This is a genomic window from Cerasicoccus maritimus, from assembly GCA_031296935.1.
GTDB lineage: Bacteria > Verrucomicrobiota > Verrucomicrobiia > Opitutales > Cerasicoccaceae > Cerasicoccus > Cerasicoccus maritimus.
This window is the reverse complement of the sequence record JAVDPD010000007.1, coordinates 115,343-171,565: the sequence shown is the minus strand read 5'-3', so window position 1 is coordinate 171,565 and position 56,223 is coordinate 115,343. Positions and strand designations below refer to the sequence as shown.

At 51.1% G+C, this 56,223-nt stretch carries 24 protein-coding genes and 7 tRNA genes (1 of these 31 running past the window's edge); 12 read left to right on the top strand and 19 right to left on the bottom strand.

Features of this window, described 5'->3' with window-relative positions:
- Positions 1-72 precede the first annotated feature (72 nt).
- The 5 genes from RBB62_RS06965 to RBB62_RS06945 all read right to left on the bottom strand — a co-directional run bounded on the left by RBB62_RS06965 (position 73) and on the right by RBB62_RS06945 (position 27,420).
- Positions 73-399: a Hint domain-containing protein gene (locus tag RBB62_RS06965; RefSeq protein ID WP_309398013.1), complete on the bottom strand. Its 327-nt coding sequence runs from the start codon at positions 397-399 to the stop codon at positions 73-75.
- Between the two features lie 35 nt (positions 400-434).
- On the bottom strand, positions 435-842 hold the full coding sequence (locus RBB62_RS06960; protein ID WP_309398010.1) for a hypothetical protein: 408 nt from the start codon (positions 840-842) through the stop codon (positions 435-437).
- Complete coding sequence (locus tag RBB62_RS06955) at positions 839-1,258, bottom strand: hypothetical protein (protein ID WP_309398009.1); 420 nt, start codon at positions 1,256-1,258, stop codon at positions 839-841. The genes RBB62_RS06960 and RBB62_RS06955 overlap by 4 nt, the downstream gene beginning before the upstream one ends.
- Positions 1,259-1,260: 2 nt before the next feature.
- Positions 1,261-25,506, bottom strand: coding sequence for a tandem-95 repeat protein (locus tag RBB62_RS06950; RefSeq protein WP_309398008.1), 24,246 nt, complete (start codon positions 25,504-25,506; stop codon positions 1,261-1,263).
- A gap of 846 nt (positions 25,507-26,352) precedes the next feature.
- Positions 26,353-27,420, bottom strand: coding sequence for a DEAD/DEAH box helicase (locus tag RBB62_RS06945; RefSeq protein WP_343219077.1), 1,068 nt, complete (start codon positions 27,418-27,420; stop codon positions 26,353-26,355).
- 25 nt (positions 27,421-27,445) lie between these two features.
- Here RBB62_RS06945 and RBB62_RS06940 point away from each other — a divergent pair, with 25 nt between their 5' ends.
- From RBB62_RS06940 to RBB62_RS06905, 8 genes are all read left to right on the top strand, one after another.
- Positions 27,446-27,796, top strand: coding sequence for an AAA family ATPase (locus RBB62_RS06940; RefSeq protein ID WP_309398006.1), 351 nt, complete (start codon positions 27,446-27,448; stop codon positions 27,794-27,796).
- Positions 27,797-28,323: 527 nt separating this feature from the next.
- A complete protein-coding gene (locus RBB62_RS06935) occupies positions 28,324-29,553 on the top strand; it encodes a recombinase zinc beta ribbon domain-containing protein (RefSeq protein WP_309398012.1) in 1,230 nt (409 codons plus the stop codon).
- 305 nt (positions 29,554-29,858) lie between these two features.
- A complete protein-coding gene (locus tag RBB62_RS06930) occupies positions 29,859-31,037 on the top strand; it encodes an SIR2 family protein (protein ID WP_309398005.1) in 1,179 nt (392 codons plus the stop codon).
- The gene (locus RBB62_RS06925) at positions 31,034-32,884 is read left to right on the top strand and encodes an ATP-binding protein (RefSeq protein WP_309398004.1); all 1,851 of its coding nucleotides are present in this window, start codon (positions 31,034-31,036) and stop codon (positions 32,882-32,884) included. The genes RBB62_RS06930 and RBB62_RS06925 overlap by 4 nt, the downstream gene beginning before the upstream one ends.
- Before the next feature lie 77 nt (positions 32,885-32,961).
- A complete protein-coding gene (locus RBB62_RS06920; RefSeq protein ID WP_309398003.1) occupies positions 32,962-34,509 on the top strand; it encodes a DUF3375 family protein in 1,548 nt (515 codons plus the stop codon).
- Positions 34,506-35,117, top strand: a complete 612-nt coding sequence (locus tag RBB62_RS06915; RefSeq protein WP_309398002.1) for a DUF4194 domain-containing protein — start codon at positions 34,506-34,508, stop codon at positions 35,115-35,117. Before RBB62_RS06920 ends, RBB62_RS06915 begins: the two co-directional genes overlap by 4 nt.
- Positions 35,118-35,120: 3 nt before the next feature.
- On the top strand, positions 35,121-38,507 hold the full coding sequence (locus tag RBB62_RS06910; protein ID WP_309398001.1) for an ATP-binding protein: 3,387 nt from the start codon (positions 35,121-35,123) through the stop codon (positions 38,505-38,507).
- Between the two features lie 16 nt (positions 38,508-38,523).
- Positions 38,524-39,675: a Wadjet anti-phage system protein JetD domain-containing protein gene (locus tag RBB62_RS06905; RefSeq protein ID WP_309398000.1), complete on the top strand. Its 1,152-nt coding sequence runs from the start codon at positions 38,524-38,526 to the stop codon at positions 39,673-39,675.
- A gap of 92 nt (positions 39,676-39,767) precedes the next feature.
- On the opposite strand, the gene mobF is transcribed toward RBB62_RS06905, so the two are convergent.
- Positions 39,768-42,593 (bottom strand): MobF family relaxase, encoded by a 2,826-nt coding sequence (gene mobF / locus RBB62_RS06900; RefSeq protein ID WP_309397999.1) that lies wholly within the window; start codon positions 42,591-42,593, stop codon positions 39,768-39,770.
- Positions 42,594-42,920: 327 nt separating this feature from the next.
- On the opposite strand from mobF, the gene RBB62_RS06895 reads away from it, so the two are divergent.
- Positions 42,921-43,457 carry a JAB domain-containing protein gene (locus RBB62_RS06895; protein WP_309397998.1) on the top strand — a complete coding sequence of 179 codons (537 nt, stop codon included), beginning with the start codon at positions 42,921-42,923 and terminating at the stop codon, positions 43,455-43,457.
- Between the two features lie 118 nt (positions 43,458-43,575).
- Here the strand turns inward: RBB62_RS06895 and RBB62_RS06890 are convergent, their stop codons facing one another.
- The gene (locus RBB62_RS06890) at positions 43,576-43,848 is read right to left on the bottom strand and encodes an archaeosortase/exosortase family protein (protein ID WP_309397997.1); all 273 of its coding nucleotides are present in this window, start codon (positions 43,846-43,848) and stop codon (positions 43,576-43,578) included.
- Between the two features lie 453 nt (positions 43,849-44,301).
- Between RBB62_RS06890 and RBB62_RS06885 the strand changes: the two genes are divergently transcribed.
- From RBB62_RS06885 to RBB62_RS06875, 3 genes are all read left to right on the top strand, one after another.
- Positions 44,302-44,631: an integrase core domain-containing protein gene (locus RBB62_RS06885; protein ID WP_309397996.1), complete on the top strand. Its 330-nt coding sequence runs from the start codon at positions 44,302-44,304 to the stop codon at positions 44,629-44,631.
- A 154-nt stretch (positions 44,632-44,785) separates the two neighbouring features.
- Complete coding sequence (locus RBB62_RS06880) at positions 44,786-45,826, top strand: lactonase family protein (RefSeq protein WP_309397995.1); 1,041 nt, start codon at positions 44,786-44,788, stop codon at positions 45,824-45,826.
- Positions 45,822-47,222, top strand: coding sequence for a recombinase family protein (locus RBB62_RS06875; protein ID WP_309398011.1), 1,401 nt, complete (start codon positions 45,822-45,824; stop codon positions 47,220-47,222). Before RBB62_RS06880 ends, RBB62_RS06875 begins: the two co-directional genes overlap by 5 nt.
- Here the strand turns inward: RBB62_RS06875 and RBB62_RS06870 are convergent.
- The 12 genes from RBB62_RS06870 to RBB62_RS06815 all read right to left on the bottom strand — a co-directional run.
- Positions 47,187-49,349 carry an alkyl/aryl-sulfatase gene (locus RBB62_RS06870; RefSeq protein WP_309397994.1) on the bottom strand — a complete coding sequence of 721 codons (2,163 nt, stop codon included), beginning with the start codon at positions 49,347-49,349 and terminating at the stop codon, positions 47,187-47,189. The genes RBB62_RS06875 and RBB62_RS06870 overlap by 36 nt on opposite strands.
- Before the next feature lie 719 nt (positions 49,350-50,068).
- Positions 50,069-51,214: an aldo/keto reductase gene (locus tag RBB62_RS06865; protein WP_309397993.1), complete on the bottom strand. Its 1,146-nt coding sequence runs from the start codon at positions 51,212-51,214 to the stop codon at positions 50,069-50,071.
- 265 nt (positions 51,215-51,479) lie between these two features.
- Complete coding sequence (locus tag RBB62_RS06860; RefSeq protein ID WP_309397992.1) at positions 51,480-52,478, bottom strand: hypothetical protein; 999 nt, start codon at positions 52,476-52,478, stop codon at positions 51,480-51,482.
- Between the two features lie 101 nt (positions 52,479-52,579).
- Positions 52,580-52,885: an HNH endonuclease gene (locus RBB62_RS06855; protein WP_309397991.1), complete on the bottom strand. Its 306-nt coding sequence runs from the start codon at positions 52,883-52,885 to the stop codon at positions 52,580-52,582.
- A 109-nt stretch (positions 52,886-52,994) separates the two neighbouring features.
- Complete coding sequence (locus RBB62_RS06850; RefSeq protein WP_309397990.1) at positions 52,995-54,512, bottom strand: slipin family protein; 1,518 nt, start codon at positions 54,510-54,512, stop codon at positions 52,995-52,997.
- 777 nt (positions 54,513-55,289) lie between these two features.
- A tRNA-Thr gene (locus RBB62_RS06845) sits at positions 55,290-55,368 on the bottom strand.
- 8 nt (positions 55,369-55,376) lie between these two features.
- Positions 55,377-55,434: transfer RNA gene (locus RBB62_RS06840), tRNA-Phe, on the bottom strand.
- 439 nt (positions 55,435-55,873) lie between these two features.
- A tRNA-Cys gene (locus RBB62_RS06835) sits at positions 55,874-55,949 on the bottom strand.
- A 1-nt stretch (position 55,950) separates the two neighbouring features.
- A tRNA-Gln gene (locus RBB62_RS06830) sits at positions 55,951-56,025 on the bottom strand.
- Between the two features lie 7 nt (positions 56,026-56,032).
- Positions 56,033-56,106, bottom strand: a tRNA-Gly gene (locus tag RBB62_RS06825).
- Between the two features lie 5 nt (positions 56,107-56,111).
- A tRNA-Asp gene (locus RBB62_RS06820) sits at positions 56,112-56,186 on the bottom strand.
- Between the two features lie 4 nt (positions 56,187-56,190).
- A tRNA-Met gene (locus tag RBB62_RS06815) sits at positions 56,191-56,223 on the bottom strand (it continues 42 nt past the right edge of the window).

Below are 56,223 nucleotides of genomic sequence, written 5' to 3'. Positions count from 1 at the left end.
AACTACAAACCCTTACCAATGAGAAACGACAATGCTTACCATTGGTAGTCAAGTGGGATGGAGCTCGGACGCTTACAGATCAACGACTTGGCCCGTCAATTCGAAGTCTTCCAGGTAGCGCCAGCCGTCGGCTTCGGCGAGGCCAGTCATGGCTTCCAGCCATTGCCCGCTGACAATCGATTGCATGTCGAAGCGGTCACCATCGGCTTCAGCCAGCGAGAGCTTCACTTCGATTGATCGATCCGGCTGTTCATTGATGACTTCGTGCTGCGCGGCCTCAGCATCAGTCAGGACAGCATCGCCCAACGCCAGGTCTTCAATCGGGACGGCCCCAGCCGTGGTCCAAACCAGTGTTCCGGCGACGAAGCAGCCGGTGTTGCGCTTGAGGAAGCGGGTTATCGAGCTGTCCGGGATCCGAGAAATTCTGCTAAAGGTCAGATATCAGACTTGTCAAGGTGACGAAATACATCGGTATCTCTAAAAATGTTTTCTACAGCTACCGCAACATCTCTCAACTCTATACCACCATGGGGGAACTCAACTATGACTTCTGAATCCCCTATTGACATGGCTTCCTCAGCTGAAAACTGAATTCGAAACTCATGATCACTCAAAGAGCAAAGCTTAATTCCTCCTTGGGACAAATTCACTTGGTTATTGAGTTCACATTCGATATCTGCCAACCCTCCATCAAACTCAGACGTAGCTTCAAAATACTTTCTTCCAGGCCTGGATATCGTAAGGTATTTTTCAAAACCGCTATTAGCAAAAGTTACTGACGTCATAAAGTCCGACTCAGGATCTTCGTATTTTGTGCGAACAATGCCTACTTCGAATTTCATTCAGGACTTAATTTATCATTAGGCGAATCAGCTCCATCCATACCGGCGTAAATCCAATCAATCCAATCAGGAAATTTACCGTCTACTGCAAAGTCTAGACATGCCCGAATTGCTTCCTTTTTCGTATAGCAAGATTTGCTTGGAAATTCATCAACCTGTCCATTTTCAAGCTCAAACTCTACCAATTCATCACATTCGCTACGACTAGGGTTGTTAGAAAAAAAACCTGGATCTCCCTGAAATCGAAATGCTTGAAGGAAGGCATCATCTGAGTTTATTAAAACGCCTAGCATCGGAAACCTGGGGTATTTAAGCCAAATTTCTACAAACCTTAAGTCGGATATTAATTGTAAACGATCTACTAGTATCTTTTCCCTCGAATCGCTTTTCATACTATCTAAAAACGCAATTTCCATAATTAATCTGTTATTCTAAGTGTAACTGAACCTGCAGGTGAAATTACTTCAAGCTGTTTGAGACCTAAATCTCTCATTAGTGACAAGACTCCTCCGTTGTCCCCACAGGCCGCACACAACGGTCTGTCAACGATCAAACGAGCATTATTAATGTTAAACTTATCACCCAACATAGCCTGAATAAACACATCTGCCTCTGCGTGGCTGGCTGTTTGGACATTCACATTAAAACCAGTGTGAGTATAATGTCCATTCACTAGACCTTGTCCGTGGCCGTTCCAACCCCAATATTCCGCTCCATCAATCTCAAGTTTTGCAATAGTATTTCCTTTAGGCAAAGTTTTCTTACCCGCTGCTTGTGCTGCTGCTCTAGCAGCATTTTCTGCTTCAACCGAGGGAAGGCCAAGTTCTTTCCTAAAAGATGCAACCTCATCCAAAGCTGATCTCGCAGCACTTGCTACTACTTTCCCACTTACTTCGATATCAATCGCACAGTCGTCCGAGTTATGCACGAGCACTGCGGCGTCACCCACAAAGTAATTATGGTGCTCGGTGACCTCGATGTTATAGACCGGGCGATCATCGTAGATTCGGGACAGAGCTTCGATTCTGACCGTGCCGTGGACATAGGAGTGTAGCTGCTCACCTTCGGCGAGTGATCCGGCGCGGACCCAGCCGTTGCGATCGACAGACCAGAATGGATGCTCGGGGGTGGTAACGACGGGTGCGTCAAAGCCCTCCAGCGCGATGGTTACCTTCTGCGTAATGCCCTCGCGATGAGTAAGCATCGCGACTCTGGGAGCACCATCCATGTGGTCGCTCTGGCCGATCACCTCGACATCGACGACTTGACCCGTTAATTCGAAGTCTTGCAGGTAGCGCCAGCCGTCGGCTTCAGCGAGGCCGGTCATGGCTTTCAACCATTGCCCGCTGACAATCGATTGCATGTCGAAGCGGTCACCATCGGCTTCAGCCAGCGAGAGCTTCACTTCGATTGATCGATCCGGCTGTTCATTGATGACTTCGTGCTGCGCGGCCTCAGCATCAGTCAGGACAGCATCGCCCAACGCCAGGTCTTCAATCGGGACGGCCCCAGCCGTGGTCCAAACCAGTGTTCCGGCGACGAAGCAGCCGGTGTTGCGCTTGAGGAAGCGGGTTATCGAGCTGTCCGGAGCAACGTTATCGAGCTTGGTTACCGCACCTACGACAAGCTTCGAGCATTTGACGGCTTTCAGGGCGTGGCCAGCGCCAGCCGTAGCGACGGTCATAACCACTTCGAAGCCGACACCGCCAATGAGACGCCCGATGGCCAGACAGTAATCATCCCGCAGGATGTCCATCTTCAGTTCGTCGTCGTGCCAGGCGAGCACCGTGTATAGGTCCGGGCTGAAGCCTTCGACAATACCCATCCAGTCGTTGTTATAGACCTTTTCGGTCAAGTGGTAGACCATCTGGTTGATACCTTCCCAAAGAGCATTGAGCTGGGTGATGATCTGGGGCCCGTCCTTGATCGTGTTGTAAACGCCCCACGGTGTGGTCGGGCTGTATTTGAAGAAGGTCTTGCCCGCCCACCAGAGCGCCTGCCCGAAGGTCTTAAGCGTGTCCCAACCGGTCTCCACAAAGCCTTCGCCCGTGCCGTAGATGATATGCGAGACACACCAGGCGAGCTCCTTCATTTCCTCGCCAAGTTCCGCCGCACGGTCGACGAAGGAATTCCACATCATATCGACATCGACCGGGTTCGCCAGCAGGAAGGTTTCAAACGAACCTGCGGTGGTATCAAACTCATCCAGCGCCGCATTGAGCTGCGAAATATTATGCGCATTGGCGCTCCGCATCATGAGCTTGTAGTAGAACATGATCAGGTTCGTATAGCTGCTAAGCGTGTCCACATAAGCCGTGAAGTAGCTAAGCATGCCGAAGGCGCTCATCGGAAAGTAGCCACTCGGATCGCCCAAATTGACCGGATCGTTGAAGGCGTAGAGGTATTTGTGGAGCGAGAGCGGTTCATCCGCGAATCCGTCGAAGGGATCCGTCGTGTGGAAACGACCCAGATCGGTATCTAAGTAGCGCGCCCGCAAGTAGTAGAGCCCGAGGTCGCCATCGAATTGCTGCCCCTGATAGAGGTAGGTATTCGGGGTCGTGCCAGTCGCACGCAGCAGGTTTCCGAAGGCATCGTAATCGTAGCTGTCCGTGAGGAGGCCGGTTTCGTCCGAGAGTGCGCGAATGCTGCCCTGGCCATCGTAATGGTAGTAACTCGTTTCCCAGTCAAAGGTCTGCGTCAGCGGATTCTCCAGCCACTGGTGCTGTGCGATCAAGCCGAGGCCATAGACGTAACTACGATGCGGCACAAAGGCGGTGCCGTTCCAGGACAGCTCTTCCACCACTTGCGCAAATCCGCTTAGGCTGTTGCCATCGATTAGATAAAGCGTCGTGGAGCCCGCGCTCGGGCCGCCTGAAACGATTTTACCGATACGGTTTCCGGCGGCATCGTAGGAGATGTCAATAATGGTCCCGTCGCTCTTGGTGCGGCGCACTAGCTTGTCCCGGAAATCATACACGTCGGTGTATCCCGGTTCGGACGCAGGGCCAGCGGTGGTGTTGCCGTTGGCGTCGTAGCTGTAACCAACAATGCGGTCGTTAACGGTGTAGTTAAACGACTGGGTATTGATGGATGGAATGGAGGAACTCCGGGTCTCGCGATTGCCAGCGTCATCGTAAGTGTAATCGACGGTTCCGTTTTGGCCGAATGGGTCGTCCGCCACAATTTCCCTGACTAATTGATTGCGGTCGTCGTAATTCCAGGCGACATCGCGCCCGGTGCTTTCGTTCACCGCGAGTTTTTGACCGGTCGGGCTGAGTGTATAGCCGTAGCTCTGCACCAGTGACGATCCATCACGCACTTCTAGGTCGGTCAGGCGATTGAGCTGGTCATAGGTAAACTCATGGCGAATGCCGTTGGCGTAGGTCATCTGATCCATCGAACCAACCTGCGTGTAAGCATAGGTGTGAACGGTGGATGAAGGCATGAAGCCCGCGTTGTCAGTAACCGACTGCAAGCGGTTCAGCTCATCATACCCATAGGCGACATTCACTCCGTTCGGATTATTGGAACTGAGCGAGGTCAGGTTACTGGCCACATCGTAAGTATAGCTCAAATCGCCGTCCGGGGTGGACTTGAGCGTCAGACGATCACGCGAGTCATAGGTGAATGCTTCCTCATGCAAAACGGTTTCTCCGAAGGCTTCCGCCGAGCGCAGTGAGGAATAAGTCATGCGCCCAACCTCGTCGTAGACGTAATCAATGCTGGCCGCAACATGGCTGAGCGAGAGCGACGGGTGGGTGGAATCTGCTGACTGCTCAACCAAGCGGTTCAACTGGTCGTAGTTGTAGGTTGTTGCGTAACCGTTGGCGTCGGTGCGAGTCACCAAGTTTGAGGCCGCATCGTAAGTGTAGGACTCGATTTCGCCACCCGGCATTTCCTTGGTGAGTAAGCGACCAAGCGCATCGTAGGTGAATTCGGTGCGACGTCCCAGGCCATCCACTTGAGCCGTCCGGCGACCGGCATCGTCGTATTCGTAAGAGGTGACCGCGAGCGGATTGTCATTTTCGTCCAACTCCGTAACGGTGAGTAGGCGTCCCCGAACATCGTAGCTGAAGGCTTTGGCGTTGCCGTTCTGGTCAACCTCCTTGGAGACCAAACCCCGGTCATCGTATTCAAATGACTGGGTGGAGCCATCGGCTAGTTGACGTTCAATGAGCTGATTGGCGGCGTCATAGACAAAGACGGTTTCACGGCCCAAGGCGTCAATGACCTTGGTTTGATTTCCGCTGACGTCGTATTCGTATTGCGTCGTTTGCCCAAGCTCATCGGTGATTTGCAACAGACGTCCCTGATCATCATAGGCGAAACTCGTTTCGTTATCGAGCGGATCAAGCGTCGATACTTGCCGTCCGAAGGCGTCGTAAGCGGTTTCAGTGATACCGCCATCAGGATAGGTGGTGCGGAAGCGGTAGTTATTGATGTCGTATTCAAACGAGGTGATCCTGCCCAGTGCATCTGCTTGCGAAACTAGATTGCCAATCTCGTCATAGTCAAAGGTGCGCTCACGGCCAAGGGCGTCGATGACTTTCGTGCGTCGGCCCAACTCGTCGTATTCAAAGCTGCTGACATTGCCATTGGGATCCGATTGAGTCAGCGGCAGACCAATATTACTGTAAGTAAAGGTCTGCTCGATGATGCGATCCGCGTTCGTGGTGATCGGATTGCCTAACCCGGCATAATCCAAGTAACGGCGCTGCTGCGTTACGCGTCCGAAAGGATCGTAGTCGAAATCGGTTACATGGCCCAGTTCATCCACTTCTCGGGTGCGGCGGCCAAGAACATCATACTGGTAATCGATCTGGGTGCCATCAGGGTTGATCACCGTTTCCAAACGCTGACGAGCGTCATAGGCAAAAAAGGTCGTGTTACCAGCGGCATCGGTTTCAGAAACCTTGTTGCCGAGTTCGTCGTAAGCCTTCGTGATGTTGCGGCCCAGGGCATCGGTGTAAGAAGTCTGACGACCCTTACAACCACAGTCGTTGTCGTAGACGAACTCCGTGATATTGCCCCGTGGATCAATGGTCATTGATACTTGGCCAATCGCATCGTAGACGGTTTCTGACACCGCGTTATCCGATGGGTCAAGGTCGAGACCTTGCGCATCAACTTCACCGATGAATTCGGTGCGAACCAGACGGTTCAGCTCGTCGTATTCAAAGAGCGTCGCCATGCCCTCACGGTTGTAGAGCGCCACGCGGTTGCCGTTTTCGTCGTGGAAGTAACTCTCACTCGTGCCATCGGCGTGCGTGCGTTCCAGCAAATTACCGCGAGGATCGTATTCGTAAGTGACGGTTCGCCCTAACTCATCGACTTCGCTCACCATGCGGCCCAGGAGGTCGTAGGTCTGCGTAGAGCTTGATCCGTCCGGGTAGCTGAAGCTGGTGATGCGCCCCATCGAATCATACGTATAGGTCGCGGCATCGCCATTGGGGTTTGAGGTGCTCAGGATTTGTCCGGCGGCATCATAGGTGGACGCAATGGTTACGCCACCTGGCATCTGCGTTTCCAGCAGGTTCCCACGATTGTCGTAGATATAATCAACAACTTGGCCTGCCTCATCGATCACCTGAACGATCTTGTCATTTTCGTTATAGCTCTGAGTAGTCGACGTGCCGTCAGAATAAACAATCGAAAGCAGCTTTCCTTCACCATCATAGCTGAAGCTGGCGCTTAAATCCGTGGTCGAACCATCGTAATTGGTTCGGGTCATCGACTCGGCAATCTTCACGCCAATGCCATTGCCGTCGGGATCGCCGTTATTATCTGCGTCCACATCGACATCGTAGGTTTTGAATACTTCGCTGTAGACAGTTCCGTCTGGCGCCACCCGGCGCTCGACAATGGGTAAGCCATAAGCACTGTATTCCCACTCCACCTTATTGCCCAAAGCATCCGTTTTGCTGGTTTGATTGCCTTCCGCATCATAGGTGTAGCTGGTCACATTACCAAGTGCGTCCGTCATCGACGTCATGTTGCCCGCAACATCATAGGCATAGTTGGTGGTGCTGCCTCGCGGATCCGTAACGGCAGTTTTTAAATGAGGATTTGCTGGATCATCATAAGCGTAGGTAGTCGTGAAGCCAACGGGATCCTCATCCGTAATGCCCTCAGTGGTGGATAGAACTCTACCGGTGTCAGGATCATAGGTCGCCGTCGAGACCGTACCCAGTGGATCAATGATCTTCGTTTCACGATCCGGGTTATTCGGATCTTCGTAAAACCTCTGGGTGATGCCACCATCTGGCGCTATCTGCGAAGTGACGTTACCGCGCTCGTTGTAGACAATGGTCGTTTCCCGGCCCAAGCGGTCACGCACGGTCTGAGAACGACCCGTCAAATCATAGGTATACGTTGTCACCTGCCCATTAGCGTCCACAACACGCGACAGGCGACCCTCCTCGTCATATTCGTTGCGGGTGGCAAGCACGCCATCGTCGCCAGTGATTTCCAGCAGATGGTGCTCATTTGGTGCGGGGTGGTAGCTGTAGAATTGGTCAAAACCGGCACGATCCGTAAAGGCCACCAGATCGCCATTGGCATCGTAGTAATAGCTCAGTTCGGTGCCAGCCGGATCCGTGATCTTCTCGATACGTCCATCCGCGTTGCGTGTGAAAGCGATACTCTGGCCCGAAGAATGATGGTAGCCATTTTCATCAATGGTGATGCTGTTGCCGTGACGGTCCTCAACGTAGGTCAATCCATCATCTTCGTGGATGTGGTATTGAACGCCATCCACTGCCGTGTAGACGAACTCAATTGGGTCGAAATCGGAGCCGTCATCAATGTCGAACAATTGAACCGGACCATTGGCACTACTCAGGAAACCGAGGTTTTCGCCCTTTACCTCAAGCGTTCCTTTCTCGCCTGCAAGTGGTTCAAAGATCAGTGATGCCGGGGTGCCCAATCCTGCTGAGGAGAAGCATTGGCCTTCAGTGTTGGAGTTAACGGCAATACCATAGAAAGCATGTGATTCACCATTGGCGAAGGTCACGGTAACAATATGCGAAGCCGTGTCGGTTAAGAATAACGGACACGTCAAACCACCTGCAAAGTCCATATACCAATCATAGGCCAAGGAGCGGTTCTTTTGGATCGAAACATCTGCAACTGACAAGGACCAACCGTAGCCGAAGTCTCCATCCTGTGCCGCACGCTTAGTGTCATAGTGACGGGTTACCGTGAGGGGTAGCCCCGGCAGATTCGCTTGCAGGTCTTGATATTGCAGCTCGAGATGGCCGACCTTCATGTTGCCATCAACAATGAAGTTGATCGGCCCGTCGGTGATGGTGCGGCCCAGCAAATCCTCGGCTTGGAGGCGCACCTCATAAATACCGTTGAGGAGCAAAGTAGGATCAAAGGTGCCGAGCTCGGCGCTGGCGGCCTCGGTGGTCCCGGTGAAGGCGGTTTGCCAATCGGACTCGCCTTTGAGGCGGTATTGGAAGCGGTATTCCTTGAGGATGCTTGAGGTGACCGTGCCGATGATTGGCGTTGGCGCGGTTAGAACCGTGTCCTCCAAAGGAGATTCAAGCAGAGCATCGGGAGCCGGAGCGCTTCCATCGACAACTGCGATACTGCTGGTGTTGCTTTGCGTAGAACGTGTTCCGACGGTGACTTCGGCATAGACTTCTGCATAGTCATTCAGCACACCTAATTCACTGGCTGGCACTACCAAACGATGCGTGATTGTGCCTGAGATACGTCCGACCGACCCAAGCAAGGTTCCGTTGGCGTAAAACTCGACGGAGCTGACCGGCTGGCCTAAATAAGTTGCGTTGGCCTGGAAGGTAATGTTTTGGCCCGGATCGTAAACGAAGCCATCGCTTGGCGAAGTCAGATCGACTTCCGGCTGAATGAATGCCTCAACTGATTGACGTATGATCGTCGTGAGCTCGCCGTCACTAAGGCGCAGTTCGAAAGCGTAGTCGCCGGGAGCAGTAAAGCTAGTGGTGAGATCAACAACTTGGCTCAGCGGCGTTTTAGTCAGGGGGCCAAAATCTAACGTCGATTCACTGAAAGTCATAGTTCCTGGTCCAGCAATTTGAACCAATTCACCCGTGAATTGCCCTCCTAGTGGATATCCATCATCGCTGACTTCGACTGAAATCGCCAGTTCCCCAGGCAACTCCAATTCATCGGCAGAAGTGATCAATGCAGTTGGCGCATCATTGTTCTTAGGTTGGACGACAACCCTGACGCTGTCGTTGGAGCTGAGCTCTCCATCGCTGACAGTTAACTCGAACTCATATATGCCTTCACCGGCAAGGGTGACTGACGTATCTTCAGCGTTGGGAGTATCAATGCTGATTCCCAGAGGTCCACTTAGTTGAGTCCACGAATAACTCAATCCAGTTCCTGGCAGTCCATCATCAAAGCCATAACCATTGAGCAGTACTGTATTGGCCGGCTCGGTAATCGTGATGTCCTCTCCCGCTTGCGCCACCGGAGCTACATTGGCCAATTCTGAGACCCAGACTTCCAGTGAACGGGAGGCTTCGAGCACTCCATCACTCACCGTAGCAAGGAACGTATATCTTCCTACTTCGTTCGCATGAACGATGGTGTCAATGACGCCGTTCACGGGGTCGGTGAAGGAATCTTGATCAAAGATTGCGGCTGCCGGACCATCTATTTGCGCCCAATTCGCAGTCATTGACAATCCAAGCGGCTCGCCATCATCGATGATCGTTCCACGTAACTGAATCCCCGTGTTGGGCAACGTCACGCGCTTCGGTGCGGCAATCGTAAGACTTGGTCCATTATGCCTGGTGCTGGGCAGGCACTTGCCACTGCTCCCAGCATCGTTAATAGAGGACACTTCTAGCGCGGAGAGAGGACGGCTATACAAGGTAACTTCGTCCAGCGCTCCATCAAAGTAACCCTCGCTGTGATCACGACCACCGATCAGCAATGCTCCGGTCGTATCCGCTTCCCAGTCCCCCACTGCCCAAGCAAGGTAGCTGGCGCCATTGACGAATAATTCCAGGCTGCCAGCAAGACGGTCATAGACGAATGCGAGGTGATACCACCCATTGCTCTCATTGAAGAAATCGCGGTTGTGGGTCGTGAAGAAGGATGTCGTTCCATCAGTACGATCAAAGCGTAATGAAATATCTCGATGATTTTCATGGCTGATACGCAATCCACGACCATCAACACCTACCCACTCCAGCATACTTTTAGCGGTATCGGTTCCACCGCTACGATTGGTATCAGGATCGGCCCAGAATTCGATAGTGAAGCCAGTAGCGCTCTTGCCAATATCCAGTTCAGGTCGCTCACTTGTAATAATAACGTCTTGAGAGGCGGAAGCATTAAGAGCTCCTCCTACCAGACCTGTGCGGTATCGCGGTCCATCGCGTTCATCCGTCACTTGGCTTACCTTGTCATCAGAAGAGTAATCCATCGACCACCAGGCAACCGCATCGGAAGGCAAATCAACGACGCAGGCCACTCCGACCCTGACAGTTACCTGATCTGCTCCACGAGCAAGGCCATCGCTGGCAGCAAGCTGAAGGACGTAGACTCCATCTGAGGAGAAGCTCACCGATGGAGTTAAGCTACTTGAATCAGAGAAATCAGCGACACCTCCTGCGGGTCCGCCCAACACGCTCCAGTCGTAAGTAAGCGGCAAGGGTGTCGCGTCATCAACAGCAGTTCCTTCGAGGATGGCTACCTGCGTAGTGTCTCCCAAGGAAATGTCATAACCGGCAAATACAGAAGGTGCGCCGTTACGGAGCATTGGACATTTGCCCTGGGCCCCAGCGCCATGAATGCCGGCAATGTCGGTGTAGCTCAACGGGCGATCATAGAAACTGACCTCATCCAATGCTCCATCGAAAAATCCGTATAGAGTATTCGCTCCTTCCCAGAGGGGCTTGCCTCCAAAATAAATATCCCCCGTGGTATCGACTTCAATGTTACCAGGGAACCATTGCCGGAAAAGCCCGCCATTGACATACATCCGAAGCTCACCCGCAACCCGGTCATAAACATAGGCGATGTGATACCAAGAACCCTCGTAAAAGAAATTACTGTCGTGCGTGGTATAACTGGCGCCGGAGCCATCCGTTCCATCAAAGAAAATGGTGAGATCACGATGATCTTCGTGTGCGATGCGCAGCCCTCTGCCATCGACACCAGTCCATTCTATCAAGCTGCGGGAGTCATCAGTGCCTTCACTGCGGTTACGGTCGGGGTAAGTCCAAAATTCAATGGTAAATCCATCTGGATTGCTGCCCAGATTTAAATTGGGGCTTTCTTCAACCACTACGAGACTATTCATAGTCGAAGCATTCAGCGCATCATTGACCTGACCAGTTCGGAAGCTCGGGTTTGCCGCGATGCCGAGCACATTCTCAACCACCTCCATCGTGTCTCCCTCGAAAGGCCACCAGGCAACCAGACCTGCCGGAGGAACCATATTGCACGTCGCGCCAACCTGCACGACCAGTGCATCTTCAGATTCTTCCAAACCGTCACGCCCAATCAACTTGAGGAGGTAGAGACCATTGCTGCTGAAAGTTGCCGTCGTGCTTAGGGCAGTCGCATCCCCAAAGGTAACACTGCCCCCTACTGGAGTCACTACGGCACTCCACTCCGTTTCCAAAGTTGCCGCACCGGGCAGTCCATCATCATAGGCAATGCCCTGGAGTGTGAGCACCTCACTGACATCAGCCAAAGCGGCGTCATCCCCCGCATTGACGGTTGGCGCAGAATTGGGCGTCAGTGGGCACTTGCCATAGCTTCCCGCAGCAAAAATTGCATAGATATCAACATAAGTCAGTGGACGCTCATAGAAGCTTACTTCATCCAGACCACCATCAAAATAGCCTTCCGTGAAGGGGCGTCCTCCCAGCCATACATCCCCCAGCGTGTCAGCCTCCAGATCACCTACCGCCCAACTCTTAAAGAGTGCGCCATTGGCGTAGAAATAAAGCATACCTTCTGGTCGGTCATAGACGTAAGCCAAATGATACCAGCCATTGCTCTCGTAAAAGAAGTTACTGTCATGGGAAGTGTAAGTGTTTGTAGAGCCGTCAATCCGATCAAAGATCAAGCTAATGTCCCGATGGTTATGGTGACTAATCCGCATGCCGCGGCCATCCACACCGGTCCATTCAAGCAGGCTCTTCGGTGAATTAGTCCCCTGACTGTAATTCGAATCCGGGTCCGCCCAAAACTCAATGGTGAAGCCATCCGATGATGAACCGAGATCGTAGTTCGCGTGCTCCGGTGTAATGATAACATCCCGCTGCGCACTGCTATTGAGCGCTGATCCAACTTGGCCCAAACGGTATCGCGGATCATCTGAGGTTCCCAACACATTGGCGACCACTTCGAGGCCATCATTATTCAGAGGCCACCACGCAGTCAGTCCCTCGGGAGCTTCCACTCCACAGTGCACGCCTACGCGGACTGCCACCAGATCTTTCGAAGTCGCCAGTCCATCGGATGCTTCCAATTGCAGAACATAGACACCTTCTTGACCAAAGGTAACTTGGGTATTGAGATCAGTCGGATCAGTAATTTCCACGGTGGCTCCAGTGGGCTGGTGCACAACGTTCCAGTCGATGGTTAATATACCCGACTCAGGCAAGCCATCATCAGATACCTGACCAGCCATCACTAAGATTTGGTCCGTAGAAGGAATGCCAACATCATCTCCCGCAAGAACCAGCGGAGGACGGTTATTCGTTAATGGACAGCGCCCGTGATCACCAGCAGCGTGCAGAGCAAAAATTTCGATTTGGGAAAGTGGGCGAGCATACAGACACAGCTCATCAATGGCCCCATCATACATTCCCAAAGTTTTGTATGCTGCTTGACTCCACAGTGGACGTCCGCCAATCCAGATATCACCGGTCGTGTCGATTGATTCTCCAGATATCGTCCAATTCTTGTAGGCCGCGCCATTCACGTAGAGCGTTACTTGCTCTTCCGCTAAATCAAAGGTATAAACAATGTGGTACCACGATCCCTCATAAAAGAAATTACTGTCATGCGTGGTTAGAGCGGTCGTAGATCCATCGGTACGATCAAAATAGAGCGTAAGGTCTCGATGATTATGGTGTGTCACGCGCAAGCCGTGTCCATCAACGCCAGTCCATTCAATTATGCTTCTGGGATCATTCGTGCCTTCACTCCGATTCACATCTGGATAGGTCCAGAACTCGATGCTGAATCCCTCCGTGCTTTGGCCAATATTGAAACTGTCTCGCTCGGGAGCCTGGATAACATCCTCCGCATTGCTAACGCTCAAGGCGGAGCCAACCATGCCGGTTCGGTAATCTGGATTTTCAGTCAATTCATAACGGCCTTCAACTTCTTCATAAGCAGTATTATTCATCGGCCACCAGGCTACCATACCCTCAGGAGGAGCAACGGTGCAGGTATGCCCAACGCGAACGCTCAGGGTATCCACGCTCATCGCCAATCCGTCGCTGGCGCTAAGCTTCAGGATATATAGTCCGGGTAGATTGAAAGTTACTTGCGTTGCTGGATCACTCGGATCAGCAAAAGAAGCCGCGCCACCACTGGGGCCATACGCCATTTCCCATTGGATACTCAAATTCCCTTCTGGCAGCATGTCATCCACCACATTTCCAGAAAGAAGCAACGCATCTGCCTCAGACACGAGGCCCGTATCTTCGCCCGCATCCACAATCGGCGCCCGATTTCCGGTCAGCGGACATTTACCATCTGCTCCCGCGCCATGAATCGCGTAAATCTGCGAGGCGTTTAGCGGCAGATTATAGAACGTCAATTCATCAATGGCTCCGTCAAAATATCCTTCTTGGAACGGGCGCCCACCAATGTAGAGGTCGCCAACCGTATCAGCCGTCCAATCTCCAGCACTCCAGCTCTGGAAAGCATTACCGTTTACAAAAAGGGTCAGGACCTGCTGATTGCGGTTAAAGACATAGGCAATGTGATACCACGCGTTCTCGTAGAAGAAATTGCGGTCGTGGGTGGTGCAGGTCGTAGACGAACCATCAACCCGGTCAAAGTAAAAGGTAAGATCGCGATGGTTGTGGTGGCTAATGCGCAAGCCACGGCCATCACTTCCCGTCCACTCCACAATACTCTTGGGCGTGTTAGTGCCCTGACTGCGGTTCGAGTCCGCTCTCAGCCAACCTTCGATGGTAAATCCAGCTTCACTTTGCCCGAGATCCAGATTGGGCCTAGCCAAAGCGATCAATGAGTTTGCCTGCGAGTTGGAATTCAACGCAGCCCCAATCTTGCCTGTCCGATAGCTAAGTTCACCTGCTACCTCCTCGGTCTGGGCAATCTCCTCATAGGTCGATCCGTCAAACGTCCACCAAGCAACTACTCCCTCAGGAACTTCCATGCTGCAGTTTTCACCAACTCGTATCGCGACAATGTCATCAGCCTGAGCCAAGCCATCGGTTGCGGATAGTTTGAGGACATAAAGGCCCGTTTCGCTAAAGGTAACGCGCGTCTGCGGATCACCGACATCGGCAAAACTCACCACACTACCCGTCGGGCTCTGCACCACATCCCAAGAAATCGACAGGCTTCCATAATCCGGTAAACCGTCATCCTCCACCACGCCTTGAAGTTGTAGTGACTCGGCAGTTGAACTGATGCCGCTGTCCAAACCAGCATTAACCGTTGGAGCAACATTATCGCCCAGTGGACACTTACCGAATGAACCTGCCGCATGAATGTCAAAAACCTCTGATTGAACCAGCGGTCGACTATAGAGGGCTAACTCATCTATACGACCATCAAAGTATCCTTCTGTGAAAGGACGTCCGCCAATCCAAAGATCGCCGAAAGTATCGATGTCCAAATCGCCGATATTCCATTCACGGAAAACGCCACCATTGACATACAACTTCAAAGATCCAGCGGTGCGGTTGTAAATGTAAGTGATGTGGTACCAAGAACCTTCATAAAAGAAATCACTATTATTTGTGCTGTAGGAAGCAGAGTTCCCATCACGCTGATCAATATACACCGTCAAATCACGATGATTATGGTGAGTGATGCGTAAGCCACGGCCATCAAGACCACTCCACTCGATCAGACTCTTAGGCGAATCAGTGCCTTGACTGCGGTTCACATCTGGATTTGCCCAGAACTCAATCGAAAAACCTTCCTCACTTTGAGCGATATCCAGAGACGGACGGGAATCGACTTTAATCGCCCGCTCAAATGATCCGAAGTCAAAGGATTCGCCTACCAGACCAACGCGATAGTTTGGCGCTGGAGCGGATGCATTTAGATTCTGTTCTTCGTTAAACAAACTACGCTCACCACGCCACCAAGCTACCAATCCGCTGGGCGAATTCACCCGGCAAATCTGTCCTACGCTGACAATTGCGGTGTCTTCCGCCCGCCGTTCTCCATCAAATGCGGACAGGGTGAAGGTATAGAATCCTGGTTCAACAAACGTGACCTGTGGCGTCAATGAAGAGGTGTCATCCATTAACGCACTAGACGGGCCAGAGGTCTGCGCCCACTCCCAAGTAAGTGAATCCACTGAGGGCACGCCATCATCACTCACACTTCCCTCAAGGAGTATCTCTCCAAAAGGTTCGGGTATTGCATAGCGACCACCAGCGCTGACTACGGGCGGAATATTCGTGTGAATTGGGCACTTGCCGACCGCACCAGAATTGTAGATTCCATAAACGTCGGAGGGGGACAACGCTCGGCAATAAAGTGTAATTTCATCCATGATTCCCCGGAAGGGCATGGTCTCGGCATAATCATTGCCCATGAATACATCATAAGACGTTTGAACCATGAACGCCCCAATGTAGCTCGATGTGCGTGGCGATCCATTCAGGTAAATTTCCGCCATGCCGGAGAATTTATTGTAGGTCACGGCAACATGATTCCATGCTCCATTGGTAAGGCCATTACTCGTCGTGAGGACGTGACTGTTGCCATCACGATCCACAACATCCCAGATCAGCCCGCCAGAACTTGTCATCGAAAGCGAAACCCCCTGGCCAGCTTCCGACCCATAATCTAGGAGTCGGGCATTGCGGAGTCCATCTGGCTTAATCCACATCTCCCAACTGACGCCTGCATCCAAAGAAACATCCAGAGATGGCGAAGCAAAGACATTAATGCGGTCATCCACCCCATCAAAAAAGAAGCCAGCAGCGACTCTACCCGTTACGAAAGCCAAAGAAGGATCATCGTAATTTTCCAGAAAGCCGACATTCGCCGACACGTGGTCGATCGAATCGCAATTAGCCTGCCACCAGGAAACCAGACCACGGATATTGTTTACTGAACACTCCGCTGCCACCCGCACTTCTAATCCGTCCGTATTCTCCAACTCACCATCACTTCCGGTAAGAGACAGCAAGTAGATGCCTGGCTCACTGAAGGTCGCAATTGCGTTCGGATCGCTAGGATCAGAGAAATTTACCGATCCCGGACCAAACTTTTTCTCCCAGAGAATCGACACCGTTGATTCGAGGGGCAAACCGTCATCACGAACAACACCATCCAAGACCAATGGATCAGTTTCATGCGTTACATAACGGTCACTACCCGCATTCACAAACGGAGCCTTGTTGTACGGCATCAAATTGACGGCCAGTGTGTCGGTGCGAACTTCAGTATCCGTGGTTGCGGTCAAGCGCAGCACATAGTCGCCATCGATGCTGAATTGAACCGCAGGTCGAAGTTGGGTTGCATCATTATTGGCAAATGAGACCGTGCCCGGCCCCGATACGAGCTCCCAAAGGTAGGTGGGGGCGATGTCAAATTCGTGGGCGCTTCGGCAAATGGCACCACGCAGTTCAATAGTGTCAGGCCATAGTCCTTGGATAGTCTCCCCAGCCTCCACATACCAATCCTTGACCGCAATCGGCTGGTCATAGCCTTCTGTGCCAATCGTTAAGTCCTTGAGAATGGGGCTTTCGCCAGACTCCGCAGGATTAAACACCACCTTACCCTGAATGAAACGCCCTGTAGATGTGGGGGCCTGTTCAAAACCAACTTCTTCCCAAGGTCCATAGCTTACCCCATTTTGACTGGTGCGAACACTCACAACGATACTTGCGTCATTGCATAGCTCAACATTCCAGGTAAGCGGTCCCCATGTCGCCCCATAGATTTCGCTGTCGAAATCAAACTGCCATTCACCGGATTCGCTATCAATCGTTGAAGCGTTTCCGCCAAAATCCCCGTAAGTCCAAAGCGTGCCGCCCAAGTAGGGAGACTGAATATCGACCTCACCCACTGGAGTTACTCCATCCAATCCAATCGGCCCTGCAAGTGGGTTGATGCGCTGAACCACCCCACTGGTGCCGCTTACCCAAATGTACCCCTTGCGGTCGACTGCAACCTCAGTTGGACCATGGTTGGCGACCTTGACCTTTCCGATATAGGTGCCATCCGGCAGAAGACGGCCGACCGTATTACTACAGTGAGAGTGAGCAATCCAGATGTGACCGTCATCCCCAAGCGTCATCCCCTGCGCGTAATTATGCCCGTGCGGATAAGACCCGATAAAGTTACCCTCTATGTCGTATTTAAAGGTCTCTGAGGTGCGGTCACGGCTGACCCAGATATCATTGTTGTAATCCTTCAGAACACTCCAGCCATGGCGACGCGCCCCCATCCACTGGGGGTCCAATTCATCAACAGGCTCAGTCGGATCCCAACGCAAGAAATCAGCCCCGGCAGAATACAATACGCCATCAAAATCAGTAAAGCCGCCATAGGAGCCGCGGGTAGCAGGCAATAGTTCTTCCTCCATGAGCGCTCCGCTCTCACCGTTATAGAGCTGCCATACGCCATTAGACCCACCAACCCAGACATTGCCATCCGGGTTTACCGAAACGTGTCGTAAGCCAGCAACATCGGTTTTAATATAGAGCAAGATCAATTCATCAGTAGCTAAGTCCGCGCTGGGAGATGACCCGTCAGTCGGCAGCGGCCATTCCATCATTTGATCAAGGCCGGCAGATGTATCAAGCACCCCATTACCGTTTCGGTCCACGTAAAGACCACTATCGGGAGTAGCGATCTTAATGATGGAATTATCACGCAAGTTGCCTATCCAGGCATTGCCCCGCTGATCGATAGCGACACGGGTGGGATTAGGATTCGTTGCCCCTTGGGGATTTGCCCAATATTCGCCGAGCACACGCCCCGTGTCGGTGTCGATACGACACACAGTGCCTTTCGTGTAAACGGGCACCCAAAGATAATTGAACCGCGCAAGATCCACACTGGTTTGCAACTGATCGGCGATTTCTTCACTGCTGACTCCAAATAACAAGCCCTCGGCGAAATCGGCTGACGTGGTAAACGTTCTTGAACGCGGATCTGGGTTGACCGTCACGCTGATCAATGCGGGTTCGGAATAATCTATTCCATCGAATGCACGGAACACGAATGTTTGAAGACCAAAGAAACCGTCATTGGGCGTATACGTTAGCGGCAGATCGTCATTCGAAATCAAAGTATCAGCCGAACTCAGTTCAGCGCCATCTTGCAGCGTTATAACTCCAGTGTTTGGCAGAGCATCAAATTTATAACTCAATGGCTCACCTTCTGGGTCTATCCCAGCAAGCGGCATGGTAACCGCAACATTTTCACTGGTCGTGACAGAGCCATTGTTGGCGCTCGGCAAATCATTGATGCTGACAACGTTCAAAGTAACCGTCGCCGGAGCAGATTCCAATTCACCATCACTAACGATGAAGTTCAACGACTCCTGGCCATAGTAGTCCCCGTCGGGGGTAAACGATAAAGGCATGTCGGCGAGAGTAATGATCATCGGGATCGATGAAATGAGAGTTCCACTTGCATTTGCTAACGCCCCATTGCCGGGCAGGCTTTGCAGCGTGTAGCTGAGTAGCTCGCCTTCAGGATCACTGCCCGTCAGGCTAAAGCTCAAAACCGTGTCTTCATCGCCGTCGACTACTTGATCATCGGCGGTTGGCAAATTATTAACCGGAATCACTGAAATCGAAAAGGCCTCTGTATCCGGTTGAGCTCCGTCTTCGCCGCCGTCAGACACGGTTAAAGTAACATTGCCAGACGTGCTAACGCCTTCACCGGGAACCCAGGAAATAACGCCGGTTTCCGTAATTGCCATTCCAAGTGGCGCGCCACTTAGCGAATAGACTAACGATACTCCATCATTCGAATCATCCGGGTCAGAGACGGCAACTGTATACTTGTAGAGCTCACCTTCAGTCGCAGTAGTCTGAGCAGTCGATATAATTTTCGGCGCATCGTTAACTGGAGTGATGGTTATTTCGACCAGCGCAGGATCAGAATTCACCTCACCATCATAAACTACAAATTCAAAACTGTCGTAGCCATGCTCATTCTCATTCGGCGTGTAGGTAAAGCTACCATCACTTTCCACTGTAATCACGCCCAGGCTTGGCTCAGTCGTGACGGTGAAAGTAAGCAGTGCGTCATCAGGGTCTTCATCACTGCCAATGAGTAGATCGGATAATACGGTGTCTTCCGAGGTCGTAAACGCTCCAGCTTGCGCTACCGGCTTATCATTCACATTATTCACTGTTAGCACAAAGCTCTGTACGTCGGTTTCCCCCGCCAAGTCCGTCGCCGTTAGCGTAATGTTATAGGCTGCTACATCAGCGTTCGCGGGTGTTCCGCTCAAGGTGACTCCGTCAAAGCTTAGCCAAGAGGGTAAATCGCCTGCCGTCACCGTCACTGTATCACTAACGTCTTCGTCAATCGCTGTTACTGTATAGTTATATGCAGTGTCTTCGTCTACGCTGGTCACTGGAATGCTCGTAATGGAAGGAGCGTCATTGACGCCTCGCACCAATACAGTCACTTCCGCTGGTAGTGACTCACTGGATGCGTCCGACGCGGTGAACTGAAAGCTGTCCGGCCCATCATAGTTGGGCTCAGGGGTGTATTCGAAGCTCCCCGCAACGCCCAGAGTCACGCTTCCATGGCTGGGCGGCGCTACAATGGCATATATGAGGGCGTCGTTTTCAACATCAGTTCCGGCCAATTGTCCGGAGTAGGTCGAATCCTCATCCACATCAAAGCTATCAGAGGCGGCAACCGGCGCGTCATTGACCGGATTGATGGTGATGTTCACAGTGGCGGAAGTGGATGCTTCCGCTCCATCACTCACCGTAAAAGTAAAGACATCGCTGCCACTATAGTTTTCACCTGGTGTGTAGGTCAGATATGGCGCCGAGCCACTAAGACTTCCGTTGGCCGGGGTAGTGAAAATTGCGTAAGTCAGGGAATCGCCATCAATGTCCGAACCAGTGAGTGTGATGGCAACCGGTGTATCCTCGTCGGTTACAACTGAGAGGGCGTCCGCAATTGGCGCATCGTTCACGGCATTGATGGTGAAATTCTCAACGAGCGCCACATTCCCGCCATTGCCATCGCTGATTACAAGCTCGAACGAAGCGGGACCAAAGTAATTTTCATCGGACGTGAACGTATAGCCCGACAGCAGATCGCCGGTCAGCGTGCCGCCGCTCACGGTATTGATGGTCCCGGCAAGCGTGTCGCCATCCACATCACTGGCGTTGATCGTGATCGGCGTCGCCGTGTCCTCATCAACTGCGAATGGTTCAACAGTGGCAACCGGCAGGTCATTGGTGGAATTGATGGTCAATGTGACTATCGTCGCGCTCGACGTTTCCGTGGCATCTGACACGGTGAAAGCAAAGGAATCCGGCCCGTGATAGTCCGTCACCGGCGTGTAAGTAAACGAACCATCCGGGTTGATCGCCAGAGCGCCATGACTGGGTTGAGCTACAGCAGCAAAAGTCAATGAATCGCCGTCGTCATCCGAGCCGGTGAGATTGCCCTCAAGCGCCACATCTTCATCGGTGGTAAAGCTCGTAGCAATAGCCACAGGCGCGTCATTAACATTAATCACCGTAATGATGAAGCTCTGTGATGCTGAGTCCCCGTCAATGTCCGTAGCGATCAACTCAACGCTGTGTTCGCCAACTTCAGCGTTGGTTGGCGTGCCGCTTAACGTTGTTCCGTCAAAGCTCAACCAAGAAGGTAGCGTAGCAGTCGCAGTGAGCGTTACGATGTCGCCAGCATCCACATCATCAGCAACTGGCGCGTAGCTGTATAATGTATCTTCATCAACGCTGAAAACAGGACTGCTGGTGAAGGTCGGTGCGTCGTTGACCGGATTGACGGTAATGGATATCGATGCGTGGGCAGATACTTCCGTACTATCGCTCACTGTAAAGGTGAATACGTCGCTGCCATTATAGTTTTCGCCTGGCGTGTAGGTCAGATTTGGCGCGGTGCCGCTCAGAATTCCGTTGGCTGGAGCAGTGACGATGGCGTAAGTCAAGGAATCACCGTCAATGTCCGAACCAGTGAGCGTGATGGCGACCTGCATATCCTCGTCGGTTGCAACCGAGAGGGCATCCGCTACTGGCGCATCGTTTACGGCGTTGATGGTGAAATTCTCAACTAGGGTAACCGAACCGCCATTGCCATCGCTGAAAACAAACTCAAACGTAGCAGGACCAAAGTAATTTTCATCGGGCGTGAAGGTATAACCCAAAAGCAGGTTGCCGGTCAGCGTGCCGCCACTCACCGAATTAATGGTCGCGGTAAGCGTATCACCATCCACATCACTGGCGTTGATTGTTATCTGCGTCGCCGTGTCCTCATCGACGGTGAAAGGTTCAACAATAGCGACCGGCAAATCGTTGATGGGATTTACGGTCAAATTGACTATCGCCGCGCTCGACGTCTCCGTGTCATCTGACACGGTAAACGAAAAGGAATCCGGCCCGTGATAGTCTCCCACCGGCGTGTAAGTGAACGAACCATCTGTGTTGATCGCCAGAGCGCCATGGCTGGGTTGATTCGCCTCAATAAAAGTCAAGGAATCGCCGTCCTCATCAGAGCCAGTAAGATTGCCACTCAGCGCCACATCTTCATCGGTGGAAAAGTTCGCCGCAATGCCCACAGGAGCATCATTGACGTTGATTACGGTGATGGTGAAGCTTTGCGTCGCAGGTTCACCGGCAATGTCCGTTGCCGTCAGCACGATGGCGTGCTCGCCAACGTGCTCATTTGCAGGCGTGCCCGACAGCGTGGTTCCATTAAAGCTCAGCCAGCTCGGCAGAACATCCGCCGTTACAGTCACCACATCGTCCGTATCCACATCGTTCGCAGTAACATCGTAGCGGTAGAGCGTATCTTCATCGATTTCCAAGAGTGGTGCGCTGGTTATGGTCGGTGCGTCGTTGACCGGAATAATGGTGATGCTAACAGTGGCGGCTGCTGAGCCATCCGTCCCATCGCTCACCGTAAAGGTGAAGACGTCGCTGCCATTATAGTTCTCGCCTGGTGTGTAGGTCAGATTGGGCGCGGAGCCGCTTAGAACACCGTTGACCGGAGCAGTGGCGATGGCGTAGGTCAAGGAATCCCCGTCGATGTCCGAACCCGTGAGCGTAATTGCAACCGACGTATCTTCATCCGTTTCAGCGGAAAGAGAGTGCGCTACTGGCACATCGTTTACGGCATTGATCATAAAATTCTCAACGAGCGTCACATCCCCGCCATTGCCATCGCTTAAAACAAGCTCGAACGAGGCTGGACCATGATAGTTTTCATCGGGCGTGAAGACATACCCCGCATCCAAGTCACCTGTCAGCACTCCTCCACTGACAGAATTGATGGTCGCGGTCAGAGTATCACCGTCCACATCGCTAGCGTTGATCGTGATCGGCGTCGTCGTGTCTTCATTGACGGTGAATGGCTCAATGGCGGCGACCGGAAGGTCGTTGATGGGATTGACCGTAATCGTGACCAGAGAGGGATCTGAAGTTTCGAGAGCATCGGAAACAGTGAACGTGAAACTATCGCTGCTGTTAAAATCCGTATTGGGGGTGTAAGTGAATGTTCCATCGGCATTGAGCGTGAGCACGCCGTTGGTCGGCAAAGCTGCCACAGCGAAAGTCAAAGGATCACCGTCGTCATCGATCCCACTGAGGATTCCATTCAAGGCAGTATCTTCATCCGTTTCAAAGCTTGCCGCCAATGCCGTTGGCGCGTCGTTGACATTGTTGACCGTCAAAGTGAAGCTTTGGGTATCCGTAGCGCCTGCGATGTCGGTTGCCGTAATGCTAATGCTGTAGTCGGCAACATCGTCGTTATCCGGCGTGCCGCTCAAGGTTACACCGTCAAAGCTTAACCATGCAGGCAAACTACCCGTGGTCAGGGTCACTGCGTCGCCCGCATCAATATCCTCTGCGGTAACCGCGTAGACATAGGGTGTGTCCTCATCGACGCTAGTGACCGGGCTGCTGGTGATGACCGGCGCATCATTCACATTACTGACCGTCAACGCGAAGGCTGCATCGATGTAATCTCCGACTGTGTCAGTTGCTCGTATGACAAGGCTCGATACGCCTTCAGCGTCAGCAGCATAGGCCAGCGACAGAGAAGAACCGGTAATAGAAGGCGTCACCAAACTCGGATTTGAATTGGACTGAACGGAAAAATTTAGGGCGCCAACGCCATCATCGACATCCGAAAACGCCAGCAGCAAATCAATAACGGTGGGATCACTGTCTTCGGTGACCGTAACCGGCGATAGAGAGCCGGTCGGCGCATCGTTGACTGGCTGCACCTGCACCGTAACGGTTCCCAGATTGGAGCTTAGCTGTCCGTCACTGGCTTCGTAAGAGAACGTGACTGCGCCAAAAGCATTCGCGGGTGGCACATACTGGCCGGTGAGGATATTCTGGCCGGGTTCCTGATTGATGTTCAGGAGTTCGCCGCTCGCGGGCGCATCAACGATGGCCAGGGTCAACACATCCCCATTGGCGTCCTGTCCAGTCAGGCTCCAGTTCAGGATGCCGTCCTCTAGCATGGTAAACGTGACATCTTCGACTGTCGGCGCTTCATTGGCGGACTCAACCCGGAAACCAACATCCTGACTCAGGCCCGTCGCGCCATCATCATCCGTCGCCATGGCGGCCAATAGGTAGACATCCTCCTGTGCGCTCAGCGGCGAAGTCAGGGTAAATTCGTAAAAGCCAGTAGTGGCATTGAAGGTCCCGTTACCAATGGAGCCGCCATCGAGGAAGAACTCGACTGAAGACACAGAGCCGTCACTGTCGGTGGCCAAGGCTGCAAAGGTGGGCAACTCAGCGTCCGTGTAGGTCTGGCTACTGACCGGTGATTGAATAGAGATAGCAGGCGGAAGATTGGGCACCGCCACATCGATTAGCACCGTCGAGCTAGCTTTGGCGCCGTCGGTTGCCGTGACCGTCAAGACGGCCTCATAAAGCCCCCCTTGAAGATATTCATGAGAAACGCTCACGCCGGAACCCGTCGCGCCGTCACCAAAGTTCCAGGCGTAGTCGATCAGCGAGCCTCGGCAGCTTGACGAATCCGTCGCGCTGAAAGCCACCGTTAGCGGGGCGTCTCCCGAAACCGGCTCAGCGGCAATGATCGCTTGCACACTGTTGGCTGTGGGCAGGCCCGCCAAATAGTTTTGAGCCACTTCATCCGCTGAGAGCGCCCGTTCGTAAACCGCGCTAAGGAAGTAATCGCCCAACCAAGGCTTCGCGCCATCTTCAGCATCCGATCCTAGACGGACTTGGTAGGGATCATTCCGTGCAAAAATGGTTCCGGTCATCTTCGCAGTCGCCACCAAATCGCCGTTGATATATAGACGTCCCTTGTGGTGCTGGTGCTCACGCATGAAGACAATATGGGTCAATTGCGAATCCGCTGCTTCCGCCGGACTGTAGATGACATCCTGATTACCATGACTCTTTGAGCGATAGCGTACGCGGTAAAGGTCGTCCTGTCGGACAACATCCAGCTTGACGTTGTTCGGCCCAATCGTGGCTATCTGGAATAAAACGCCTTCTTCGCCCGGCTGCGCATTGGCCGGATTCACCCATAGCTCTACGGTGATTTCGTGCGAATGCTTCACGGCGCTGATAATTTTATCCGCTGAGCCAAAACTTTGCGCGAATGTGGGCTCAAGCAGAGCAAAGCCCCCGCATTCAAGCCAGGCTGCGTTGTCCAGCTCATTGATGATCAGATCAATTGGCTCACCGACCTCAGAGCGGTCAAAGATCGTATCGCCTGCTCCAGCAGAAAACTCATAATAGGCCAGTAGGCCCTTGACCACGCGTTCATCCGGCAAAGGCAACACGGTCACTGTTGTTGTTTCCGTATCCGACTGGCCCGCTGAATCCCATACCGTCAGCGTCACGGTGTAATCACCCGGCTGGGCAAATTCATGCCAAAGCGCCTCCTGATTGGAACTGGCCCCATCGCCGAAGTCCCATGAGACGCTGGCGACTCCATAATCATCCTCGGACAATTTGGCCGATAACCAGACTTTCAGCGGCTGATATCCCTCCAGCGGATCGGCGTAAATGACGGCCTCTGGCGCTTCGTCAGTTGGCTCGTCATCGTCGTCGTCACACCACCAGTCCCAACAAGAGTGCCCCTTTTTCTTACCGTAGTAACTTCCGGAGTAATGCTCCACGCAGTTATCCGGGCCATTGCCCTTGCTGAACGCGTTGCTCCAGAACCAGAGATCGCCACCGCCATCACGGGACTGATGCTTGCTCTTTGCCTGCACCATCGAAGATAGCGCAAGAAAGGACACGATTAGAGTAATTAAAAATCTCATGGCTTATAGTAGATAGTGTGATGCGGAGCCATGCAGAAAGAGGAATAGTCACTGGGATGCCAAGCGAAAGTTATTCACAATTAGTGTTTAGCTAACCGTAAAATTCATGCTATTTACTTAGATTATCCATTACTGGAAACACCCCAATCCAGAGGGCATGCAGGAATACTCGCGCAGCAAGCGCCTGATCAACTAATTGACAAATGACCTTTTCAAAATCGCCCGATTGCCGAGCCGTTAAAGCACTCAAATTCGAGTGCTTTTATTTCATTCAAAAGACAGGTGACTGCCGATGAGAAGAGCGAAAAATTGGCCTAGATATCTCAAACAAAGAATTTTAAAGATTGAAAATTTTCAATCCTCAGGCACCAGGAATAGTTGGAATTGCCCAAATCGTTTGCCTTACTTCACCGCAATGGGGAAAGCGAAATAACTGGGATCATACTGCGGATTCTGCTACGGGAAGCACTGTCGAAAATAGGCAACGGTATCCTGATGCGCGTCCTTGGTACTATAGACTTGGTAATTGGCGGCAGAGCGCGACCACACATCCGCGCTGGCAATCAAGGTCGAAGTGTAAACAGCTTACATATCCGAGTGCGCACAAGTTTCAGGTGGCCGAGTCCGGCAAATACTGCGGTTGGCGAAACTTCACGAAAACATTCAAGCGGAAATACTTTCCCTGCCCCCACAGAAAGCCAGAAAGCGTTTCCCAGAGAAACTCCTCCGTCAGTTGACTCCACTTTCACCCCAAAAGCAATTGATTCATGCAGAGCCAAAAACAGGATTAAGCTTCAGGAGTTCTTCGAATTGACTCACATTCTCAAATTTTGGGTGCTCTCCGAATTAAATGGTAAAGTATTTTGCACAGTAATGGTAGGGGTGACGATCCTGAAAGCGGCCCAAATTATCCAATACAGTGACGATCAGGCAACGGGCTGTACCTCCATTCGCTTCCCCGCGTAAGCCACGCCCGACCATCTGCATGTAGCGAACAGGGCTAAATACCTGACGGGAAATAATTACTATATCTGTTTTAGGGGCATCAAATCCGGTCGTCAGAACACTGTGATTACAGAGAACTCGAATCTCCCCTGCCTGAAACTGATCGAGGAAATATCGACGCGATGACCGAGGAGTTCTGCCACTGATTGCAGCCGCTGGCACGCCCTGCAAATTCAGACGGGCTGCGACTTCTTCCGCATGCTCTACTGAATTTGCAAAAAACAAGGTCGAATGTGCTCTTGCTTGCTGAATGTAGTCCACAATCGCCTGATTGCGCTTCGGATTTTTTGCTAGTCGCTGATTGATTTCTTCTACCAATCGCTCAAAATCCAAACCGTCACGTTGATCCCAAAGCTCTAGCAATCGTTCTTCCTCCTCGGGCCGAATCCCTACTCCTGAATCAATACATTGATAATCTACTTCGGACAATACTCCTTGGCGGCGCAGCCGTGCGTGCAGATCCGCTTGTTCAACGGGAAGCCACTGATTATCAAATCGTCGAGCTAACCGTTGGCTCTCGTCGTCATCACTTCTAAAAGGAGTTGCACTCAAGCCGATAATCACTGGCTCGATTGACCCATATTCCTTGTTAAGGGTTGTTTCCGCATCCAGCCACCGAAGTAGCCCCGTGTAGCTAGGTGTAATGGCGTGGTGACACTCATCAATTACTGTCAGACCCGGTTCCTTCAACCATTCCAACTGCTCTGCACCCATTCGACTATTCAGGGTCTGAATCGACGCCACCACCACAACTGGCTTGGACGGTTCGTACACTGCAGGGTTACGATTGCCACCCCACAAGCGAATAATTCGGAGATCCGTCCGTTCCGCGCCTACATTCAACCATACCTGTCGAAAAGCCTGCACTGCTTGCTCGCAAAGTTCATCCGTCTGAGCAATCCAGATCACGCGCCTGCGATCTCCCTCACTGCACATGGTATTTAATGGCAGTCCCGGGACGGGTAAAACGACTGTGGCACGACTGGTGGGGAAAATTCTGCATGCCGCCGGTTACCTCAGTTCGGGCCACACGATTGAAGTGGATAAATCCGGTCTGGTTGGCGGCTACCTTGGGCAAACGCCCGGTATTGTCAAAGAACGCATTCAGGAGGCGCTCGGCGGTGTGTTATTCATTGATGAAGCTTACATGTTGGCCGGACGCGATGACGATCTGTACGCTCAGGAAGCCATCGCCTGCATCCTGACCGAAATGGAAAACCACCGTGATGATCTGGTCGTGATTGCCGCTGCCCCTGTCAGCACAACATGCTCCTCAGGCAAATAAATGGTCACTTGTTGACCGCTCTGACTTAAGCTCACGGAAATTGGGTTTGAGGCCGCAAACTTGATCGCCTCCAGCATTTTTTGCATGTTCGATCGCGGTGGAGCGATCCAAAGAACCGCGCCATACCACACCGCGAAAACAATCAGCAGTTCCGCGATCAGGCCGCCAAACCAAAAGCTAAACGAGCGGTCGGTTACTTTCACTCCCAACTGCAGCGCAACCATGGGTAGCAATATCGCCGTCACCACAGCGATGGCTCCTGTGGCGATCAGGGATCGGCGTTCATTCTGATCGGCCAATGACTTGAGTTCATCAATTAGCTCAGAAGAAGTTTCCAGTTGATGGGGACAGGATCGTGATGGCGACATCTGCATAACCCAGTCTATCGGAAATGGAAATTTGGCGCTAGGTAGCAAAACCCGTAAAAACATCACACTATGCGAGATATTTGACATTGAGCAGTTCGGTTACCATTAGCCGGGTAGTAGCGTACCCGCAATAAACACGAACTCGCCCTCAAAGGACTAATTCAGTGCGGATGCTGTGGCTGCGCCATGTCACCCAAACCCGGTGGCAAGCGAACCAAAACTGGGGAGCAGCGGCCTTATTACACCTGTCAAGACGTCATCCGCTACAAGAAGGCCAGCAAATGCGATATCCGCAATCTCCCTGGTAAAAAGTTCGATACCTTCATTGTGAATGCAATCGGGGAGCTTGGGCGTCATCCCGAAATCATTAAATCGACGATCAAGGGAACCGTCACCCGCCAGCGTAAAGCGCTAAAACCTCTAAAAAGTGAACTCGCTGAGACCAAGAAACACATCAAAGAAATTGATCGCCAACTCGCGAACTGCCTCAGTCTCGCTAAAAAGAAAGGCGCTGGCAGCTTCACCAGCCAACTCCTCAAGGAAGCCGATGAGTTATCGCAAGACCGCCAACAGGCTGAAGTCTCAGTCGAAAAACTCAAAAGCGAAATCGAACTGCGCGAACGGGCAACAACTGATGAAACCCTCATCGCTGAAGCGCTCTGCAACTTTGAAGAGCTATTTCAAGTCCTCCCATTCGAGGAACGTATCGAACTGATGGGCAAACTCATTCGCAAGATCACCATCCGCCGAATTGTTCCAGAAAAAGACGAATTGCCCAAGGACCACGATGCCTTCGAGACCCAAATACGAACCGACTGGTACCGCATCGAATTTGACTTCTTCATAACTTCCTTATTCAGAAGCAGTTCCAAATTCGTCGAAAAATCGAAAGATGGTTCGTATTTCGATGCAGGTGGCGGAGTGCGCGGTGTCGTAAGTCGAACTAACTTTGAGTTGAATTGTGTTGTCGGGTTGCCGGGCGCTCGCTGGCTCGGGGAGGCTTTCGCCGTCGAACCGTTCCAACTGCCCGCCGGATACCTTGATAAAATCATGGGGCCGGATACGGATTGCCAACCAAAAGGCGCTACTTATCAACACCCGATCCACCTTGCCCAAGGATGGACGCAGGAGCTTGCCAATACGCCGGGCTTCACGATTACGCAAATCGCTGAACGCGAGGGATTTTCACGCACTCATATTCGGGGCATTCTACGTTTGGTACGGCTTCCCACTGGCGTGCAGAAAGCTCTAAGCAGCCTCACCAATCCCACTGAAATCGCCTTTTACAGCGAGCGGCGGTTGCGGGGCCTCGTCTATCTTAGCGCCAAGGAGCAACGCGCTGGATTCGCCAAACTACAGCAGCGATGGGAGGCGCAAAGCAGAGGATAAGCACGCCATGAATCAAATAGAGCGGTGATATTGAGGCAATAAGCGGCTGAATGACCCGCAATTTCGGTTGCACAATTTGATTTAAGTATGAATCGAATAACCTAAGACATTGATAATCAGTAATATTTGGCCTAGATAAATACTGTGCTTGAATTAAAAATCTACCATCCGCTCGGCGAATTTGAAAAAAATTCCCGCCATACGGCGGATATTATTGGATTTCTCCAATCAAGAATGTAAGTAAAATAGCCATTGGTTTTTACTAGCAATTTACATTAGCAGGTATTGGTAGCATTACATACTTCATGGACCCAAACGCAAAAGACAGTCTGGCTCAACTCGACAATCTATTAGCCGCGAGTAGTCAGTCATGGTTATTCGGAGCCGGAATCAGTCTGGACGCAGGAATACCACTCATGTGGCCCCTTACCAATCGAGTTTTTGTCAGAGCGAAAGAGGACGGAGAGACAAGCGACATTAAAGTAATTGAATACATCCAAAGTCAGCTTTCCGAAAATTCGCATATTGAGCATATTTTGAGTCAACTCAGCGACCACCGAGCAATCGCTGGTCGTTCCAAAAATAAAAGCATCACATTTGATGGCATCACTCTTTCAGTTGATGAATTGGATGAACTTCATCAGCGACTTCTAACTTGGATTGCTGAAACAATTCGTTGGGGATACAAGCCTCAGAAAAATGATGGGACACCAGAGGAGATAGGAACCCTTCAAAACCGAATCGTAAAAATAGACGATCATTTGGAGTTTGTATCAGCGCTCTTTAATCGGAGCCAGGCAGGAGTGGCAGAACGCCGGAGAGCTGTTCGGCTCTTTACCACCAATTATGATACTCTGCTTGAAGATGCTCTTGCGCTTGGTGGTTTCTCATATTGGGACGGATTCTCCGGCGGAGCAGTCGCCTACCGGAGTCATCGATATGGAGATGAAGAACCGAATCTTCGTGAAAGGGCTCATGTGATTAAACTTCATGGATCGATTGACTGGCATTGGGGGGAGGATGACCAAGTTTGGCGAGTAAGGGATGGTGATTTATATCCGAAGAAGTTATCTCGGGTTCTTATTTACCCGCAATCAACCAAATATTTCGCGACCCAACAAGACCCCTTCGCAGCCCAATTCGATCTATTTAGGCGAGCACTAGGTGCTCCAGGTGAGAACGTTCTCGCAATATGCGGATATAGCTTTGGCGACGAACACATTAACCAAGAAATAGAACTGGCGCTTCAAAGGCCTAAGAACAAAACGACGATTCTTGCCTTCGCAGCAAACCTCAATCCTACCATTGAAAGGTGGAGGAGTCGGTCGTGGGGGAAGCGAGTGTATATTATTTCAAAAGATGGCTTATACGTTGGTCCAAGCGCCCCCCATGCGCCTCCAACTAATGGAGTCGAACGAGATTGGTGGAAGTTTGCCGGAGTCACTAAGATGCTAAACAGTGGGGCGGAAGCCTGTGTATTATGAACACATTTGACCTAATTTCTGACTTAAAGATTGGGCACATAGTCGAGGTGTCAGGAAATACTATCCGAGTTGAGTTATCCGGAGATGTCACGGAGCTCACCCGAACTTATGAAGGTAGGGTTTATCCGATCGGGCAAATTGGTAGCATCGTAAAAGTCCATTTTGGAAGGCGTCTGATATTTGGTTTCGTAACGCTCCTGAGAATGCGATCAGAGGAAATTCCTGAGATTGCTAAACCAATTCCGCCGGATGCAGATCAGCGGTTAATGGAAGTCGAATTGTTTGCCGAAGGCGTATGGAATGCAGCAGATAATAAGTTACGATTTGTTCGAGGCGTAACTACATACCCGCTCCCACGTCAGAGCGTGCATCTACTCACTCGCGAAGAAACGACTCAAATATATTCAGCAGCTGAGGGGCAACAAAATGACGGTGAATACAGCCCACTCTTTCCATTCGCCGATTATGTCGGCGCAGACAATGCTATTTGTCGTGCAAACATAGATAAAATGCTAGGTATGCACTGCGCGGTACTTGGTTCAACTGGTTCTGGAAAGTCTGGAGCCGTTGCCGCCTTGCTGCACAGCATGTTGGAGCACGTTCCAGAGCCTAAAACAGTTTGCCACCCAAGAATCGTGATTATAGATCCCCACGGAGAGTATGGTCACGCATTCAAAGAACGTGCGATCGTTTATCGTGCTTATGATCCGCTTGGAAACGAGGAAACTATCGGCTTTCCAATAAGCCTTCCTTACTGGCTCATGTCGGCAGATGAGTTCAGGTCTTTAGTGATCGGAAAAACCGAACAAGAAGCAACCTCTCAGAACAACATCATCTATAAAGCCATCACTTATGCCCGTATGGTTGCCGCCGGACTTGTTGATCCTTCTCCCACTGCACACGGTGGGGCAGCACCTAAGGATGGCCTAGACCATGATGCACCACGTCCCAAGGCAGGGGTAAAAATCGAAGAACTGATTGAGTTTGACCACGACAAGCCTCGTCCTTTTAGCCTCCAAGAGTTTTACAATCATGTTTTTTATTTGCAGGCGGCACGCGTGCAGAAGGACACACTTCAGAGTGTTGCAGCTTCCGAATTTGCGACTAAGTTCAAATCAATTTTGGATAAACTCTCAGTCTTGAGGCGTGATCCTAGGATTCGTTTCATGATGCAGGAATGGGATCAGCAGAGCCCATCCCTTGAACACATCATCGCCCAATTAGTCGGCCAGATTCAGGGAGATGGTGGCGTTGATCAAGACATTCGGATTCTGGACATTTCTGGCCTTCCGAACGAGGTCGCTGGTCCGCTTGCCGCCATGCTTGCCCGTTTATTATTTCAGTATAAAGTTCATCAAACTACGGAAGAAAGAAAACGCGATCCAGTTGTTCTTGTTTGCGAAGAAGCTCACCGATATGTTCCAGACAGAGGCGAAGCCGAGTACGCAGCAGCGCAAACTGCAATCCGAAGAATCGCTCGTGAGGGCCGGAAATACGGTATCGGATTGATGCTTGTTAGTCAGAGGCCTGCTGACGTTGAAAGCACAGTGATTTCACAATGTGGCACTTGGCTCGTTTTGAGATTAACCAATGCAGCAGACCAACAGCATGTATCTCGTTTTTTACCAGATGGTTTATCAGGTATGACGAAGGCTTTACCAAATCTCGCTCAACAAGAAGCGATTTTCGTAGGTGAAGGCGCTGCAATGCCAGCACGAGTTCGTATCCGCGACCTAAATGATGATCAGCTTCCGAAATCCGAGACAGCTAAGTTTGCAAAAGGATGGACCTTAGAACGCCTAAGCGAACCTGAAATCGCGACAATCGCCCAACGGATGGCAGGATAATAAGCGACACAGTTGAGTTTATTTCTATATGGCTACACCGAACTATAGTCTATTACAAATACAGCAATTAGCAACCGTTGAACGAAGTTTACACTTGCTACGTAGGGCTAAGTTTCACCTTGGTCTGTCAATATTACTCTTTAGATAAAGAAATCTTGGATGTTCAAACGCTAGAGGATTTACGTGAAAACAATGCAGCATGGGGATTGTTGAAGAAAACCAATGCAGCCTTTATTCTTTCGTTTTTAATTGAATCTTTCAAAACGCGCTCAAGGACAGAAATCGTATCTGATCAGCTCGTCGTTGAGCTAACGACATTTCAGGAATATCTAGTAGATCAGGGTTTTGATGCCTTAAAAGGCCCTACCGAGAGCATTTTATCCTCGTGGGCCTCCGAAGCAGAGCAGATTTTATGGCGTAGCCATGACAATGAAACAGATACCTACGTTTTCACCCTTCGAGCATCTACCGAAGAAGCCATTCAATTTGTCATCGGCTTACAGGAAGCACGGCGCCCAGTAGCCGCCGAAACCAGTCTGAAGCGCATTTTTGCGATTCTCGAAGAGGTGGTCTTAATGGGGCACGGCGATGTAGAAACTTACATATCCAGGCTAGAAGCTAGACGAGATGCCATACAGCGTGACATTGACCGAATATCGCAAGACGGTATTTTTGATAAAAATCCGCACACGATTCGTGAACATTTTCGTAATTTAACGGATGACATCAGAGCCCTTGGTAGTGATTTTCGAAAAGTAGAGGAAGACTTCCGAGAAGTTGCCAAAGACATCCAAAGCTCAAGTATAGGCAACACGACTAGTCGTGGAGATGTCCTTGAATATATGCTCGATCATGACGAGCACATTCGCAATTCAGATCAAGGACAGTCTTTCTTTGGCTTTCTGGCCCTCTTGAACTCCCCCGAGCAGTTAATGAAACTAGATTCTCTCCGGGAAAATCTAACGGAAATCCCGGAGCTGTCTTCCTTTGACATGTCCGAAATCATGTCTTTTGAGCGACGCCTTCTCCAAGAAGCTCAGCGCGTCAATAAGACTGTCCAGAGACTTAGCAGGCAACTGCGACGTGTCCTTGACGATAAAGCCAACGCTCAACGCCAGAAGCTACTCGCCCAGATTCAGTCTATTCTCTCTCACTTTATGGATGAGGACTTCGTTGTCCAGAATCCTGAAAAATTCGCCGTAGTGGATGACTTGCCGACATTCAGGATGATAGATGACTATAGACCTTTCCGTCCAACCGCTAAATTACAGAAGCAAGAAGCCAACGTATTTGAGCAAACAAAAGCGGAACAAGATGCTGCTGCTAAGTCGGTTGCAGCAATGGAGCGCATCGACTATGAAGCCCTTGTTACGAATATTCATCAGTGTTTCAAGATTCTAAAAAAGGACACTTTGACGCTTCCTGAAATCATCAAGCAAAAGCCTCTCAAGCACGGACTTATTGAGCTAGCCGTATATCTACAGATCGCTGACGACAATAAATGTCGTTTCATTCAGGGAGAAGAGGATTCCGTTGTGATTCCTGGAAGCGATGCCAATGCCATGCACTTAACGTTTCCGCGAGTTATAATAAATCTCTCTAATTTTAACCAGACCAATCCATGAACTGGCCACGATACGAGCCATATTTTCCGGTACTTATAAAGCTTCTACAAGACACCATCTATTCAGATGATGAGAAGAGTTGGAGCTTGATCCTTAGCTATCGCCAGGAAATCGAACAGTACTTCATCAAAATTGGTATGTTGCTAGTTGTGGTGGAGCACGATGAATTCGCATATCTAAGCAATATTCCGCGAGATGATGCACCTGACGGCTTCAGAGACCTGCCGAAGCTGACCAAAGCTCGCCGCCTTTCTTTCCCAGTCACGGCAATATGCATCCTTCTTAAGAAGCACTATGTACAGCATCAAGAGAACGTTGGATCGTTTGAGCCACCCACAATACTATTGCACGAACTGTTCGAAGAGTATCAAGCAATACCCCAAGTCGCTCGCAATGATGAATGGCGGGGGCGTCAACAGTTTGAAACTCAAATTAACAAACTAATATCAGAATTGCGCGTGATTCGTGACGCAAAAGCGGACGAAGGCATGTATAGAATACTGCCATCAATCAACAGCTTAGTAACTCCTGAATTTATCAGTCAATGGGAGCATCTGAAACTTGGAAAAGGTGCGAAAACGGCTGGAGACGAAATCGAATTGGATTAATGCATGGAACTTTTTGAAGATCATTCTCCACTCTCGGAATCGGGCATTCGTTTAGAGCGTCTGGAGATCCAAAACTGGGGCACTTTTGATAAGGATATTTTCGTTTTAGATTTCGCTGGGCAACCCGCATTACTCATCGGCAATAACGCTACCGGAAAGACAACTATTAGTGATGCGCTACTGACGCTCTTGGTTGAGAGCAACCGCAATTATAATGTATCTGCAAGCTCCTACGGGAAGCGCAAGGGACGCAACGAAAACTCATACATCAAAGGTGCCTTCAAGGAAGTCAGCCAAGAGGGGCAAATTCAGGCGTCACCCGAATATCTTCGCCCCCAAGAAGGTACTCTATCCACGCTACTAGCAGTTTTCAGGAACCACTCCAACGGCAAGTATTTTTCCATTGGGCAGATCATGTACATGAGTGGTGGTGATCGTAAACGTTGTTATTTTTATCGAGAAGAATCGTCATCCATCAAGGTTGATCTATCCAGTTTCAAAGAACTTCGCTCAATCAAAGCGGAACTCAAGCGGCGAGGTTTCACCGTGCCAGATGCCGTTCGCGCATATTTTGAAAAAATTCGCTCATGGTGCAACATGAGGTCCAAGGCCCTTGACGTCTTCAATCAAACTGTGGCCGTTAAAGAGATCGAAAATCTGAATTCTTTCATTCGACGTTACATGCTCGATGCAAAAGACTATGAAGCTCAGGTCCAGGAAATCACTCGCCACTATGTTGATCTTGAAAAGGCCTATAAGCAAATCCTCCGCAGCGAGGATCACTTAAAAAAACTTACGCCAATCGAGAACAAGGGCGACCAATACATTAAAGCCAGCGAACACAAACTTGAACTAGAAAGATGCGAGGTAGTCAGGAATTATTTCTTTAAGAACCGCCAAGAACTAATCTTCCAAGAAGCTGTAGAGGAAGCAAGATACGAAATCGTAGTAAAGGATGAGGAATATGCTGAGAAAGAAAAGGAAAAGGAAACCCTCGATAATCTAATTCTAAAGTTGAATCTGGAGAAGGAAACTAAGGGCTCAGCACTTAAGGCTCTTGAGGAAGACTTAAAGCAGCAAACTCGCTCTCTTACAGACTGCAAATCTAGACTGAGGGAATTTAACTCTGCGTTGGCAGCATTGGAGATTCCTGTTAAGCCAACAGACTACAACACATTCAAGGATACGATTAAGACTGTAAGAAAACTCCACAGCAAGGCACCCCATGAGTTCCAAGAGGCCCGCAATGATGCGTTAAAATGCAGAACTCGTCTCAACGCTATCCGAGAACAACGCGAAACCGAAATAGCAGAACTTCGAGAGCTGCAGGGATCAAAATCCAATATCCCATTGCCTCTAAAGGAACTACGCGAACTCATGTGCGAGGCTCTTGGTATAGCACTCAATCGACTTCCCTTTGCAGCAGAGCTAATTCAGGTCTCCAAGGAAGAGTCTGATTGGCAACTCGCGATTGAGCTAGTCCTCAATGGATTTGGCAAAACGCTTCTTATCCCGCCTGAATTGCATGGTAAAGTTGTTGAGTACGCTGAACGCAATAAACTGCGTAATAAGGCTGGAAGAGGGATGCTTCTTGAGTATGAAAAGGTAGATCCCAATGACAATCTGGGCTTTCGGAGCGACAAACAAAGCGGTCCAGATTCCCTAGCCCAAAAATTGTCCTATAACCTGCAACATGAATTTGGAGGATGGGTTCGCCGCGAAGTTCGGCAACGATTCCCAATCAAATGCATCAGGAATACCGATGCGTTTAAAGACTATCGTGGACGAGCCGTGACCATTCAAGGGCAGATACGCTATGACAATGGCAGAATCCGAAAGGACGACCGCGAGAATAGCCGTGATCCAAAGAATTTTGTACTTGGTTGGGACAATAAGCAAAAGCAGGACGAACTTGCACAATCAATCAACAATTTCAGCCAAGACATTAATCGCCTAGAGAAAGTCGAGGAAAACCTTAACATTCGAGAAACCTACTGGCGGGATGTCACGCATCATGGCAATACAGTGCTGAAAGTTACTCTCTGGTCAGAACTAGATGCCGCAGCTTTCGAACGCCGGATAGCAGAAATAGAGCTGGATATCGATAAGTTCAAGAAGGAGAACACAGATATTGCAGAACTCGATGATCGCATCTCGGAAGCCGTATGCAAACAACGAGAAATCTCTCAATATATGCGAGATTTAAACACTGCCAAATCCAAGTTTGAATCTCGCATGGAAGGATGGCGTAATAGCCTGCTTATTGCCAGAAATGCTAAAATGCGACTTTCTACTCCCAAACCGGATGAATTGAAAGAAGCAGAGAATAAATACAACAAATCATGCTTGTTGAAAATTGATACCATCCTCGATGATGACAATAAAACTCGTGAGATGCTGGAATCAGAAATAAGGGGTGCAGAGCAAAAACTAAATAAGCTTACGGAAGACATTGTCGCTGCAATGGCTAGCTTCTTAGAAGCATTCCGTGAGGATGGATTCTGGCAAAGGCTTGTTCCCCAGATTGGCTATCTCAAGGAATTCCGAAAAGAGTATCTAAGAATCAGTAGTGAGGGGCTTCCTCAACACAAGGAACGATTCCGCAAAATGGCTCGTGATCGCTTATATAATGAGCTGGGACAATTAAACCATGAACTTCGCAATGCTGATATTGAGATGAAAAGGCGGATTGATGAAATCAGTGACGCCTTGCGCGAAATCGAATATAACCAAGGCACATACACCCGCCTGCGCTACGTCAGGGCAAATTTCCATCAGCGTGACAAGCTTCGGGAATACCTCAACAAGTCACTCAGCAATAAATTGGGTGGAGAGCGCACCTACGAGGAAGCTGAGGCCTTCTTCACAACCATTAAGCCATTCATTGATGATCTATCAGCAGAAGATGGATGGGCTAAAACCGCTTGTGACGTCCGCAATTGGTATGACTTTGCGGCAGATGAACTAAGCATAGCAGATGGCTCTGAAATTCGAACATTCAGATCGACTGAAACTTCATCAGGCGGTGAGAAAGCCAAACTTGCATTCACGATTCTGGTAGCAGCGCTAACCTACCAATACAATCTCGATCCACAAAACCCGATTGAGTCACGTTTCCGTTTCGTGGTCATTGATGAAGCATTCGCCAAGGTTGATGATATCTATGCTCAATATGTCCTGGAACTCTTTGAAAGCTTTGGCTTTCAGACGATGGTAGTTGCACCCCTTGACCCCAAATCGCTCATTGTAGTTCCATATATGGACTATTACATAATGACGGTAAAAAGCACTGGAGAGGATAAGAAAGACCGCTCACGAATCTTAACAATGACCAAGGAGCTCATTGAGGAAAAAGTTCGCCTTGCTGAGAAGCCAGTAGCTGCACAGTGAATCCTCCCCCCATGCGATGATAACTTCAGAACAAATTTCTGCCAAGGCCGCGAGACAGGTAAAAAGATTTTTAATTGCTGAGCTTAGGGGTGAAGAATTTGTGCCTTGGCTTGTTCCATTCAAGACTCCCAAAGAGAGTGAAATGTCTTTCACTCAGATGGATGAATGGATTAGAGGTCTAGTTAGAAAATCCAAAGAACAAATTGGCTATGGCTACAGAATTGAATTCCAGTCACGCCGTACCTTTGTAAACAATCAGATTCCACAACGGATTATCTTTGACACTTCGAATGATGTGTATCGTAGCGCTGGTCGCCTGGACGAGGTAGATAAGGCCAGGGAATCGTTTGCCCTGCTCAGCCAATCCTACCCAGTACTAACAGAATGGTGTTTCCGAAATGTATCTCAACTCATTAGCTCATCGAGCGAGTTTCACAACATACTCAACATCGTAAAGGAATATCTCAACAATCCACGCCCAGACATCTATAGGCGCGAATTCGCCGCAGCACCACATTCCAAATATCTTGAGGAACACGAGAGGCTACTGTCTGAAATTTTTGAGCTTGTTGCGCCCCAACACGTTCTTGACGGCTCGATTGACTTCGACCTGAGGTATGGCTTCAGAAAGCAGCCATATACCTGCTGGGTACGTTTCCTCGACCCCAACTACATTCCAAATGGTATACCTGGTGATTGGATTGCGCTTCCCCTCCATACGCTGGCGAAGATGAACTTACCGTCCAAGCTGCTCATCAGTGAGAATAGAACTCCTTTGCTCTCGCTTCCACAATATAAGAACACACTAGGAGTCTGGGGAGGCGGTGGCGCAGCATCGCTATTGGCACAGCAAGATTGGGTAAATCAGCGAGAAGTTTTTTACTGGGGAGATCTCGATTGCCATGGTCTATGCATCTATGGAAGGTTTAAGGAGCATTCATCATCCACTCGTGGCGTGCTAATGGAGCGAACACTTTTGAATGAGTTTCATGAGTTAGTTGGCAAAGGGGTAGATTCATCTCCCATCCCATCTGATAGCCTGAACGCCGAAGAACTGGCTCTCCATTCCTACATTGCAAGCCACAACCTTAGACTTGAACAAGAGCGTATCCCACATCGCTATGTTCTTGGTGTATTGGAAGCCTTAGGATTCCGTGTGATTCGCTAGCTTTCAGTTCATATAACCTCAAAATGGATAGCGACAACTCATACCTGTTCAACTGCCTTTACCTTTATTCTAAATTTCCATATTAGCTAGCCTTACATTGATTGTCGCATACCCCGGCTTTGGCTCCGGCTGAGTGTGCGGCGGGGCGGCTGGATACGCTGTAGGGGCGAAGGCGACGGTTCGCGCAATTGTTTCAGCAATTGCCCTTTGGCAATATGCTCGGCGATCATGCGGGAGCGTTGAGCCAACTTAATGGATTCTTTCGCTAAAGCGTCGGACAGCTTGGCCTTCGCCGCCAAATCCAGCGCCAAGGCGCGCTCGCCGAGGCGCAGCAGATTTTCGCGCAGGGCTTCCTTGTCTGAAGTGTAAATCTTGATCTTTCGCCGCGCCCGCGAAATCGACACGTACCACTGATTGCGATTCGTCGCCGCGCGATTTTGCGAGTCCGAAAATAAAACCGTATCCACGGTTTTGCCCTGAGAGGCGTAAGAGGTTACGGCGTAACCGAGATTGGCTAGGCGCTGCGTTGGCGCCAATGTTTTGCGCTGGCCCCGATCATCGACGACGGCAATTTTGCCGTTCTTAGCTATACGGGAAACCGTCACCAGTTCGCCATTAACGATAGGTTTGCTATCAACGGACTTGCCGTTGAAATTCATTTGGAGGCGATCACCCGGCGCCAGTTCAAGCTCACGCTGGCGAGCGACAACGAAGTGCTTGGACTGCTTAAAGCTGACCGTCGTTACCTTGCCATTTTTGAGCAGGGACAAGCCTTGCTCACTGGCGCCCTCGACTTTCGCAAGTTCGCCTTTGCCGAATCGGCCGTACTTTTTGATGAAGTAAACATAGTCGCCTTGTTGGTAATAACGCGCATCGCGCTTTTGCGCATTATCCAGGTCGCGACTTTCGTAGAAAGCCAGCTTCGTATCCTTCCCCAACTGGCCCTCGTCCTTGAGCCGCTGACGCACCGCCGCATTGACGGCGTGAATTTCATCCCAAGTTTGGGCGACAATCAGCGTGGTTTCTCCGGCCTGACGCGCCTGCAAATAATCATCGGCTAAAGTCGCCTGTCGATTGGCCTCATCGACTTCCACTACGCTGTCAAGGGAGTCGAGTCGTTCAAACGACTCGACGACTTCACCCTTGGAAGCGGCTTTCACCGCTTCGCGGTATTCGCCGATGAAAACGCGCTCATTTTCGTCACGACCCTTGGCCGGGTCTTGCCGACGAATCGCGGTCAGTTCAGCGGGATGAAGATGCGCGTATTTCTCTATGGCCCGGAGCGCGTCCGAGGCTTCCACGGCGCCATGCTGGCGCGTGTCGCCCGACAAAATGATGCGCGTTTCACTCGCTTTCAGCGTCGTGAAAAGGTCCGACATTTGCTTGCCGCCAATCTGCCCGGCTTCGTCAATGACGACGACCGCGTTACCGGGCAGTTCGCTTTTCGCCAGAAACCGGGCGACGGTTTGCGCTTCAAATCCGTCGTTTTGCAGGTCAATGACCTGCTGGCGCTGCGGTGCCAAAACGACCACCGAATAACCCGCATCCTGTAATCCTCGATTCACTTCTTGGAGCGCGAAGGTTTTGCCGGTCCCGGCTCCGCCCCGGAAAAGCGTCACATAATCTTGGCTCCCAAGGATCCGCTCAACCGCGGATTTTTGTTCGTCGGTTATCGTCGCAATTGACGGCTGATAATTTTCGCAGAATGGCGCGTGCTGATTACGCCCTTTTTGGGCGGTGTCCACGATTGCGAGTTCGCGGTCGATTGCAACGTGGGTGGTAATGTTGTGATCGCGCTCATTTTTGAGGTAATTTCGGCGGGCGATTTCGGCGTCCAGATTTTGGAGGGTGAAATCCTCGCCCCGGCCCCGGATCAATGCCGCCGCTTTGAGCTGGTAATATTCCACCACGGACTTGCGCTCGAACACCCGTTCATCGGCCCAAGTGACAATGGCTTGTATATCCGGCGTGATTTTATCGACGGAATTGGGCGCGTTTTCTGGCGCCAATGACGCGATGTCGGCAGGCGTCATTTGGCCACTCCAATGAGCGTGCAAATTTGACGCCGACGATTCCTTGATTTTGCGGTCCCGTTTTTCGTGCGCAATTTGCGCCCGCAATTCCTTCAAATTCTTGGGCCGATTTCCCTTCGATAAATGCTCCCGCACGCCCGCATCAATTTGCTGGTGACGCTTCGAGAATCTTTCAATCAATTCGGGCGATATGCTTCTGATTTCAAAATCACGCGCATTGTTCTCGATCACGTAGCCCAATTGCTTGAGTCCCTTGGCAAGCTCGTGGTAATACAAGTTTTCGACAAATTTTTGCGCCTTTAGCATCTCGTAATTCTGCAATGCTTTCCACCGATTTTCGACCGGATCATAGGTCGCATTCATGACGATGCAATGCGTGTGCAAATGCGGATCAAGCGCCCGGCTCGTATCGTGACGGAAGGCCGCACCGATCACGTTGCCGGTTGTTCGGTCATCGGAGCGCCGATTTTTACGGACGCGGGTCATGGCGAATTTCTCCATTTCCTGCATCGCTGTTTGGACTGCTTTATTGTGAATGTGGACGATGCGCACGTCCTGATAGAGCCCGGCAATCGACACGCTTTTGGGCGGGCTTATCGTGAAGTCGTAGAAGATGCGGCGGTTGGCGACTTCCTTGCCGTCCTTGGTTCGCGTCGTATTTTTACGCGCAGTTAGGCGCTCGTTAGTGACGGGATTATTCCCTTCACATAAGGCCACAAATTGTTGCTCTTTTACGGCTCCTTGCAGTCCCAATTTTTCCGCTCCTTGCCCAAACCACTCGCCCTGTACCTCATTCTCTTGGGCGTAGTAGTCGCCTACCTGCAAGTGTTCACGGAAGTATTCCTTGGCATTCCGCAGGTTGTATTGTGGCTTGGGACTGAGCATGTTTTGACGCTACTTGGCGCGGTGTTATTTATGTTCTGAAACGCATTGGGGCGTTTCTTTAGGTGGGGGACGCCTTACCCCTTACGAGCTAAGGCTATATTATCGTAGGATTCGCCCGCTTAATAGGGAAGTTGTCCAATCGCGGATTCCCCAATTATTGCGCCAGTCACCGCCGAAGTTTCCGGTTCATAAATTGCGCTCAAATCGCTCAGAAAAATCGGGCGAAAATTGCGGCGCATTAGGCCGCGCCGGAAAAGAAACTGTTCCCGTTTTTTCCAATGGTGTCACACGGTTCAAGGTAGTGCTGCGCCTCCACCTTGAGCTCGCGTGAGCGCGAAGCGCGAACGGTTTCCAGTTCAAACCCTCATTGGTTTTGAGGGGCCGGAAGCCTTTCAAAATGAAAGGTATGAAATGAAAATCTACGAAGCTTCGATTAAGTATTCACTGGTCTCGGAATGCCAGAGCACACCACTCGACAGCCCGGCGATGATCTATCAATACATGCAGGGGGCATTCGATAATTATCTCATGCAGGAAAGCTTTTGGGTCATCTGTATGAACCGCAAAAATCAACCGACAAGCCGAACCATGATTGCACTCGGAACGATCAGCGGAGCGCTAGTCAGCCCGGCGGAAGTATTCCGGGTGGCGATTCTGACGAACGCCGCCAACATCGCAGTTGCACACAATCACCCCAGTGGCGATCCATACCCATCAAAGCAAGATATTAGCATGACTCGCAGTCTCGGAGAGTGCGCTAAATTGATGCAGATTCCCTTGCTCGACCACATCATTTGTGGTGATCCAAAATCCGATCCAAAAGGAATCGGATACTATTCATCCAATGAGAATGGGCTTTGCTGAAAAGCCACCTGCCCCGCCTGGTGAACTGCTAGGCGGGACGAGTTTCAGTCTGCAATAGTAGATTACCAACGTCGGAATCGACAACCAACATTCCGACTAGTTTATTGTCCAGCTTGAGTTATTCAACAAGGGCGTCGCAAACCACGCGTTCAATGCACCGGCGCAGGAGGCGGCTTTTCATCGATGGCACCACGCCATAGTGGTAGGCCCAGCCCATCAGGAACAGGTAACGGAAAGTATTCATCACAATGGCCAGGACACAGACCGCCACGAACATAAGGAGTTTTTTCCAGAACCGGTCCATGAACACGGCGACCAGAAAGGTACCCGCAGAGATGTAGGCCGTAAGCGATCGATTGCGAACAGTTCTTCGCCTTTTTCTTTGGAGCATTCTTTAGGTCTACGAATACATCGTCATGTGGTTCATGGTCACCTATGCGATCTACGTCGGAGGAGCCGGAGCCGCTATCATTGGCGGACTCTATTGGAAAAAGGGAACGACAGCGGCGCCTGGACCGCGATTCTCGCGGGCTGCTCGCTCTCGGGTGGCGGCATCTTCGCCTATAAATTCTGAGGTAACAGCGTCTTCTCTGAGACCCTCGATTTTATGATGATCAAAGCAGACGTCACCCCGTTCCCGGAATTTTCAATGAACAGCGTTCAGATTCGCTTTTTCTCAACGCAGTTGCCATCGCGCTCTACATCATTGATCGGCCCTCACTTTTCGTATCGGTTCAATTGAGACTTCGGCGGATTGTTTATGTTGGTTGGGTTATGGGTTGCTGGTGGATTCCTCGGTGGCTACTCGCACCGCCGGTGCGCACACAGGCAATCACCGTGGACAATGGGACCTGAGTTTGCTGGCAAAGTGCTCGATGCCTGGGCTTATGCCAAAGAGGTTCAGCTTGATTTTATCCGACCAGACATACCAACCGAAAACTACTACATAGAATCCTTTAATGGCAAGCTCCACAATGAGCTGTTGAACACTGAGACCTTCTTTTCCCTGTCCGAGGCCAGGGAAAAGCTTGAAGAATATCGCCTCGATTATAATACGTATAGACCACACAGTTCGCTGGGCTATCGGCATCCGGCCGAATACGCCCAGCAAGCTACATCCAAGGCAACAATAACCCAATCGAAGCGGAAAATCCTAGCACTGCCTCTAGTATGAAGATTGGGAGCAGGTCACTGCCCAACGACACTCCGCTTCAATAGGGCCGGTCACCGGACGTTTACAGTAGATCTTCCGTGAGTCTAAAGATATCCCACGCCGATAATGCACAGCCCACCAACAATGAACTCATCTACAACGGAATCAATTAGACGTGATTAAGCTAACCAGATTACTAATAGGCACTTACAACCATACGCCCAATTCAACTGGCATCGGACTTTGCATCGCAGAGTTTGACTCAAGGACCGGCGACTTACAATGCGCATTCGCAAACTCCAACCTGATAAATCCATCGTATAGTGCAGTTGGCTCCGATGGCATTATTTATACTGTATCGGAGGTAATCGACGGCCCTGGCACAGTGACAGCATTCATAGATAAAGACCAGACCTTGACGCCCGTGTGGACCGCAAATTCCAATGGCCGAGCCACATGCCATCTGGCAACTCACCCTTCGAGAGATTTGATCGGCATAACCAACTACCTTGAGGGCACAGCCATGTTACTATGTGCTTCCAATGGCAAAGAAATCGCAACCTACCGCTACTCTGGCAAAGGTCCGAATTTAAAGCGCCAACAATCACCTCATCCACATCAGGTCTTATTTTCACCATCTGGAAAATGGATGCTCATAAACGATCTTGGTTGCGATAAAATCTGGATTCATGACTGCAATAAACCAGAAAATCTGGCACCTTACAGTGCGATTGAATTACCCGCTGGAGCCGGACCGCGACATTCTCTTTTCTCCGAGGATGGCAAAGACATATACTGCATAGCAGAGCTGGACGGCCGACTCTACCATGGGAGGTGGGATGAAGAGTATGCAAGCTGCCATTGGGCGAGTGCCCAATCTGTTTTACCACCCGAAACCAAGCAAGCTCCCCATTGCAGCGCAATTCGTATGCACCCGAAATTACCGCTAATCTATGCAGTAGATCGAGCAACGGAAACGCTATCCATCTTTAGCAAAAACCCAAGCGGTGAGATACAGCGACAATCTTACTACTCTACCGGTGGAGCCGGTCCACGCGATTTAATGATTCACCCAAGTGGCGATTGGCTACTCGTTGCTTGCCAGACATCCAATGCGATTGTTGCGCATGAGCTATCCCCCGAAACAGGCCTCCCTACCTCGAAGATCAAAGTTAACCAATTCGGGAGTCCCGTCAGTTTACTGGTTATAGATTAGTGGCGACACCGGCACGCCTGCCGGACGGCTCATGCTCAATATGCTTCTAGGCTTCGGGCAATATGAGCGGGAGTTGACCGCCGAGCGTATCTCGGACAAACTGGCCGAACGCGCCAAGCGCGGCAAATGGGCCGGGGGAACCATCCCCCTCGGCTACGACTACGACCCGCAAACCAAGAAGCTAAGCGCAAATCAAGACGAGGCCGCGCTGGTTAAGCGAATCTACACGCTAGCCGCCGAATGGGGCGACGCCACCATGATTGCCCAGCAGATCAACGACGAGGGAGCCCGCACCCGCCAACGTGTTTATCAGTCTCGGGGCGGCGAAAAGCAAGTTGGCGGCAAGCGTTTCCGCTCCGATAAGATTAAGCAACTGGTCGCCAATCCGCTCTACAAGGGCGTGGTTCGCCACCGCGATCAGGAATACCCCGGCGAACATGCGGGCATCGTTTCGCCCAAGCTTTGGGAAAAGGCCAATGAGTCATTGAACAAGCGCGAACTCAAACCGGCGCCCGCCGTTCGGCAGAGTGACAAGCATCAAGCCGCGCTCAAGGGCCTTGCCCACTGCGGGCATTGTGGCAATGCGCTAATTCCGCATCCCAGCGGCAAAAAGGACGCCAACGGCAAGCAATACCTTTATTACAAGTGTGGTTGCGTCAACCGGGACGGACGGCACGCCGATTGTCCACTACGTAGCGTACCAGCCCGCCCGCTGGAAAAGATTGTCGTCGAACTGATTGGCGAATTGGGTCAGAATCCCGCGATCATCAAGAAGGCGATTGCCGCATCCAACAGCCAGAAACAGAAGTCTTTGCGCCCGCTCAAGAAGAAGCTCGCCGAGCTCAACAAGCGTCACGGCGAAATCAGCGCCCAGCTACGCCACTACCTTGAACTTGCGGGAAAAGGCGACCGTCATTTCAGCTTCGAGATTCGCGCCGAGGCTGAAAAGCTCGCCGCCGACAAACACGCCGTCGAAATCGAGCGCGATAAGGTCAGGATCGACATTGATTACAAGGAGCGCGTCGTGACCGATCACGAGGTCATTGCAGCGCGTCTAAGCCACTTTAAAGACACTTTTGACGCATTACCCTATGAGGACCAGAAGGAAGCCCTGCGGCTCATCCTGAAGGGCATTTGCATCAAAAAGTTCGACCCCGAAAATGACCGCCTACCCAGCGGAAAACCATGCACCACGCTCAAAATACGAACTTCTCTCTATTTGGTCCAACTGGAATTTATCGCAAGTGACCTAATGCCAACATTTTCCAGAAGTGGGAGTGAGAGTTCGAGTTTCAGCCCTAGTGGCGGAGAAGGAGGGATTCGAACCCCCGGACACGTTGCCGCGCCAACTGACAGAGCGTCAGGGTGTTACGATATTAAAGTCCCCATCAATTGAAAATTGGAAGACTTCAAAAAATGCAACGAGATCTTCAAAGCTTCCAGAAACCTCAATTAAACCATCTTCAAAGATTTCAACTATCGTGGCGACCCCATTACGAATGTCTTCAATCGTATCACGATTGATTGTAAGTGTTGCGTCAGCGTCCTCAAATAACACTCCCTCCGTGTATGAAATGGCGGAATTTGAGAGTTCCACGGCAAAATCATCTTCAACATCAGATTGTATCATTATCATATTAATCTTATAGCTTTTACCATCAGCTTTTTCAGCGCTAACAAACGTAGCCATCATATCCAGATACTGATCATTTTCCATTGCAGTGAAAAGGATGCTATTGTCAGTGTCAGGATAGGATACCTCGTTCCCACGCAATTCGTATGCTCCAGTAAGATACTCATTCCGCCAAGGAGCAGACTCAGATTGATAGCCGAGCTGTTCCAGAGTATCTGCTTGAAGGTTCGTAGCTTCGACGTTGTCCGGGTCAGCAAAGATTAAGTGGTTAAGGACTTCAGCGGCCCATCGATAATCTCCACTCGCATAAGCCTTACGAGCTATTTGAAGCGTGCTCTCCGTTCCCCCAAAGGCCTCAACATACAAAGGACCAGCAACTTCAGGCTCGTGGGGGTTCAAATTTGCTGGATTGGAATCGTAAAAGCCAAGATACCTCTGATAAACCGCTCTGACATTATGGCTCACCGTGCCATAATAGCCACGATCCGCAAATATCTCACTTAATCCCGAGGGCAACTCAACCAACTCGCTTATTTCCGTCATGGTGTAACCCTGATTCATCCAAAAAAGCGTCTGATCGTGAAGAAACCTCATTAAATCACGTTGTTGAGTCAGGTGCTCTATGATGGCTTCACTACCAAAAAAAGGCCAGTTGTGAACGTTGAACAAGTAGTCAGATTCATCACCGTATGTTTGTAAAGCGGTGTTCAAATATTTTGACCATTCCAATGCATCACGAACCTTAGCTCCTCTCAGAGAATATACGTTATGCATGGTTCGAGTTGCCAACTCAGCCATGCAGAGCGCACGGAAATCTGGTAAGTAAAAATACATCTCGGTAGGCGCCTCGGCATCTGGCGTGTAAACGAATTCAAAATCGACTCCATCAAGCGTCATCGTTGTATCTTCAGAAATGGTAATTGTTGGATCATATAACGAGATCGTTGCGCCATCAACAAAAGCAACCCCTTTCCCGAGACCGGCGTCGACCCTCCCAGTTGCTGACACTGGTAAATTAATGCCGTACATATAAGTTCCACGCCTGCGCAGAGCCGATACCATTACATTTTCTGTAATTGCGTCATCGATAAAATCAACTGGAGCTACAATTTCTACTTCTCCGTTGTCATATTGTTCCTCCGTTACAACGCCAGCCACCCCACCAAAATGGTCGATATGAGAGTGCGTATGAATGACAACTGTAACGGGCACTCCAGGGAACTCTGTATTTACCAGATCCAGAGCCGCTGCTGCCGTTTGAACAGAAGATAACGGGTCAACGACAATCCATCCAGTATCTCCACGGATAAAGCTAACGACCGCTAAATCATATCCCCTTACTTGGTATATTCCGTCAGTAACTTCGTATAGGCCATACTCGTAGTTGAGCTTGGCTTGACGCCATAAACTCGGATTGACCGTCAGAGGTGCAGTTTCTTCCTGAAGGAACTCAAAATCTCCCAAATCCCAAATAACATCACCGTCATCACTTGTTATTACCAGATCGTCTATTCGCGATATAAAGCCAAGCTGAGCATCAGTGTAGTCGTCGGTTTGCTCACCAAATGGCAATGAATCCAATACCTGCTGATAAGCGCCGACAGTATATGGGCTTGCTCCTTTTGACTCACGCAACACTGAAGAATCCACATCGAGAATTCTAAAGAATACTGGCAGAGAATCGTAAGGCGCATCGAAACTGGTATACGATTGAGGCAAAGCAATTAAATCAGACCAGAGGCTGAGGTCACTACTCTGTTGCAACAGATAGGGAGTGCCGTGATCATCCCACTCAAGTAAAAGTTCGCTTTCAGATACCTCAACAATGGATACTTGTGCATGCAGGCATTGTAGAAGAACAAAGAAGTAGATATGTATCAGTTTTTTCATACAAATTATTAACTGTTGCGGGAGTATGTTAACAATAGCAAACAACCATTCCAGCATACCCCTTAAATTCCTCAAAATCTTTCGCGCACACTATAATAATACTTGAATAGTTAATACTTCATTAACAAACCATAATAATTCCAATACAATTCCAATGAACAAAAAGTGACTATCTATAAATGGTGCCAAGATTTGGTCCCCAATCGTAGATTTTAAACATCCCTCCCCTGCCCACTTCCAAACAACACCACAGTTGTTGCGCAAAAGCCTACACGGTTATTGCGCAGTTTCCTACTAAGAGGGCGTCTAAAAACTCAAGTGGTCTTCGTCGGAGAGCGCCTCCGAGGCCAAAATATCATTTCTTCATCTCGACGAAACTTGTTTCGCCTCGATTCAGAAGCCGAAATTTTGCCTCTCGAATACATCTCGCCGACTCGATCAGACTTTTTAGACGCCCTCTAAGACTTTTTCAAGTTTCCTACTCTATTGTTTCGCAAACAACCGCCCGTGTGTTGCCCCAACAACCGAGCGGTTATCGAGGCGGTACAGCATCGGTTGTTGAGGCATGATAGCATCGGTTCTTTCGGAGTTTCCTACTAAGGCTTTTTCGAGTTTCCTATGCGGTTGTTGCGGAGTTTCCTATGCGGTTGTTTTCAAAAAGCCTACGTAGGCTTTTCCGGAAAAGAGCTACTCAATACCAATATTGAGCCGCCACTAAACTACGCGCTGGAAAGACGCTTACGCTCTTCGCCCTTAAATATTTCGTGTGCTTCGCGCAGGATGTCCGGAATTTTCTTAGCAAAGGGATGCCCGTTGACCGCCTTAATGATGTCCTCGTCCTTAAAGTCTACTGCTTTCTGGCCGCCCATCCAGTGGTCGCCATTACCCAGCATGCCATAGCGGTATTTGCCATAGCCATCCATGTCGAGGCCCTTGGCCAGAGTCCAAAGCCGCAGAATGTATTGCAGATTCACTTCGCCAGGAGCGTTCAAATAGCTCGGCAATCCCTCAACGTAGCTTGGCCACCAATCGGTGCCCAGCTCCGCGACAATGGCGTCATTGATGCGCTTCTCAATCGGCGCAATAGTCGCGTCGATGTTGTCGTAGTGTTCGAGTGCGTCGATCTGCGGGTCGAATTGATCCGGCTGCGCCACGCCGACACTCAGCGTGTGCACCTCGGGTCGACGCAAACAGAAGAGCGTGTTGAAGCCCATCGGCGTCAGTGGATCGCACAGGTCCACCAGCTTCTGTGGTGGGTTAAAGAGCTGCCCGCCTTTGTCATTCGGGCTAATGATGAAGACGCCCATATCTTGCTTGGTTGCAGCTTCAACCGCGGCCCAGTTCGTTTGGTTGATAAAATACCAGTGCAGGTTCACGTAGTCGAACTCGCCGGTCTCAGCGGCACGGACGATGACATCGCACGGCGCGTGCGTAGAAAAACCGATGTGCTTAATGCGGCCGTCTTTTTGCCAGCGTCGCGCGACCTCCATGCAGCCGCCTTTGCGAACAGTCCAATCTAAGATAGTATCAAGGTTAATACCGTGAAAACCAAACAAATCGAGGTAGTCGCAGCCCAAACGGTCGAAGGTGTCGTTCAGGATTGCCTCAAACTTCTTGGGGTCCACTTGCGGCGCAACCTTACTCTGCAAAACGTATTTCTCGCGCGGAATGTCTTTCAACACACGCTTCAGTTGCACTTCGGAGCTGCCATAACCCCGCGCGGTCTCGATGTGGTTAATCCCCAACTCTAAGGCGCGATGAATACAGCTCGTGATGCGCTCCTGCTCCTCCTTTTTTATTTTGTCAGCGGAGAGGTCCTCCCACGACTGCTGGTAGCGCATGCCACCCGCAGTGATGACGGGCATTTGAATTTCGGTTCGGCCAAATCGACGATAATGCATAACAAGACTGGGAGAGAGTATAATCCATGACACACCACCGTATGTCGACGCAAAGATATAATGCGTTTCGCCGGCGAGGCAACCCACACAAGCAGCTTTTCTACTCCCGGCAATAAAGCCAGCAACAGTCGAACGGCGGTGGATGCGAGAGGATGACTCGCACAAAAAATTGATAGGCGACCCGGCCAACCAAAAAGGCCGGGCCGCCCTTTTCCCCTTTTCACTATGCCTATTTGGCGAATTGAACGGCGGACTCCAGGTCCAGGCGCCACCAAGCTGCGGTGGTTCGCTTGTCCTTGCGTCGCTTCCAGAAGCGACGAGACTTCTGCGACTCGTCGAGGAAGCTCGGGCCCATCTCCACCTTTTCAAAACCGAATCGCTTCGGCAACTTGGTGTAGAGTGAGCGTGGCGGCGCGCTATCCTCCGGCAGTTGCTTGTATAGCAGCCCAGACTCCCACGTGTGATAATACACCCGCGAAACGCCGAGCTCCTTATAGAGGAACCACAGAGCCGCCGACAGCATGGCCTCGTCCCACACATCGAGCAAGGGTTCGAGGTTGCGGTCGAAGTAGCTGATCACGTTGCCCACGGTGGACTGCCACCAGCGGTCATCGAGCTTCAGCCTGCCCTGCTTCAGTTCCTTGGCCAAGTGACTGCGCTGACTCGCGGCTTCGCGCAGCCAGTCGGTTTGAATTTCCTCAATCAAGGCCACGCCGCGATCAAGGTCGATATCCAGACGCGCCCAAGCCAGCGTATTATACTGGCCCACACGCACCGGGTGAAACGTCCACGCGAAGTAGCTGCCTCCATCCGGCCCAACCAGGTTTCGGTATTCGCGATCATGCTCGGCCGGAAAGTTCAGCTGGAGCACGAGGTTCCAGCCGGAACGCGAAGTCTGAAACCAGGAATCGTTCTGATTGCTCGGCTCCTGCCCCCACTCGCCCAACGTTAAACGGAACGCATGCACCTGCTGATCACTCGGCCAATAGTAGCCCAAGCGCTCGCCATCGACCAAGCCATCGGGCCACTTCGACAGGTAACGCGCGAAGGCTTCCTTCTTGGCGAAGCGTTGCCATTGCGCATGCTGCTTGAGCGAAGAAGCAGTGGCCTGCGCCTCACCTAGCTTCCACTTGAGGATCTGGAATACATATGCGTCTTTGAAGTAATAATACTTGGTGCGCCCCTCGGGTAAACAATCCCGAATCAGGCGCAATTCTTCGGTATTCATGACTATGTGCGCCTCCCAGCGCAGTTAAGCTTTGCACGGCAAAGTAAAACAAGCAGCCCGCGAACGGACTGCCTGCATTGATAAAAAATGAATGCCCGGGATTACTTGTCCGGGCGTCGGCCCTTGGGCGACTTCATCGAGAAGGTGAAGCTATCCTGCTTACGCACCCAGCGGATCCATTTCTCCATTCCCGGCGCGGTTCGCAGCTTCTCCAGCGTATTGTATTCGTCGCGAAGTTCGTTGTTCGAAAATAGCTTATGGACCTGGTCGCCGCAGTTTCGGCAAACATCAATGGTGTCCGTCCCGCCCTTGGATCGCGGCACGAGGTGATGTTTCTCGACATGCTTGGCCGGAGTGGCGCGCCCGCAAAGTGAGCAGGCGATCTCTTCAACGTTTTTCTTCGACATAGTGGAGCGATTGCTTTGCCCCACAAAGTTAATTTTTGCGGTGTACATTTCAAGCATGGCGTTTAATGAAAAAATAAAGCCCCGGAGTCGTTGGCCCTCCGGGACTGAGTTAGACTAGTTTGACGATGCTCTTGGTGAGCCCCTGCCCATCCCCAACGAAGATTTGCAGGTTCGACTTTTCAGCGATCTTTTCGACCGTTTCGAGCTCGCGCAGGCGCAGGAGCGTCGGGTTGTCTTCGATCATCTTGGCCGTGTTGAGCTGGCTGCGCATGGCGGCCGTTTCTTCGCGGCGTTTGATGACGTTGGCCTGGGCGGCCTTTTCGGCTTCGATGACTTGGTTCAGGAGCTCCTTCATATCACCCGGCAGGATGACATCGCGGATCCCCAGCCCCTTGACTTCGAGGCCGTAATCTTCAGCCTTTTGCTGGATAGACTTCAGGGCGTCGTGCGCCACCGCAGTCTTGTCCGTGAGCAGTTGGTCGAGGGTGCGGCCGCCGACTTCCGCGCGGATGATCAGCTGAAGCTCACGGTAGAGCGCCTGTTCGGCGTCCTTCACGGTTTCAGCCGCCTTGCGGACATCGACGATGCGGTAGCTCAGCACGGCGTTCAGACGCAGGGTTACTTTGTCTGCCGTCATGATTTCCTGCCCGCTCACGTCGAGGACTTGCTCACGCAGATCGTACTGGCGGACGCGGACGTTGCCTACATCCTTCCAGAACGCGTAGCGGCCCGGAGAAAGAAGCTCAGAGAACTTCCCATCCTGGTAAAGCACGCCCTGCTCGTTGTCTGCGATTTCGTAGACCGCGAGCTGGCGAAGCGCCTCGGCGTGCTTGAAGATGACGTCGAGCTCATCGTAGATGAACTGCGGCATCGTCGCGTCGATCAGGTTGACGCGGGCCTCATGCCCTTCCTTTAGGTAGGCGTAGAGGCCCGGCCCCAGAATGCAATGGAAGCGGCCGTTAAACCACACCAGTGCGCGCTGGTTGTCCTGAACGTCGACGAAGGATGCGAACGCGTCGAGCTGACCGTCTTCACGAAGCTTTTCGAGTTCGTTGTCATTCATCGGCAGCCACGGGAGCGCAAAGGACTCACGGCGAACGGTCAGACCGTTCTTCCAGTAGCCAATGGTTCCCGGGCCGTAAACGCCGTGAAAGCGCCCGTCCACGTAAACTACGCTGCCGAGGTTTTCGGCAGTTTCGTATACGTCGAGGTGGCGCTTGGCCGCGGCGGTCTTGAGGATGATGTCGGCTTCGTCGTGGCGGAACAGGATGTTGCGCACATCCATGATTTCCACGCGGACTTCAACAACGGTCTTCCAGTAGGCGTAGAGCCCCGGCTCGAGGATACCGTGGAAACGGCCGTCCAGCCAAACGAGCGCACGCTGCGTGTCCTTCAGGTCGATGAACGCTGCGTGCTCTTGAATGGCGGGAGATTCGCGAAGCTGACGCAGCTGCGTCGCCGGCATTTCGATCCAAGGCTTGCCCTGCCAGAGCTTGCCGATAGACACTCGCATGAGTGGATCGAAGTACCAGGTGCGACCCGGCTTCAGCAGTTTCACGAAACGTCCGTCACGGTAAACGAGACCAAAGTGCTCATACGGAATGTTCACATATTTGATCGGGATCATGTTCGTGTTGGGTTGAGGTTTAGTTGATGGCGAAGAGCGAATGACGAATGCGGAATGTTGTGTCCCTTTCGTCATGGGCGATTAGAGCATTTTTCATCTAAATTGGCCGAATCAGGTGGGGATGAGATTGGAAGCAGCGCAAGGCGGTATTGATTGAGCGGGCTGGAAGCCCGTGATTGAAATGCCAACGCCGCGACCTTCCAATCTGGCCCCAAGCCTTTAACCGAGCGCTTTTCCGCGCCAGCTTCGTTGGCTTTTCACTCACGCACTTCCAGTGCGCTACACTCAAGCCAGCCTTGCTGGACACGAAAAATCACTGCGGCCTGATCGGCCAAGTTAGATGAAAAGTGCTCTAGCGATTCGCCATTAGAATAAAATGGGCCCGCGGGGAGTTGGGCCAATCGATCAGCCACGCGGCGGACTCGCGGGTCCGCGCTTCAGGAGGCCAGTTGGCTGGGCGCGACTTTGGCGCATACTTTGCAACGCAGAGTATTTCCGCGAAAAAAGCACCCTCAGGTTCGCCTCAATCGCATCCATACCCAGCGTGCGCGGCATGCGCCGCTGTCTTGCCCAGTCAAGTAGCAACCGGTATCCACGCCGACTCAAGCGGCCGCGGCGCTGGCGCGGAATTGATTATCGCTAAACAATCCGCGCCGGGCTTTCACGAAATGCCAAGGCTCCCCTTGGGCTTTTGTTTTTGCTTTGCGTTCCTCTCGTACTGGCATTGCTAGCACCCTATGCTAGTGGCTGATTTTTAAGTCTTTGCCGTGACTTCCTTGGTGGGATAAGGAGGGATTCGAACCCTCGACCTCTGGTTTACAAGACCAGTGTGCTAACCTGACTGCACTACTATTCCGATTTCTGTTCGGGAATCGAACCCGAGACAAATGGATTTTCGATCCACTGCTCTACCAACTGAGCTATATCCTCAGATGTCTATGTTTCTCACGTCGCTTAGACTGCCTGAAACGGAACGGAGAATCGCAAGACCATCAAAATGGACGCAAGACGCCGCCGTCGACCGACGCGGAAAGGTTTATTGGCGCGCAAACCGAGCGTTCGGTAAGCGCGCAGAAATTGATGTGTGTGGCGAAATGCCAAGTTTGTGCAGGAGCCGAAATTTGGAACTTACTACGAGATGGGTTTGAGAGATGGACTGGTCCCGATTCTGATCATGTCTGAGCCCGCTGGAGACGAATCATATCTCGAATATGTTTCTGTTTTTCGACTACGTGAAAAATCACGCATACAAGTCTTGGCCATCTTAGCTGAGTGGAGTTATTTCATGCTTACAGTATAATATCACGTCACTGAGGGGTTAATTACAGAATCGCGCAAAGTTTATCATGCGCTTTGAAATTTGGAGGCGCCGCCGGGATTCGAACCCGATAGAGCGGACTTTGCAGGCCCGCGCCCTCGCCATTGGGGATCAGCGCCCTGGCTACGGGAGGAGGGTTTGAACCTCCGATAGCAGATTCAAAATCTGCGGTGTTACCGACTACACTATCCCGTAATCAAAATGGTGCGCGCAGCTGGACTTGAACCAGCATTCTCGCTTTGGAAGAGCGTCGTCTTACCGTTGGACGATGCGCGCAAAAATGGCGGGCACAGCCGGAATCGAACCGACGTTTTCGCATAGACAATGCATTGTCCTAGCCGCTGGACGATGCACCCGAAATGGTTGCAGAGACGGGAATCGAACCCGTACCGC

Bases quoted from the DNA above. Each gene is read 5' to 3' on its own strand.
- RBB62_RS06960 (WP_309398010.1), bottom strand. From the start codon at position 842: ATGAAATTCGAAGTAGGCATTGTTCGCACAAAATACGAAGATCCTGAG.
- RBB62_RS06955 (WP_309398009.1), bottom strand. From the start codon at position 1,258: ATGGAAATTGCGTTTTTAGATAGTATGAAAAGCGATTCGAGGGAAAAG.
- RBB62_RS06950 (WP_309398008.1), bottom strand. From the start codon at position 25,506: ATGAGATTTTTAATTACTCTAATCGTGTCCTTTCTTGCGCTATCTTCG.
- RBB62_RS06940 (WP_309398006.1), top strand. From the start codon at position 27,446: ATGGTATTTAATGGCAGTCCCGGGACGGGTAAAACGACTGTGGCACGA.
- RBB62_RS06930 (WP_309398005.1), top strand. From the start codon at position 29,859: ATGGACCCAAACGCAAAAGACAGTCTGGCTCAACTCGACAATCTATTA.
- RBB62_RS06925 (WP_309398004.1), top strand. From the start codon at position 31,034: ATGAACACATTTGACCTAATTTCTGACTTAAAGATTGGGCACATAGTC.
- RBB62_RS06915 (WP_309398002.1), top strand. From the start codon at position 34,506: ATGAACTGGCCACGATACGAGCCATATTTTCCGGTACTTATAAAGCTT.
- RBB62_RS06910 (WP_309398001.1), top strand. From the start codon at position 35,121: ATGGAACTTTTTGAAGATCATTCTCCACTCTCGGAATCGGGCATTCGT.
- RBB62_RS06905 (WP_309398000.1), top strand. From the start codon at position 38,524: ATGATAACTTCAGAACAAATTTCTGCCAAGGCCGCGAGACAGGTAAAA.
- mobF (WP_309397999.1), bottom strand. From the start codon at position 42,593: ATGCTCAGTCCCAAGCCACAATACAACCTGCGGAATGCCAAGGAATAC.
- RBB62_RS06890 (WP_309397997.1), bottom strand. From the start codon at position 43,848: ATGCTCCAAAGAAAAAGGCGAAGAACTGTTCGCAATCGATCGCTTACG.
- RBB62_RS06885 (WP_309397996.1), top strand. From the start codon at position 44,302: ATGGGACCTGAGTTTGCTGGCAAAGTGCTCGATGCCTGGGCTTATGCC.
- RBB62_RS06870 (WP_309397994.1), bottom strand. From the start codon at position 49,349: ATGAAAAAACTGATACATATCTACTTCTTTGTTCTTCTACAATGCCTG.
- RBB62_RS06865 (WP_309397993.1), bottom strand. From the start codon at position 51,214: ATGCCCGTCATCACTGCGGGTGGCATGCGCTACCAGCAGTCGTGGGAG.
- RBB62_RS06860 (WP_309397992.1), bottom strand. From the start codon at position 52,478: ATGAATACCGAAGAATTGCGCCTGATTCGGGATTGTTTACCCGAGGGG.
- RBB62_RS06855 (WP_309397991.1), bottom strand. From the start codon at position 52,885: ATGTCGAAGAAAAACGTTGAAGAGATCGCCTGCTCACTTTGCGGGCGC.
- RBB62_RS06850 (WP_309397990.1), bottom strand. From the start codon at position 54,512: ATGATCCCGATCAAATATGTGAACATTCCGTATGAGCACTTTGGTCTC.